The 57,671-nt window shown below is 47.7% G+C and carries 43 protein-coding genes, 1 pseudogene and 1 other annotated feature (2 of these 45 cut by a window edge); of the genes and pseudogenes, 33 read left to right on the top strand and 11 right to left on the bottom strand.

All coding sequences use genetic code 11. From position 1 onward, the window contains the following. Together HF864_RS04250 and addA are read left to right on the top strand one after the other, a co-directional pair. On the top strand, positions 1 to 2,521 hold the 3' portion of the coding sequence (locus HF864_RS04250; protein ID WP_169461842.1) for a PD-(D/E)XK nuclease family protein. It extends 1,196 nt beyond the left edge of the window; the window shows 2,521 of its 3,717 coding nt (coding positions 1,197-3,717); its start codon lies off the left edge, out of view; its stop codon occupies positions 2,519 to 2,521. After that, entirely contained in the window at positions 2,514 to 6,347 is a 3,834-nt protein-coding gene (addA, locus tag HF864_RS04245) for a helicase-exonuclease AddAB subunit AddA (protein ID WP_169461841.1), read from the top strand. Before HF864_RS04250 ends, addA begins: the two co-directional genes overlap by 8 nt. A gap of 138 nt (positions 6,348 to 6,485) precedes the next feature. Here the strand turns inward: addA and HF864_RS04240 are convergent, their stop codons facing one another. Continuing rightward, complete coding sequence (locus HF864_RS04240; protein WP_169461840.1) at positions 6,486 to 7,328, bottom strand: DNA-binding domain-containing protein; 843 nt, start codon at positions 7,326 to 7,328, stop codon at positions 6,486 to 6,488. Positions 7,329 to 7,618: 290 nt separating this feature from the next. On the opposite strand from HF864_RS04240, the gene argF reads away from it, so the two are divergent. After that, on the top strand, positions 7,619 to 8,620 hold the full coding sequence (gene argF, locus HF864_RS04235) for an ornithine carbamoyltransferase (RefSeq protein ID WP_006500908.1): 1,002 nt from the start codon (positions 7,619 to 7,621) through the stop codon (positions 8,618 to 8,620). Between the two features lie 49 nt (positions 8,621 to 8,669). Further along, the gene (arcC, locus tag HF864_RS04230) at positions 8,670 to 9,602 is read left to right on the top strand and encodes a carbamate kinase (RefSeq protein WP_169461839.1); all 933 of its coding nucleotides are present in this window, start codon (positions 8,670 to 8,672) and stop codon (positions 9,600 to 9,602) included. Between the two features lie 246 nt (positions 9,603 to 9,848). Here arcC and HF864_RS04225 read toward each other — a convergent pair whose 3' ends face one another. Beyond that, positions 9,849 to 10,823 (bottom strand): GMP reductase, encoded by a 975-nt coding sequence (locus tag HF864_RS04225; RefSeq protein ID WP_169461838.1) that lies wholly within the window; start codon positions 10,821 to 10,823, stop codon positions 9,849 to 9,851. A 211-nt stretch (positions 10,824 to 11,034) separates the two neighbouring features. Here HF864_RS04225 and HF864_RS04220 point away from each other — a divergent pair, with 211 nt between their 5' ends. The 5 genes from HF864_RS04220 to pyrE all read left to right on the top strand — a co-directional run bounded on the left by HF864_RS04220 (position 11,035) and on the right by pyrE (position 15,553). Then, the gene (locus HF864_RS04220; protein ID WP_169461837.1) at positions 11,035 to 12,324 is read left to right on the top strand and encodes an adenylosuccinate synthase; all 1,290 of its coding nucleotides are present in this window, start codon (positions 11,035 to 11,037) and stop codon (positions 12,322 to 12,324) included. A gap of 278 nt (positions 12,325 to 12,602) precedes the next feature. Next, positions 12,603 to 13,133, top strand: a complete 531-nt coding sequence (pyrR, locus tag HF864_RS04215) for a bifunctional pyr operon transcriptional regulator/uracil phosphoribosyltransferase PyrR (protein WP_006500912.1) — start codon at positions 12,603 to 12,605, stop codon at positions 13,131 to 13,133. Between the two features lie 133 nt (positions 13,134 to 13,266). Continuing rightward, positions 13,267 to 14,181 carry a dihydroorotate dehydrogenase gene (locus HF864_RS04210; RefSeq protein ID WP_169461836.1) on the top strand — a complete coding sequence of 305 codons (915 nt, stop codon included), beginning with the start codon at positions 13,267 to 13,269 and terminating at the stop codon, positions 14,179 to 14,181. After that, positions 14,181 to 14,912 (top strand): orotidine-5'-phosphate decarboxylase, encoded by a 732-nt coding sequence (pyrF, locus tag HF864_RS04205; RefSeq protein WP_169461835.1) that lies wholly within the window; start codon positions 14,181 to 14,183, stop codon positions 14,910 to 14,912. Before HF864_RS04210 ends, pyrF begins: the two co-directional genes overlap by 1 nt. A 2-nt stretch (positions 14,913 to 14,914) precedes the next feature. After that, complete coding sequence (gene pyrE, locus HF864_RS04200) at positions 14,915 to 15,553, top strand: orotate phosphoribosyltransferase (protein WP_169461834.1); 639 nt, start codon at positions 14,915 to 14,917, stop codon at positions 15,551 to 15,553. Between the two features lie 75 nt (positions 15,554 to 15,628). On the opposite strand, the gene HF864_RS04195 is transcribed toward pyrE, so the two are convergent. Continuing rightward, the gene (locus HF864_RS04195) at positions 15,629 to 16,036 is read right to left on the bottom strand and encodes a hypothetical protein (RefSeq protein WP_169461833.1); all 408 of its coding nucleotides are present in this window, start codon (positions 16,034 to 16,036) and stop codon (positions 15,629 to 15,631) included. Between the two features lie 157 nt (positions 16,037 to 16,193). On the opposite strand from HF864_RS04195, the gene HF864_RS04190 reads away from it, so the two are divergent. Next, positions 16,194 to 17,735, top strand: a complete 1,542-nt coding sequence (locus tag HF864_RS04190; protein ID WP_169461832.1) for a glycosyltransferase — start codon at positions 16,194 to 16,196, stop codon at positions 17,733 to 17,735. Next, positions 17,735 to 19,231: an accessory Sec system glycosyltransferase Asp1 gene (asp1, locus tag HF864_RS04185; RefSeq protein ID WP_169461831.1), complete on the top strand. Its 1,497-nt coding sequence runs from the start codon at positions 17,735 to 17,737 to the stop codon at positions 19,229 to 19,231. Before HF864_RS04190 ends, asp1 begins: the two co-directional genes overlap by 1 nt. 192 nt (positions 19,232 to 19,423) lie before the next feature. Here the strand turns inward: asp1 and rlmD are convergent, their stop codons facing one another. Further along, complete coding sequence (gene rlmD / locus HF864_RS04180) at positions 19,424 to 20,845, bottom strand: 23S rRNA (uracil(1939)-C(5))-methyltransferase RlmD (protein ID WP_169461830.1); 1,422 nt, start codon at positions 20,843 to 20,845, stop codon at positions 19,424 to 19,426. 143 nt (positions 20,846 to 20,988) lie between these two features. Beyond that, positions 20,989 to 21,233: a binding site (T-box leader), on the top strand. 92 nt (positions 21,234 to 21,325) lie between these two features. Here rlmD and brnQ point away from each other — a divergent pair. The 3 genes from brnQ (at position 21,326) to HF864_RS04165 (ending at position 24,750) form a co-directional block, all read left to right on the top strand. Next, the gene (gene brnQ / locus HF864_RS04175; protein WP_169461829.1) at positions 21,326 to 22,702 is read left to right on the top strand and encodes a branched-chain amino acid transport system II carrier protein; all 1,377 of its coding nucleotides are present in this window, start codon (positions 21,326 to 21,328) and stop codon (positions 22,700 to 22,702) included. A 201-nt stretch (positions 22,703 to 22,903) separates the two neighbouring features. After that, positions 22,904 to 23,494: an NADPH-dependent FMN reductase gene (locus tag HF864_RS04170; protein WP_169461828.1), complete on the top strand. Its 591-nt coding sequence runs from the start codon at positions 22,904 to 22,906 to the stop codon at positions 23,492 to 23,494. Next, complete coding sequence (locus HF864_RS04165; protein WP_169461827.1) at positions 23,494 to 24,750, top strand: NAD(P)H-dependent oxidoreductase; 1,257 nt, start codon at positions 23,494 to 23,496, stop codon at positions 24,748 to 24,750. The genes HF864_RS04170 and HF864_RS04165 overlap by 1 nt, the downstream gene beginning before the upstream one ends. A gap of 61 nt (positions 24,751 to 24,811) precedes the next feature. Here HF864_RS04165 and dltD read toward each other — a convergent pair. The 5 genes and pseudogenes from dltD to HF864_RS04140 form a co-directional block, all read right to left on the bottom strand. Continuing rightward, positions 24,812 to 26,108: pseudogene (dltD, locus tag HF864_RS04160) on the bottom strand (D-alanyl-lipoteichoic acid biosynthesis protein DltD). After that, positions 26,101 to 26,340: a D-alanine--poly(phosphoribitol) ligase subunit DltC gene (dltC, locus tag HF864_RS04155; RefSeq protein WP_048345643.1), complete on the bottom strand. Its 240-nt coding sequence runs from the start codon at positions 26,338 to 26,340 to the stop codon at positions 26,101 to 26,103. Before dltC ends, dltD begins: the two are co-directional and overlap by 8 nt. Before the next feature lie 30 nt (positions 26,341 to 26,370). Beyond that, positions 26,371 to 27,591, bottom strand: a complete 1,221-nt coding sequence (gene dltB, locus HF864_RS04150; RefSeq protein ID WP_169461859.1) for a D-alanyl-lipoteichoic acid biosynthesis protein DltB — start codon at positions 27,589 to 27,591, stop codon at positions 26,371 to 26,373. Next, positions 27,585 to 29,120 (bottom strand): D-alanine--poly(phosphoribitol) ligase subunit DltA, encoded by a 1,536-nt coding sequence (gene dltA / locus HF864_RS04145; RefSeq protein WP_169461826.1) that lies wholly within the window; start codon positions 29,118 to 29,120, stop codon positions 27,585 to 27,587. The genes dltB and dltA overlap by 7 nt, the downstream gene beginning before the upstream one ends. Positions 29,121 to 29,131: 11 nt before the next feature. Beyond that, on the bottom strand, positions 29,132 to 29,272 hold the full coding sequence (locus HF864_RS04140) for a teichoic acid D-Ala incorporation-associated protein DltX (protein WP_006499288.1): 141 nt from the start codon (positions 29,270 to 29,272) through the stop codon (positions 29,132 to 29,134). 327 nt (positions 29,273 to 29,599) lie between these two features. On the opposite strand from HF864_RS04140, the gene HF864_RS04135 reads away from it, so the two are divergent. The 5 genes from HF864_RS04135 (at position 29,600) to hdcC (ending at position 38,410) form a co-directional block, all read left to right on the top strand. Further along, positions 29,600 to 30,715: an exonuclease SbcCD subunit D gene (locus HF864_RS04135; RefSeq protein ID WP_169461825.1), complete on the top strand. Its 1,116-nt coding sequence runs from the start codon at positions 29,600 to 29,602 to the stop codon at positions 30,713 to 30,715. A 2-nt stretch (positions 30,716 to 30,717) separates the two neighbouring features. After that, positions 30,718 to 33,831 (top strand): SMC family ATPase, encoded by a 3,114-nt coding sequence (locus HF864_RS04130; protein ID WP_169461824.1) that lies wholly within the window; start codon positions 30,718 to 30,720, stop codon positions 33,829 to 33,831. Positions 33,832 to 34,116: 285 nt separating this feature from the next. Then, positions 34,117 to 35,421, top strand: a complete 1,305-nt coding sequence (gene serS / locus HF864_RS04125) for a serine--tRNA ligase (RefSeq protein WP_169461823.1) — start codon at positions 34,117 to 34,119, stop codon at positions 35,419 to 35,421. Positions 35,422 to 35,580: 159 nt separating this feature from the next. Then, entirely contained in the window at positions 35,581 to 36,750 is a 1,170-nt protein-coding gene (locus HF864_RS04120) for an MFS transporter (RefSeq protein ID WP_169461822.1), read from the top strand. 175 nt (positions 36,751 to 36,925) lie between these two features. Beyond that, positions 36,926 to 38,410, top strand: a complete 1,485-nt coding sequence (gene hdcC, locus HF864_RS04115; RefSeq protein ID WP_169461821.1) for a histidine-histamine antiporter — start codon at positions 36,926 to 36,928, stop codon at positions 38,408 to 38,410. A 48-nt stretch (positions 38,411 to 38,458) separates the two neighbouring features. On the opposite strand, the gene trpS is transcribed toward hdcC, so the two are convergent. Both trpS and tyrS read right to left on the bottom strand, forming a co-directional pair. Continuing rightward, the gene (gene trpS / locus HF864_RS04110) at positions 38,459 to 39,484 is read right to left on the bottom strand and encodes a tryptophan--tRNA ligase (RefSeq protein WP_169461820.1); all 1,026 of its coding nucleotides are present in this window, start codon (positions 39,482 to 39,484) and stop codon (positions 38,459 to 38,461) included. A 249-nt stretch (positions 39,485 to 39,733) separates the two neighbouring features. Then, positions 39,734 to 40,990, bottom strand: coding sequence for a tyrosine--tRNA ligase (gene tyrS, locus HF864_RS04105; RefSeq protein WP_169461819.1), 1,257 nt, complete (start codon positions 40,988 to 40,990; stop codon positions 39,734 to 39,736). A gap of 580 nt (positions 40,991 to 41,570) precedes the next feature. Between tyrS and HF864_RS04100 the strand changes: the two genes are divergently transcribed. The 14 genes from HF864_RS04100 to HF864_RS04035 form a co-directional block, all read left to right on the top strand. Next, on the top strand, positions 41,571 to 42,986 hold the full coding sequence (locus tag HF864_RS04100; protein ID WP_169461858.1) for an ABC transporter substrate-binding protein/permease: 1,416 nt from the start codon (positions 41,571 to 41,573) through the stop codon (positions 42,984 to 42,986). Position 42,987: 1 nt separating this feature from the next. After that, positions 42,988 to 43,731 carry an amino acid ABC transporter ATP-binding protein gene (locus HF864_RS04095; protein ID WP_169461818.1) on the top strand — a complete coding sequence of 248 codons (744 nt, stop codon included), beginning with the start codon at positions 42,988 to 42,990 and terminating at the stop codon, positions 43,729 to 43,731. Between the two features lie 331 nt (positions 43,732 to 44,062). Continuing rightward, positions 44,063 to 45,427 carry an amino acid permease gene (locus HF864_RS04090; RefSeq protein WP_169461817.1) on the top strand — a complete coding sequence of 455 codons (1,365 nt, stop codon included), beginning with the start codon at positions 44,063 to 44,065 and terminating at the stop codon, positions 45,425 to 45,427. A 599-nt stretch (positions 45,428 to 46,026) separates the two neighbouring features. Continuing rightward, positions 46,027 to 47,436, top strand: coding sequence for a basic amino acid/polyamine antiporter (locus HF864_RS04085; RefSeq protein WP_169461816.1), 1,410 nt, complete (start codon positions 46,027 to 46,029; stop codon positions 47,434 to 47,436). A gap of 11 nt (positions 47,437 to 47,447) precedes the next feature. Beyond that, on the top strand, positions 47,448 to 48,569 hold the full coding sequence (locus HF864_RS04080) for an aminotransferase (protein WP_169461815.1): 1,122 nt from the start codon (positions 47,448 to 47,450) through the stop codon (positions 48,567 to 48,569). A 495-nt stretch (positions 48,570 to 49,064) separates the two neighbouring features. Beyond that, positions 49,065 to 50,267 (top strand): nucleoside transporter C-terminal domain-containing protein, encoded by a 1,203-nt coding sequence (locus tag HF864_RS04075; RefSeq protein WP_033934598.1) that lies wholly within the window; start codon positions 49,065 to 49,067, stop codon positions 50,265 to 50,267. A 137-nt stretch (positions 50,268 to 50,404) separates the two neighbouring features. Beyond that, positions 50,405 to 51,325, top strand: a complete 921-nt coding sequence (gene rihC, locus HF864_RS04070) for a ribonucleoside hydrolase RihC (RefSeq protein ID WP_169461814.1) — start codon at positions 50,405 to 50,407, stop codon at positions 51,323 to 51,325. A 272-nt stretch (positions 51,326 to 51,597) separates the two neighbouring features. Next, a complete protein-coding gene (gene rsmG, locus HF864_RS04065) occupies positions 51,598 to 52,323 on the top strand; it encodes a 16S rRNA (guanine(527)-N(7))-methyltransferase RsmG (RefSeq protein WP_169461813.1) in 726 nt (241 codons plus the stop codon). 24 nt (positions 52,324 to 52,347) lie between these two features. Further along, a complete protein-coding gene (locus HF864_RS04060) occupies positions 52,348 to 53,295 on the top strand; it encodes a nucleoid occlusion protein (protein ID WP_169461812.1) in 948 nt (315 codons plus the stop codon). Positions 53,296 to 53,312: 17 nt separating this feature from the next. Then, the gene (locus tag HF864_RS04055) at positions 53,313 to 54,188 is read left to right on the top strand and encodes a ParB/RepB/Spo0J family partition protein (protein ID WP_169461811.1); all 876 of its coding nucleotides are present in this window, start codon (positions 53,313 to 53,315) and stop codon (positions 54,186 to 54,188) included. Positions 54,189 to 54,203: 15 nt separating this feature from the next. After that, on the top strand, positions 54,204 to 54,401 hold the full coding sequence (locus HF864_RS04050; RefSeq protein ID WP_169461810.1) for a DUF951 domain-containing protein: 198 nt from the start codon (positions 54,204 to 54,206) through the stop codon (positions 54,399 to 54,401). A 22-nt stretch (positions 54,402 to 54,423) separates the two neighbouring features. After that, positions 54,424 to 55,521 (top strand): redox-regulated ATPase YchF, encoded by a 1,098-nt coding sequence (gene ychF / locus HF864_RS04045; RefSeq protein ID WP_169461809.1) that lies wholly within the window; start codon positions 54,424 to 54,426, stop codon positions 55,519 to 55,521. Between the two features lie 34 nt (positions 55,522 to 55,555). Next, positions 55,556 to 56,332: a DUF1129 domain-containing protein gene (locus HF864_RS04040; protein WP_169461808.1), complete on the top strand. Its 777-nt coding sequence runs from the start codon at positions 55,556 to 55,558 to the stop codon at positions 56,330 to 56,332. A gap of 225 nt (positions 56,333 to 56,557) precedes the next feature. After that, positions 56,558 to 57,671 carry the 5' portion of an IMP dehydrogenase gene (locus tag HF864_RS04035; protein ID WP_169461807.1) on the top strand. Its footprint extends 35 nt past the window's final position, so the window shows 1,114 of its 1,149 coding nt (coding positions 1-1,114); it begins with the start codon at positions 56,558 to 56,560; its stop codon lies beyond the right edge, outside the window.

Below are 57,671 nucleotides of genomic sequence, written 5' to 3'. Positions count from 1 at the left end.
GGTCAATTTGATTGAAGCTTTGTTTAAGGTTTATCAGCGCCACTTTGCTACCAGCGACGTTATGCATCTATTAAAAACCGGCCTATTGGTACCAAAAGACATGCATGATGATCTGGGGCGGACAGTCACCAAAAAGTATTTTCAAAACGCCATCTACCAAACGGAAAACTGGTGTCTGCAGTATGGCCGCACTGGTGACGACTGGCTGAGCAAGCAGAAATGGCATTTTGATCCCAACGTTGATGAAGAAGAGCTAAAGCATCATGCTGACATGCAAAAACGCGATCGGCTGGCTTCAGCACCGCTGAACGTCATCAAGGATTACGTCAATGGGCTGCAGAAATTTTTCAATCAGCTTGATCAAGCTCAAAATGGTACTGAAGCAGCCAAGGCACTATATAGCTTTTTGGTTGGTGCGGGTGTCGTCGAGCGGCTTCAGGAATGGTCGGTTGCCGATAGTCAGATCGATCTGACAAGAGCCCAAGAACCGCAGCAGGTTTGGCAAGTCTTTTGCAATATCTTGGATGAGTACGTGCAGATTCTAGGCCAACAGCAGCCATTTATGATTGATGAGTTTGCGGATCTGTTGATGGCCGGCTTTGAGACCGCTCAGTACTCACAGATACCGTCAACGCTGGATCAGGTCGTAATCTCTGAAACCGGGATCGTGCAGACGGACACGCGCAAGGTTGTCTTTATGATGGGAGCTACCAGTGATGTTATGCCAGAAGCTAAATCGGCTACGGGGCTGCTCAGCGATCCAGATCGTGAATTGTTGAATGCCTGCTTGAGCGATGAGCAGTTTTTGCCAGCCAGTGGAGTTGAGAAAATGAGTGGTGAGCCATTCCTAAACTACCTGGGCTTTATGAGCGGAAAAGAGCGTCTGATTATTTCGGCACCACAGCTTGGTAATGATGAAAAGCCGCTTAGTCTGTCGCCTTATATGATTGATCTGGCAATGGCTTTTGATCGTTGGGATGCTGATAAAAAACAGCTCAAAGACGATTTGCCGTTTATGGCTCAGCCGCAAGATTCGGCACTTGAGGCCTGGCCGTATGTCAGTGCCCCAGCAGCCGTTTTGGGCAATTTGATGCAGGTCTTGCGTCAGGCATTGGATGATCATCAGCCATTGGGTGCGGCCTGGAGCTTTTTGAGCAAACTAATGGCCCAAAATCTTACGCGCTATGATTGGACTGCCAAAAGTCTCGAATACGCCAATGAAACGACACCGCTGCCGGCTGCATTGGCGGAACGGCTGTATGGACAATGGGATCCGGAGGCACTGGATGCTCAGACCCAGGCAATGCAAAATGGTCAGCCACTGCCTCAAACGGCCCCTAAGCTGCAGCACAATACGCTTTATGCATCAATCTCACAGCTGCAGGACTATTACCGCAACCCTTACGAATATTTTCTTAAATATGGTCTGCGCATTCAAAAGCGCGAAGAACTGGAAATCTCGGCTGATAAATCCGGGACGTTTTTCCATGACAGTCTGGACTGCTTTATGCGGCTGCTCAATCAGCAAAACCTGCAGTTAAGCGAATTAAATGACGATCAGCTTCAGCATCTTACGCACCAAGCAATGGCCTGGGCCTTTGATCAACAGCCACAGTTGATTCAATTGACGCAAAACTATCAGCGCCTGGCCTTTCGCAAACGACAGTTGGAACGGCTGGTTGAAACGATGACAAAAGTACTGCGCAACCAGGCTAAGCTGACCCACGCCCAAAACGTGGTAACGGAACAGAAATTTGGCGTGATGGACCTCAATGATCAAGGACAACACAGCTTTGCCCCATTGATTTACCCACTTGACCAGGGACACAAGGTTTATCTGCGCGGCCGCATTGACCGAATCGATGCTGTTGAGTTGAATCAGGAGCCTTACTTAATGGTGGTTGACTATAAGTCGGGCAATCAGCAGTTCAATCTGGTTGAGGCTTATGATGGCTTGGCTCTGCAAATGCTGTCTTATTTAAACAGTCTCAGTCATCAGCTTAAGCTTAATCAGCAGACGGCTAAGATTGCCGGTGCGCTTTATCTGCATTTGCAAAATCCAGTCTTTAAATGGGAGAGCCTCAGTGGCAGTCTGGCCAGTGAGGAATTGAAGAGTCATCGCTATCGCGGCGTTTTATTAAATGATCGACAATTGTTGAGCGACCTGGATTGCGGTATCGATGACTTTAAGCCCCAGCTGCTCAGCCTGCGAGCGTTCAAAAACGGCAATCTCAAGGCCAGCAGTGGGATGGCACTGGTTGATGAAAAACAGCTGGCAGCACTGTTGGCGCGCAATCAAGAACGCATCATCAACGCAGCCGCACAGATCTTTAATGGCGATACGTCACTAAGCCCTTATCGACTGGATAAACAAGATGGTCTGCAATACAGCGACTATCAAGATATCTATCGCTTTGACCCAATGCTGGATCAAAAACACTATCGCGATATTTTACTGACTGAGCGCGATGTGGCAGAAAAGCTGAAACAAGATCAATCACAGGGGGATAAAAATGAGTGATACCAAGTTTACGCCACAGCAAAAGCGAGCGATTGATGCCAGAACCCATGACATTTTAGTATCGGCATCGGCGGGGGCAGGCAAGACCACGGTATTGGTTGACCGGGTCATCAAAATGTTGAAAGAAGACGCCAATCTTAATATCGATCAACTGCTGATGGTTACCTTTACCAACGAAGCGGCCGATAATATGCGAGATCGGATTCGACGCCGGTTGGAAAAAGAAGCTAATAATCGGCATCTGCGCGATCAGATCAACCGGCTGGCGATTGCCCATATCAGTACGATTCATGCCTTTTGCCAGCAGCTGATCAAGCGCTACTACTACCTGATCGATCTGGATCCGCAGTTTCGTCTGCTGACGGATGAAACCGAAACGATTCTTTTGCAGGATCAAGTCTGGGATGATTTAAGAGAAGAGCTTTATGCCAGAGATGCACTGATTGAAGATCCTAGCCAGCGACCATTTGAAAAGCTGGTGCTGAATTTTGTCAACGACCGCAGTGATGATGCTTTAAGCGATATCGTTATGGAACTGGATCGGGTTGCCAATGCTCAAGCGGATCCGCATGCCTGGCTCAAGCAGCTGCCTAAAATGTATGAGTTGGCAGATGGTGAGCTGACCAAATCGAGTTTTTATCAAAAACAGCTGCTGCCCGTCTTGAAACGCGAATTAACCCAGATTCATGCCGACTTTCTTACTTTAACGCATCAAGCCCAATCAGCCGGTCTCGATACGACTGCATCAATGCTGACAGCAGATACGCAAACCGCAGCTGAGCTATTGCAGCTGATCGAATCGGATACTTGGGATGCAATCAGCGCTAAGCTCAATAAAAAACAGTTTCCAACGATTAAGGGACGGCCTAAAAAAGACGAGCTTGAAGCTATGGCCGCCTACGAATCGATCAAAGATGCCCGCAATGATCTGAAGGACCGTATTCAAAGCCTCCACGATCATTACTTTATGGATGCCAGTCTATTGATCAAACTGTCAGCGGGAGCTAAAGGCATCGTTGACGAACTGGTTGACGTAGTCTGGCAGTATCGCCAAAACTATCAGCAGCTTAAATTACAGCGGCATCTGCTGGACTTTTCCGATTTGGAGCATTATGCGTATCAGATTTTGACGGTTGACACCAAGGCCGGGAAGCAGACTTTAAAAAATCTGCAGCGGCACTTTAAGGAAATCATGATTGATGAGTATCAAGATACCAATCCGCTGCAGGAAAAAATCTTGCAGCAGCTCCATGATCCCAGTGTCAATCGACTATTCATGGTCGGTGACGTCAAGCAATCAATCTACCGGTTCCGTCAAGCCGATCCAACGATGTTCCTGCATAAATATCAGACGTTTGTCAAAGAGGATCAGCTGCAGCCGAACTCGCCAGGCGAATTGATCAATCTGGCCGAAAATTTCCGTTCCATGCCCAACGTAACCGACTTTACCAATTTGCTGTTCAGTCAGCTGATGGATCATCAAGTCGGTGAGATGGACTATGATGAGGCAGCCCATTTGAAATTTGCAGCGCAATGGTATCCAGAAGACCAGGTTAAGCCAGTTGAGGTGATGCTCTATGATGCCAATGCCGAGGATAATGACGAGCAAGCCAGTCATGAAGCCGATCGTCAGTCAGGCGAGCTGCGGATGGTAGGGATGCGGATTCGCCAGATGCTGGATAATCATGAGCAGATTTTTGATCCCGACGCTCCCGATGGTCATCGTGACATCAAGCCAGGCGATATCGTGCTTTTGGAACGGGCCAAGTCAATCAACAACACGCTGGTCAACGAATTTGCTTCATTAAATATTCCTTTGACCGTGCATGGCGTTGAAAACTACTTTAAGTCGACTGAAGTACGGACGATTGTTTCATTGCTAAAGATCATCGACAACCCATATCAAGACATTCCATTGGTAGCCGTTTTGCGCTCACCAATCGTAAATCTAACGGAACCGGAAATGGCCTTTTTGCGGATCAATGATCGTCATGACCAGTATTTTGGGGCATTGAAGCGCTTTGTAGCGACCTATCATGATCTAAAGCTGCTTGATGATCATCCATATGGCATTGACCTGACCGCGCTTTATCAAAAAACGGCGCATTTTTTAAAACAGTTGCATGAATTTCATGAAACGGCCCAGCGGCGCTCGCTGGTTGAATTGATCTGGCAGATTTATCAAGAAACCGGCTATCTGGATTATGTGGCCGGCATGCCGGGCGGACAGCAGCGATCGGCCAATCTGCACGCTCTGTATGAACGGGCACATGGCTATGAGGAAAGCAGCTTCAAGGGGCTGTATCAATTCATTCGCTTTATCGAACGCATGCAAAAACGCAATCAGGACCTTGGCGAAGCACCTGCCCAGCTGGCCAGTGATACGGTCAACGTAATGACGATTCATGGTGCGAAAGGTCTGGAATTTCCGGTTGTCTTTTTGATCGATACGGCACATGGCTTTAAGGATGAAAACGGCAAGGCGATTATTGATGCCAATGCAGGTCTGGGTATCAAGTATCTGGGACGGGCTGCCGATCAGAATCCGGATGCATTGCCACAGATTCTCTATGATCTACCGCAGCGCAACTTAATTATTGAAGCTCAGAAGGCCAGCAGCCGGGCCGAGGATCTGCGGGTCTTGTACGTTGCTTTGACCAGGGCCCAGCAACGGCTGATCATTACCGGTTCAGTCAATGAAAACAAAGAAGGCAACACGCGCTCAGGACTCGCTCAGGCAGCCAAGACCTGGCAAAAAGCCCTGCAGAGCGATCAAGCCGTAATTGGTGCGCAGGCCCGCCTCAATGCCCATTCATTTTTGGACTGGATCGGAATGGGGATCATGCGTGCAACCGATTTTGATCTGACTGATCTGGATATGGAATCAGATGGCGATGAGGCAAAGTGGCAGACCAGTATCGGTGATTTTAAAGCACAGCGCTATAATCAGACTCAATTACAGCAGCAGCTGGAACATTTGGCAACTCAGCGTGGGACTCGGGCTGAAGAAACCGCCACGGCAACTGCAGAGCTGACGCCAAAACAACAGCAGCTCTATCGTCAAGTCGTAGAAATGAAGTATCCGCATCCGCAAGCAATCGTGACGACGGCCTATCAAGCGGTTAGTGACATCAAGCAGCTGTTTGCCACTCAGGATCCGGATGATCGCGAGATGGGACGCTTGACGTTTGATCAGCAGCAGGTCAAGACCAGTGGCTGGTATCGCAGTGATGACTTTGCTCAGCCTGAGTTCATGACGACTCAGCAGCATCAGCTTTCGGCAACCGAGATTGGGACAGCAACGCACCTGGTCTTTCAAAAGCTGGATCTAACCGGCGGCGTGGTTGACGAAAAGCTGGTCAAGCAAACTATCGCTCAGTTAAGAATGGATCAGCTGTTAAGCAGTGATGAGCTGGCAGCTGCCATTGACGTTGAAGGTATCGTGGCCTTTTATCAAACCGAGCTTGGGCAGCGAATTCTAACGCATGTAGATAGTCTGCATCGTGAGGCGCCTTTTTCCATGCTGATCAATGCCGCTCAGCTTTTCAAGAATCTGGCGACTGAAAAAGAGGATGCGCCAGTGCTGGTCCATGGAATTATCGATGGCTACTTTATCAGCGGCGATGGTCTGGAATTATTTGACTACAAGACTGATCACGTGGATCTGTCAACGGTCCCACTCAAGGAACGTTTTGAGCAGCGTATTGTCGATCGCTACAGCGGTCAGCTGAATCTATATGCTGGCGCGCTGCAGGCCGTTGAACGGCAAAAGGTTGCGCACCGCTGGCTATACTTGGTGGCCACTCGTGAAATAAAAGAGATTTAAAAGAGGGTGGAAAAAAACTAATTTTTCTAACAAAATAAAATAACTTTAATAATAGAAATGGCCGAAGATCAACGCATTAAGCAACGTAATCTTCAGCCATTTTTCTGTTTTGAGACGCTATTCTCAGCCTTATTTTGATTATTTTTCAATGATGCTTTCTTGCAATAGACCATCAAAAAAGTGCTGCAGCGAAATCTGACCGCCGTTGTTTTGTACGCCTTTGAGTTTTAAAACTTCATTATGCACGTTTTTATAGCCAAAGAGATTGTTGGCATATTCCATTAAAATCTCGTTGTCTGGATAATCTAAAAACATGTTGGCCAGATTGTTGAGCCCAACTTTGAGTGCCCGACGAATTCTTTGAAAAACGATTTTTTTGGTATGGGCATCAAAATGTAAAATGCCGGCAAAGTCGATGTCGTTAAAGCTCAGCTTTTGGTCAACCATCAATGAAATAATACGAATGGTGTCTTGAGAGCCGGTTTCAGCCGTAATCCCCAAAAAGCGCAGAATCGACTTGATTCGATCAACCTGCTGACGCTGCTGCGACTGTGGCAGATGATAAGGAGCACTGCTGCCGACCAGCTCAAAAATGCGGTTGAGCTTATCGGTCATCAATGTATAGCTGGCGATCAAGCGGATAATATGCTTGGTTTCAGCCAGGTTGATTGGCTTTTCCAAGAAAAAATCAATGCCGGCCTGATAGGCAGCTGTACGGGTCTTGGCATCGCTGACTGATGATATCATGATGAAATGTGGCTGACTGTTGGCGGCCTTGAGCTTTTCAATCAGCTGGATCCCGGTCATCACCGGCATGCCATAGTCAACTAGCATAATGTCGACCCGCAGTCGCAATAGATCATCGTAGGCCTGCTGCGGATTATCGGCGACCCCGACGATTGAATTGTTAAAGTCGTTTTCAATCAGATCGCTGAGCAGTGCAATGGTATCCGGATCGTCATCGGCAATGTAAAAATTCATAAAAATACCTCCTGAAGCATAAACATTCTCAAATTGAAGTTTTTGGAAAATTTTTGATGTTTCTTGAATTTTAACATTTTTAGTTGATTGGCAACATCCCTTTTTGCATGGTAATGTTTTATGCACCGATTTAATGCATATTTCTGAGATAGCGTTTACATTCCCTGATATATCAAGATTAAGAGAACCAAAAAAATAAATTTTTCTTTTGAAGTATTTTGAATCATTGTGAAGATTGGTGAAAACGGTTTCTATGATAGAGACTGTAATTAAGAAGGAGGAACTTAAAAATGTCATTTAACTTACGTAACCGCAGTTTCTTAACCCTGGCCGACTTTAACACCCGTGAAATGGAATACATGCTGAACCTGGCCGAAGATCTGAAGAAGGCTAAGTACACGGGTAATGAAGGCAAGCGTCTGGAAGGCAAGAACATTGCCTTGATTTTTGAAAAGAGCTCTACTCGTACTCGTTGTTCATTTGAAGTTGGTGCCAAAGACGAAGGTGCTCACGTAACCTACCTTGGCCCATCTGGTTCTCACATTGGCCACAAGGAATCTGTTAAGGACACGGCTCGCGTATTGGGTGGGATGTTCGATGGTATTGAATACCGTGGCTTCTCCCAACGCAACGTTGAAATCCTGGCTAAGTACTCTGGTGTTCCAGTTTGGAACGGTCTGACTGACGAAGACCACCCAACCCAAGTGCTGGCTGACTTCCTTACGGCTAAGGAAGTTCTGAAAAAGAACTACCAAGACATCAAGTTCGCCTTTGTTGGTGACGGTCAAGACAACGTATCCAACGCTCTGATGCTGGGTGCCGCTGTTATGGGGATGGAATACCATGTCGTAACGCCTAAGGAACTTGAACCAACCAAGGAAACGCTGGACAAGGCTAACGAAATCGCCAAGGAAACTGGTGCCAAGATCGTCGTAACCAACGACATCAAAGAAGGTGTCAAGGGCATGGACGTTATCTACGCCGACGTTTGGGTATCCATGGGTGAATCCGACGACATGTGGGAAAAGCGCATCAAGCTGCTAAAGCCATACCAAGTAACGATGGACGTTATGAAGGCTACTGAAAACCCTAACGTTATCTTCGAACACTGTCTGCCTGCATTCCACAACCTGGATACTGAGGTTGGTCGTGAAATTGAAAAGAAGTTTGGCCTTAAGGAAATGGAAGTTACTGACGAAGTCTTTGAAAGCAAGCACTCTGTTGTCTTCCGTGAAGCTGAAAACCGGATGCACACCATCAAAGCCGTTATGGTCGCCACTCTTGGTGAATAATTAAACATCCACATCATTAATTGATTCTATTACCAAGGGGGAACTGCATATGGCTAAAGTAGTAGTTGCATTAGGGGGCAATGCTTTAGGCAAGACACCTGAAGAACAGCTTGAATTGGTTAAGAACACGGCTTGGTCTTTGATCAGCCTGGTATCTTCAGGTAACCAAGTAGTTATCAGTCATGGGAATGGTCCACAGGTTGGGGCGATCAACCTGGGCATGAACTATGCTGCTGAAAATGGCAAGGCACCTGCCTTTCCATTCCCAGAATGTGGCGCGATGAGCCAAGGCTACATTGGCTATCACCTGCAGCAGAGTCTGCAAAACGAGCTGCACCGTCGTTGGATGAACAAGAACGTGGTTACGATGGTTACACAAGTTGCCGTTGACCCAAAGGACCAGGCTTTTGAAAATCCAACGAAGCCAGTTGGCGATTTCTACACTAAGGAACAAGCCGAAGCAATCGAAAAGGAAAAAGGCTACACGTTTGTTGAAGACGCTGGCCGTGGCTACCGTCAAGTTGTTCCATCACCACTGCCAAAGCGGATTTTGGAAATCGACAGTATCAACAAGCTGATCGAAGCCGGCGACCTGGTAATCGCAGGTGGCGGGGGCGGGGTTCCCGTTATCTTTACTGATGAAGGTCTGCAAGGCGTGCCTGCTGTTATCGACAAGGACCGGACGAGTGCTCTGTTGGCTGACAACATTGACGCTGACAAGCTGATCATTCTGACGGCAGTTGACTATGTCTATGTTCACTACAACCAACCAGATCAAAAGACGCTGAAGAAACTGACGATTTCTGAAGCCAAGAAGTACATCGACGAAAAGGAATTCGCTGCCGGCAGCATGCTGCCTAAGATCGAAGCCTGCATGTCATTTGTCAAGGATCACCCAGACCGTGAAGCCATCATCACTTCACTTAGCGGTTTGAAGGATGCCTTGGCTGGCAAGCTGGGTACGGTTATCGTTGATGGCTAGTTCAAAATAACTCCTTAAATCCACTGACGTAAGTCTCCCAAGCATTAATACCAATAGCAAAAGAGTCGTCTCGCCAAATAGCGGGGCGGCTCTTTTTAATTTAATTAAAAAGCGAGTGAGAAAAAACGCCGAAAATCAGCTTGCGACCGATTTTCGGCGTTTGTTTTCGACCCAGCCAGCTACTGTGCTGAGGCATTATTATCCATCGTTAAGCGGTTGAGTTAATTCTCAGCCGCTTGATGTTGATTAATAGTCACCGTTTAAGATGGAATTTTTAACGACCACATAGTCAACCTTGGTAATGGACTTGAGATCGCGACCACCGGCGTAAGAGATTGAGGATTGCAGATCTTCTTGCATCTCCAGCAAGGTGTCTTTGATTGAACCGCGGAATGGTACCAGCATCTGCTTACCCTCGACGTTGCGGTAGGCGCCTTTTTGTACTTCTGAAGCTGAACCCCAGTATTGCTTGTAGCGCTTGCCGTCAATGGTGATTAAGTGACCAGGTGATTCCTGGTGACCAGCCAAAAGCGAGCCGATCATGACCATGGATGCACCGAAGCGAACCGACTTGGCAATATCGCCGTTATGACGAATTCCGCCATCAGCAATCAAAGGCTTGCTAGCGGCCTTGCTGCACAGGCGCAAGGCGGCCAGCTGCCAGCCCCCGGTCCCAAAACCGGTTTTCAGCTTAGTGATGCAGGCCTTACCGGGACCAACGCCAACCTTAGTAGCATCCGCACCGGCATTTTCCAGCTCACGGACGGCTTCTGGCGTGGCCACGTTGCCGGCAGTCAAAAATGATTCAGGCAATTGTTGCTTGATATGGTGAATCATTTTAATTACGTAATCAGAGTGTCCGTGAGCAACGTCAATCGTAATGTATTCAGGGACTAAATGTTCGGATTTTAATTGATCGATAAAATCGTATTCACTGTCCTTGATGCCGACCGAGATGGAGGCAAACAAACCGCGATCGTGCATCCGCTTAACGAAGTCAGCACGGTCTTCTGGTTGAAAACGATGCATTACGTAGTAGTAGTCATTTTGGGCCAGCCAAACTGCTAGATCCTCATCAATCACGCTTTCCATGTTAGCAGGAACGACTGGGATCTTAAAGGTCTTAGGGCCAAATTTAATGCTGGTATCGGCCTCGCTGCGACTCTTGATGATGCACTTGTTAGGCACCAGTTGAATATCATCGTAATCAAAAGTTTCCATGAGTCAATGCTCCTTTGTGGCTAAAAAATGTAATACGTTAAACCTTAGCTATTATGCACAATCAAATTTAAGTCGTCAAGCATAAAACGCACATTTTTAATTGGGCTTTTTAAAAACGTTCGGTTAATATCTTGCAAATTTTAGGTAAATCGTATAATATCATTGAGTAAGTACGTGCTCATAAAGAAATTTTGGATGAGGTGACTAATTAATGGCATCAGTAGTAATCGTCGGCAGTCAATGGGGCGACGAAGGCAAGGGTAAAATGACCGACTATCTCAGTCAGGAAGCCGATGTCGTCGTTCGTTCGCAGGGGGGAAACAATGCCGGCCATTCCATTATCTTTGATGGCAAAAAGTTTGCGCTGCGTTTGATTCCTTCAGGGATTTTTGGCGCTAAGAAGCTTTCTGTAATCGGCAATGGGGTTGTAGTAAATCCTAAGGCACTGCTCGAAGAAATCCATTATTTAAATGATAATGGCATCAGTACAGATGGCCTTAAGATCTCAAACCGCGCTCATGTAACCTTGCCTTACCACCTGTTGCTTGACAAGTGCCAAGAAGAAGCCAAGGGTGACAAGAAAGTTGGTACCACACAAAAGGGGATTGGGCCAACCTACATGGATAAGGTTGCTCGAACTGGGATCCGGATGTGCGATCTGCTGGAACATGACGTTTTTGCTGAAAAGCTGCGAGCCAACCTGGCTGCTAAAAACGAGCTGTTTACGAAGATCTACCATGTTGAGCCACTCGAATTCGATGATATCTTTAATGAATACTACGAGTACGGTCAAGAACTGAAGAAATACGTTACTGATACCTCGCTGTTGGTCAACAATGAGTTAGATGATGACAAAAAAGTCCTATTTGAAGGTGCGCAAGGGACGATGCTGGATATTGATGACGGTACCTACCCATATGTAACCTCCTCCAACTCTGGGGCGGCTGGTGCACCAACCGGAGCGGGTGTGGGCCCTAACAAGATCGACACGGTCGTAGGTATCTGCAAGGCCTACTGCACGCGAGTCGGCGCTGGTCCTTTCCCAACGGAGCTGCATGATGAGATTGGCGACCACATTCGCGAAGTCGGTCATGAATACGGTGTCGTAACTGGTCGTCCGCGGCGGGTTGGCTGGTTTGACTCGGTTGCCATGCGTCATGCACGTCGGGTTGATGGTATGACCTACTTGAGTCTGAATCTGCTGGATGTTTTGTCAGGCTTAAAGACGGTCAAGATCTGTAAGGCCTACCGTCTGGATGGTCAAGAAATTGACTACTACCCAGCCAGTCTGGCCGAATTGGACCGCTGTGAACCAGTCTATGAAGAACTGCCAGGTTGGGAAGGCGACATTACGCAGATCAAGAGTTATGATGAGCTGCCAGAAAACGCCAAGAACTACCTGAAGCGGATTTGTGAATTATCCCAAACGCCACTGGCTACGATCTCGGTCGGCCCAGACCGTGAGCAGACGATTATTTTGCATGATCCTTGGTTAGGCTAATCAAAATTAAATTAGGCTCGGTACTGCAATGTATCGGGCTTTTTGGTTTGAAGAGAGGAACCTTGGCTTTAATAAGATGCTGTTTGATTAAGTCTTCATTAGAATTGGTGCTGATGGTTGACACTGCTGAGCTAGGCAGTTACACTAACAATTAAAGTATTGAGCACCTTTAACTTGGTCCCGTGAGGCTGAAAAGGAACGGATAAATGTTGCGTCTCCTCGTTTTGGTGCGAAGAGACGCTTTTTCTTTCAGCAATTAAAATAAAGGAGTGAACTTCATGGCTCATGAAATCGTTGACGGTTCGAGCATGCAGCGGGCACTGACCCGTATTACCTATGAGATTATTGAACAAAACAAGGGTGTCGAAAACCTGGTCTTTGTTGGAATCAAAACCCGTGGCGTCTATCTGGCTCAGCGGCTTGCCAAGCGTATGGAACAGCTGGAGGGGGTCAAGGTGCCAGTTGGAACGCTCGACATTACGCTGTATCGTGATGACCGTCATCGTCCTGATCACAAGGTAGAGCCAGAAGTCAAGACGACCGATCTCGGCGTCGACATCAACGATAAGCACGTAATCTTGGTTGATGACGTGCTGTTCACGGGACGGACGGTACGAGCTGCTTTAGACGCCTTGATGGACATGGGACGCCCTAAGCGAATCTCATTGGCGGTTTTGGTTGATCGCGGACACCGTGAGCTGCCAATCCGGCCTGATTTTGTGGGCAAGAACATTCCAACGTCAACTAATGAAACGGTACACGTGGCGGTTGAAGAATACGACGGTCACGAAGACATCTCAATTGAATAATCCAACTTAGCGTTGCCATTTAATGAACTCCAGAGAGGGTCAAACGGTGCGGTGAGGTTTTTAACCAATCCTAAAAAAGCATCAGTGCTCTCCTGAAGTGAGTCACTGATGCTTTTTTTGAAAGGGGAAAATTATGAGTCGTTTATCAGTTTCACTTCCAGGGCTGCATTTGAAAAACCCGGTTATCCCAGCCAGCGGAACCTGCTGGTATGGTCAAGAGATTGCACGCAACTATGATTTAAACAAGCTGGGATCACTGGTTATCAAATCAACCACCAAGAACCCGCGTAAGGGCAATCCAGCGCCACGGGCCTGTGAAACGTCGGCAGGTTGGTTGAATGCCTATGGTCTGAACAATTCCGGTGTTGACAACGTAGTCAGCGAAAAGCTGCCATGGCTGGCACAAAACTATCCTGAACTGCCGGTGATTGCCAGTACGGCCGGCTTTAGCGAGGAAGAATATGAAGAGGTGGCTGCCAAGCTTGGCACCTCGCCTTATGTCAGCGCTATGGAACTAAACGTCTCCTGCCCTAATGTTAAGCATGGTGGTCTGGCAATGGGGACCGATCCGGAGCTGCTGGAACGGCTGACGCGGCGCTGCGTGGCAGTTTCCAACGTGCCCGTATACGTTAAGTTGACGCCTAATATTACCGATATTGTTCCTCTGGCTAAGGCGGCCATCAATGGTGGTGCAGCTGGTCTGACGATGATTAATACGTTGACCGGGATGGCAATTGATCTCAAGACGCGCAAACCCAAACTGGCTAATGTAACGGGTGGTCTTTCTGGTGCTGCCTTAAAGCCAATCGCTCTGCGGATGATTCACCAGGTGCGTGATTTCTCCAATATTCCAATCATTGGCGTTGGTGGAGTTGAAAGTCCTGAAGACGTTTTGGAATTTATGATGGCCGGTGCCAATGCGGTTGAGGTTGGAGCCGCCAGTTTCCATGATCCACTGGCTTGTCCAAAAATTATTGACCAGCTGCCAACGGTGATGGATTATTATGGTATTGAAAAACTGACAGATCTGAATGAGGTACGATTTTAATGGAACGATTTGAACCTATGGTGGCCATCGACGTTGATACGAAGCAGGCCGCATTAAAGCTTTTTGATGAACTCTCTAATGACACCGATCATACGCCGATCGTTAAAATCGGTATGGAGCTGTACTATGCATTTGGTCCCGGCATCGTTAAGGAAGCCAAGCAGCGCGGCTTTAAGGTATTCTTGGATCTGAAGCTTTATGATATTCCAAACACCGTTAAGCGGGCCATGATTGCAATTGGTAAAATGGGCGTTTCATTTGTTACCACGCACGCTGCTGGTGGCAGTGAGATGCTGCAGGCAGCCAAAGAAGGCCTAAAACAAGGTGCCGCACAGGCTGGCTATCCGATGCCTAAGCTGTTGGCAATTACTGAGCTGACCTCGATTGACGACCGGATTTTACATGAAGAGCAGCATGTTGACTTCAGCTTGATTGAGGCCGTGCAAAACTATGCTCAGCTTTCGGAAAAGAACGGTCTGGATGGGGTAATCTGCTCCGCACAAGAAGTCAGAGCCATTCGTGAGGTTACCGGTCCCGACTTTTTATGCGTAACGCCAGGGATTCGGCCCAATCTACAGGTTCATGATGATCAAAAGCGGGTCGTAACGCCACAGCAGGCTCGTGAACTGGGCAGCAATGGGATCGTTGTTGGTCGGCCAATCACGTTGGCTGAAGATCCAATCAGTGCCTACAAGGCTATTCGTCATGCATTTATGGAAGGGGAAGACTAAATATGTCAACACAAGCCGAAATCGTTGCCAAGGATCTTTTGGACATTCAAGCAATTACCTTGAGCCCCGACAAGCCATTTACCTGGGCCAGCGGACTGCATTCACCAATCTACACCGACAACCGGTTAACGATCTCTTATCCAGCTGTTCGTCGCAACATCTATGAAGGCATGGTACAACTGATCAACGAACACTTTGAAGATGTTGACGTGATTGCAGGGACTGCTACGGCTGGGATTCCCCATGCAGCTTGGGTTGCTGAAGAAATGGGCCTGCCAATGATCTACGTACGCTCTAAGCCAAAGGATCATGGTCAAGGCAAGCAGACGGAAGGCGTTTTGTATGAAGGCCAGCGCGTGGTCGTTATTGATGACTTGATCTCGACTGGCGGCAGCGTCTTAAAAGCCGTTAAAGCCGTAGAAAAAGAAGGTGCAGACGTGGTTGGCGTAGTTTCCGTCTTTACTTACGAACTGCCGGCTGCCGATGACAACTTTGCCCAATTTGGTATTCCATACTACTCGGTAACCAACTATACGACTTTGATTGAAACAGCTGAAAAGACTGACTTGATCGATCGCAACCAGATGAAGGACCTGCATGAATGGCGCAAGGACCCAGCAGCCTGGTCAGCCCGACACTAAAGATCTAACTAAAATACATGCCAATTTTGGCTAATTTTGATTCAAAAAAAACGATAGCGAATTCGCTATCGTTTTTTATTGGCGATATTTTTCCTTCCAGTAGCCGGATTGAGTCAAAAGCTCTTTGGAATGCTCATCGGCTGGATAGAATCCTTTGGTGAACAGGTGTCTAAAGTACATCATGTTGTAGAAGAAGCAGAAGAACAGCGTTGGCCATGGGAAATCAAGCATCCAGTTCCACTTAAAGAATAAGGCGACCAAAACATAGTCCAGATCCAAAACGATCATTAAAAAGAAATTGTACCAGTCATTGCGAAATAGGGCTGGAAAAGGACCAAACAAAAAGATGGTCCAGGAAAATCCTACCTTGGCAATGCGCATATCGCCTTCTGCATTCTTGATTTTGGCATAGTTTGGCGGTATTGGCAGATTATTGAAAAAGTCTTGATTGTTTTGATTGTTGTTGCCAAATGGATTCTGCATCCGGCCCGGCCTCCCTTAGTACGTTTATTATCTATCAATCATAACATAACTGTAGTTGCTGACCTAATAATGTCAACAGCTCAATCATGCTTTCTTCACATTCCAATGTTACACTTGATCAGGTAAGAATGAGTAAAAAAGAAAGTGACGTGAGACAATGCTGTTGTTTTTAAATGATAATCTGCAGCGTAACCAATCGGGGATTGAACACGCTCAGATTAAGCGGCTTAATCTGTTTAAACAATTTCAAGAGCCAGCCAAGATCGTGACGCGACAGTATTCAAACGAGCTGCATCTGGTTGTGAATGAGGCTGGAATTGAGGATCAGGATTTTATCAACCTATTTGACTATTTTCAGGATGCTTGTCTGGTTCCACACCGCATCGTCAAGCTCCAGGATCTACATTTAAATCCTAAGTGGAAGCGCAAGGCAGACGGGATCAGCTATAACTATTATGATGGCAAAACACGGGTCATGTACGTGCGGCGGCGCAATGATCGCGATCGCAGTATCATTAATCTGCAGTATTTTGACCATTTTGGCAAGCTGCTCAAGGTTATCTGGTACGATATCCGCGGCTTTGCTTCTGTGGAACAGCTATACGACTGGGAAGGTCAGATTGCCGTTGAAAATTATCTGCGTCCCAATGGTCAGCTGGCACTGCAGAAGGTCAACTTTAAGGATCGTCGCCAACAAAAATTGACCAGCTATCATTTGTTTGACTGGCATGGCAAGGACTGGCAGTTTGCTAACTTTGATGAGCTGACGCGCTTTTTCTATGATCAATTAATCCAGGATCTTGAATCTGCCGGTAATGGTCCGTTGGGGTTGGTTGTGGATCGTGTCTATGAACTGGGCTGGGCCGTCTTAAACATGCATCACCGCGTCTTTCGCGTCATGCAGTTGCATAACGATCACGTTAACGATCCCAGTGATATGCTGCACTCAACCTTAAACTATAACTATCAGTGGGGACTGGACCACTTAAAGGATTGGGACGGCGTGATTGCTCTGACGCCGCAGCAGCAGGCCGACGTTGAAGAACGATTTGGCAATCAAGGCGTCAAGATCTATCGAATTCCCGGACCGATCGTTAGTGATGCCGTCTTAAACGCGCCACATGTCGACTTTAAGAAACGAGAGCGTGATCTGGTTGTAATGGTAGCCCGGCTTTCACCAGAAAAGCAGCAGGATCATCTGCTCTCGGCCTGGCCTAAGATTTTAAGAGCCGTTCCTGATGCTCACTTGGAGCTTTGGGGCTATGCTAACGACAACTTTGATCAAAAATTAAAAGAGCAGGTCAAAGCCGAGCATCTAGAAAACTCAGTAACGTTTTGTGGCTATACAACCGATGTCAATGCGGTTTATGAGCGGGCTCAGCTGCTGATTTTACCCAGCCGTGCGGAAGGATTGCCATTGTCTTTGGTTGAGGCGCAGTCACACGGGCTGCCGATTGTGGCCAATGACATCAAATATGGCCCAGCTGACGTTGTGATCGATCATCAAGATGGATTATTGACTAAAAATGGCGATATTGATGGTCTGGCTCAGGCAATTATCAGTCTGTTGACCAATCAGCAAAAACTGGCTGAATTCAGCGAGCATGCCTATCAAGACAGTGCCCGCTACTCGGCTGTCAACGTCATGAAGTTATGGAACGGGCTGCTTGATGATATGAAAAAGGGGGCCAATAACTGATGGATTTTTTTGTTAATCAGTATCTGCTGGGAAAAAATTCCAGCGTCGAGCATGCCGAATTAAAGCGGCTGCAGCTGTTTAAGGATCATCAGACGCCGGCAAAGCTGGTTACGCGCGATTTTGATCCGGTACTTCATCGGACAATGCAGCGTTTTGGCGTGGCTAATAATCAGCTGGTCAATTTATATGACTTTTTTGCTCAGACCGTTGATTATCAAGGCCAGCCAATGCATACCGCAGATTTAAATCTTTCAAGCGACTATCAGGTCGGTATGGGCAGTAATTTTCGCGAGGTCAGAGATGGCGGTCGGCTGGTAGCAACGATCTATTTTGCTGGCGGTACAATTGGTCAGATTCATCATGTCGATTGGTATGATCAATCCGGCAGCCTGACTATGCGCAACACCTATGACATTCGCGGCTTTAAGGCAGTTGATGAGTTTTTTGGTCAAGATGGTCATGAGTTTAATGCGCGCTACTATCGCCCCGATGGCCAAATGTATTTGGAGCGTTATTTTGTCAAATCGGTACAAAATACGCCGATCAACTCGCTTAACATCTTAAAAAACTGGCATGGTCAAGATCATTGGTTTGCCAGCGAAAATGAGCTGTTTGCTTTCTTTTTGGATGAACTGAATCGTGTCAATGGCGAAAATAACGTCTTTATCGCGGATCGTCCAGCCGTAGCGATTGATCCGATTCTGCACATGCAATCCAAGGCGCATCGCTATTTATGGCTGCCGATGAGTCATGTTAACGATGGTCAGGATCCATTGAAGGCACCATTAAACGGTCTTTTACAAAATGCACTAACTGAAAGTTTGTCGCAATGGGATGGGATTATCGTGATGACCCAAGCTCAAGCACGGATTTTGCAGCAGCGCTTGGGTAAACGAGCCCGTATTTTGACGATCAATGGTACACCGGTTAAAAAGGCTACTACGCGCGTTAAGATGGCTGATCGAACCCCTAACCAGCTGATCAGCGTCGGCCGTTTGGGTTATGACAAACAGACCGATCAGCTGCTCCAGATCTTTGCCCGCATCAAGGCGGCCGTTCCGACTGCACACCTGACGCTTTATGGCTATGGTGCGCCTAATGACGTAGCCAGCTTTAAAAAACTGGCACAAGATCTTAAATTAGGCGATGCCGTTGAGTTTGCCGACTATCAATACCCACTGGCGACAGCCTTTGATCACGCCCAATTGATGCTCAACGCCAGCCGGATTGATGCTCAGCCCCTGGCGCTGGGGGAGGCGTTGGGTCATGGCGTGCCGGTAATCAGCTATAACTTCTCTTATGGCCCTGATGAGATGATCACCAACTATGAAAATGGGCGTTTGATTGCTTTAAATCATCCTGATGCCATGGTTAAGGCTGCCGTTGAGCTGCTCAACGATCCGGCTCGACTGCAGAAAATGAGTGATCATGCCTATGAGGAACTGGCCAATATCAGTGCCGCAGCCACCTGGAAGCAATGGCAGGCCGTTAAATAAAAAGAGAGTGAGAAAAAACTCCGAAAATCAGCTTGCGACCGATTTTCGGAGTTTGTCTTCGCACCTCCGCAAGGCTGGCTAGGTTGGTCAAATACTGATTTATCAGCTTTTGAACTGCCAGCCAGCTACTGCGCTGAGGCATTGTTATCCATAAAATAGTTAAGAGGTTGAGTTAATCCAGCCTCTTTTACTCTAGCGCCGACTGAGCTTAACAACGGCTTCGCAGCGTGGAGTCTGTGGCATCATATCAACCGGCTGGATCCAGTCAACACGATAGACGCTGGAAAGGCGAGCCAGGTTCTTGGCCATTGTCGACATATTGCATGAAACGTAGGCAAACTTGGCTGGCTTGGCCTTGAGAATCTGTTCGATCAAAGCCTCATCCAGACCAGTCCGTGGCGGGTCAACGACCAAGGCATTAAATTTAAAGCCCTCTGCTTGCCAGCGCGGCATGACTTCTTCAGCGGTGCCGACCTCATAGCTGGCATTGTGGATGTTATTGAGTTTAGCGTTGTTGTTGGCATCTAAAACGGCTTCGGGAATAACTTCCATGCCTCGCACGCTTTTGACGCGGCTGGCCAGAGAAAGACCAATCGTGCCAATTCCGGCATAGGCGTCGACCAATACGTCATCAGGTCCCAGTTCCATAGCCTGGGCTGCCTGTTCATAGAGCGTTTCGGTCTGAGCTGGGTTCAGCTGCAGAAATGAGCGGGCACTCAGATGAAAATCAAGTCCCATTAATGATTCAGTAATGTATTCTTGACCTGTCAGATGAATCATTTGATTACCCCAGACCAGCGGCGTGTCACCAGGGTTGACGTTTTGCTCGACTGACTTGACCTCAGGCAATTGCTGTTTGATCATGTCCAAAAGCTGGGCTTTATGAATCAGCTTGGCAGTATTGGTGATCAAGGTTACCTGCAGCTCACCGGTGGCCAGTGATTCACGAATGGCTACTGTTTTGATGATGCCGCTGTTGTTTTTTTCGTTATAGGCTGGGATTTTGAGTTCGTCCAACATCTTGACGATTGCGCGCATGGCCTTCATCGTACCTGGCATCTGGACGGCACATTCTTCCATGTCGACCACGTCATGACTGTTGGCACGGTAAAGTCCGGCAATCAGATGACCGTCTCGTTCGCGGATCTGAAACTGAGCCTTATTGCGGTAGCCGTATTGTTCTGGTGCTGCAATTGTTGGGCGGACGTCATAATTTTGCCAGCCTCGCGGCTTAAACTTGGCCAGACTGTCCAAGACGACCTGGCGCTTGAACTTTAATTGCTCTGGATAGGCTAGGCACTCAAATTCAAAGCCGCCTGCTTGACTGGCATAGCTGTCGCGTGGTTCGACTCTAAAGCGACTGGGCTTGCGCAGCTTGTGGAGCTTGGCTTCCAGGTAGTGGGGATGAACGGCAGTGACTTCGGCAACAACGACCTCATCTGGCAAGGCACCAGGAACAAAACAGACCTTGTGCTTGAAATAGCCAATTCCCTGGCCCTCGATTCCCAGCTTGCGAATAGTTAGTGGGAATCGATCTCCGATATTGACCTCGACTGGCGGCTGAGATGTTTTTTGAAGACGACGATGGTTAAAGCGTGCGTGATTTTTTTCCATTGATTTATTTCTCCGTTCTGTTGCGTTTCAGTGGTCCTATTCTATCACATTGGCGGAATGGCTAAAAATTATTTATGATTTTTATTAAAAATGCATTGACTAAAAATGAGTGTAGCATTAGTATATTATTAAAGTTAATCATATCGAATGCAATGAAGAAAGAAGAGTAGTCTTTGGCCACCGCCAGCGAGTCCCGTTAGGTGAGAGGGGATCGGTTAAAGTCTTGGACGAAAATCACTTTCCAGTTTTCATCCTTAAACCTAGTAAGGACGGATGGTCGCACCCATTACCGTGCACGCGTATCGCTTCTTTGAGGAGCCGTACGTAAAAGACCGTGTCAGCGATGGCATGGTGAATCAGGGTGGTACCACGCGCTTGCGTCCCTTAACCGATTAATTTCGGTTAAGGGACTTTTTTATTTACGGTGCAGCCAGTATTCGATATGAGTGATTTCTAATCAATTATTCGGGGGCATTAAAAATGGAATATCACACATCGAAAAAACTGACGACCAGACAGTATCTGGTTGTGGCATCACTGCTGTTTGGCCTGTTCTTCGGGGCCGGCAACCTAATCTTTCCGCTGCATCTGGGTCAATTGGCCGGCAGCCACTGGGTTGGCGCAGCAGTTGGCTTTTTGGTAACTGGTGTGGCCTTGCCGCTGCTTTCAGTCCTGGCGGTTGCCGTTACGCGCGCTGAAGGGGTCTTTGACATCGGTCGGCCATTGGGCGTTGGTTTTGCACTGGTCTTTATGGTACTGATTCACTTTACGATCGGACCGCTGTTTGGGACGCCACGGACGGCAACGGTTTCCTACACGGTTGGGGTGGCACCGTTCGTACCCAAAGCTGATCAGACGCTGGCGCTGTTCTTGTTCTCCTTGGTTTTCTTTGCCTTGGCTTATGCATTTGCCTATCGTGAAAATGACATTTTAACCAACGTCGGTAAAGTTTTGAATCCGGTCTTTTTGGTGCTGCTGTTCGTTGTCTTTGCCGTTGCTTTCGTTAATCCTTTTGCCAATCCATTTCACACGCAGGCAACGACGGCCTATGTACATGGCTCGTTTGTCAACGGCTTTTTGCAAGGCTACAACACGATGGATGCCTTGGCCGGGCTGGCCTTTGGGGTTACAGTCGTGACGGCGGTGCGCCAATTGGGGCAAAAGCGTGATAGCGACGTTGCTAAAGTGGTTGCTAAGTCCGGGATTATCGCAATGAGTGCCGTAGCGCTGATCTACGTGCTGTTGATCGTGGTTGGGGCCATGACGCTGGGCCGTTTTAAGGTTTCGGCTGATGGTGGCGTGGCCTTCACTCAGCTGGTTAATGCCTATGCAGGTCGGTTAGGGCAAGCCGTATTAGCTGTTTTGATTACTGTAACCTGCCTGACGACGGCGGTTGGTCTGGTAGCTGCCTTTGCGCAAGACTTTCACAAGCATTTTCCTAAACTAAGCTATCATGCCTGGCTGTTTTTAACGACCTTGGCCTCATTTTTGGTTGCCAACTTTGGTTTGGAACAGATCATTGCCTGGTCGACGCCAATGCTGATGTTCTTGTACCCATTGGCAATGGTGCTGATTCTGCTGTCGGTTGCCTCACCGTTGTTCAAGCGGGATGGCGTAGTCTACTTCTTTGTTGTCTTGTTGACTATCGTACCGGCATTGGGTGATATGGTAGTCTCTTTCCCAAGTGTGGTCAGTGCCAGTGCTTTTGGTAAAATGGTTGCTGGCTGGCGAGCTGCCCTGCCATTGGCATCATATGGCCTATCCTGGCTGGTACCGGCACTGGTTGGACTAGCAATTGGTCTGTTGGTACACTGGTATCGTGAGCACAGTTTGTTAGCTGCCGGTGAGGAAAACTAATTAAATCACAAACTGAGCCGTTGTCTAAAGCTTTAGACAACGGCTTTTTTATCGCTGATAAATTTATTAATTTCACATTTTGAAATTAGTTTCACAAAATTTGTGCGGATCTATACAATTTCCCCAAAATTTATATTAAAATAGGCTAGTGCAATAATGCCAAGTATGGAGAGTATCATCATTAATAAGGAGTGAATGAATTTGAAGATTGTTGGAATTCCCGGCTCCAATGCCAACCATTCGTACAACCGAATGCTGCTCGAATACATGAGCAAGGCCTATGAGCATGACATGACGGTCGTTGACGTTCGCAATATTCCACTGTTCAATGAAAGTGCCAAGGAAACGCCAGCTGCCATCAAGGAAATGTCTGATGCAATCGAAGCCGCCGATGCCGTAGTGATTGCGTGCCCTGAAACGGACCACTCAGTCCCATCTTCTTTAAAGAGCATCATCGAGTGGCTGTCTTACCAGCTGCATCCATTTACCAACAAGCCGGTGCTTTTGGTGGGGGCTTCAACTGATGCGCAAGGTTCTTCGCGGGCTCAAGTCGACCTGCGTGACGTCATGATCTCACCAGGGGTCAACGCGCGGGTGTTCCAAAAAGAAGACTTCTTTATGAGTTTTGCCCAGAATCTGTTTGACGAAAATGGCGACATTACCGATCCCAGCACGATCAAGTTCTTGGACAAGTGTCTGCGTGACTTTGAATGCTTTGCCATTGCCAATGATGAAGAAGTTAAAATGGAAGAAGAAGCCTTGGCCAAAGCGGAAAAGGAGGCTGCTAAATAATGAAGTTTGTTGCAATCGTCGGTACGAACGCCGATTTTTCCTACAACCGGATTCTGCTGCATTTCATGAAGAAGCACTTCTGGCGCATGGCTGATATTGAAATTGCTGAAATTAAGGATCTGCCGGCCTTCAGCAAGGATGTGCCTTTTGATCAAACCACGCCGGTCTGGAAGCTTAAACAACAAATCAATGCTGCCGATGGGGTTATCTTTGCTACGCCTGAATATGACCATGCCGTACCTGCAGCCTTAAAGAGTGCAATGGAATGGCTGTCATACAAGTCAGCCGTGCTGCATGGCAAGCCAGCTATGATCGTAGGGGTTTCTTATGGTCGGCAGGCTTCAGCACGTGCTCAGCAACAAATGCGCAAAATGCTTTTGAGCCCAGACTGCAATGCCAACCTGCTTTCTGGTAACGAAGTCTTGATCGGCAATGCTGCCAAGGTCTTTAGCAAGGATGGCCGTTTGATCGACCAGGCCTGCGTTGATAATCTGGAAAAATGCTTTACTAATTTTGTTGAATATGCCGAACTTTTCAAGAATGCTTCTCGAGGTGAACAACTGATGTCTGCTAAACGTCCAATGATTGAAGATGCTTATGTCAACTTCCCAACCGGCCGTCTGTCGCTGCGTGAGATTCAAGCCATCTTCAACACGATTCCATTTGAGATTGACCTGATCGATGCTACGGATCGCTTTGCCTACTACTCAGACAAGCCAAACCGTGAACACATCCGTAACGTCAACCAGCTTGGCGAAACCTACAGTGAATGTCATCCACCAAAGGCTGTTCCTGCTGTTAAGGCGATCATCGACAGCTTTAAGAACGGCACCAAAGACGTAGTTGCGCGTCCATTGACGATGAATGGCCACCGGGTTTTGATCCGCTACTACGCTTTGCGCGATGTTGACGGCCACTACCTGGGTACGATTGAATTTACGGGTTCAGTTGATGATATCCTGAACCTGGCTGAAAATGGTGCCTGGAGCGCTGATGCAACGTCCAGTGCCTCTCATGGCCATGCTGCACCGGCACCGGCTGCAGAACCAGCTCCAGCCATGGATGCAACGACGGGTGCCTCAGAAGACTCCAACGATGAACCAAGTACGCCAAGCGAACCAGCTGCTCCTGTCATGTCAGCTGCCACAGAACGTGCTGAACAGGCTGAATCCGATGCCAACACGGGTGCTTCTGAAGCTGCTGATGATCCGGAAGAAACGGATGCTGATGCGATGACGGGTGCTTCCGAAAACTAAAATAACCGCATACTAAAAGAGCTCGCAGATTGATTCTTTCTGCGAACTCTTTTTATTTTGCCTATTTATCAAGATGTTTCTTGGTGAACTGATTCAAATTGGTTGTTGTTGGATCAAGATTTTGCCATTGTTTTGATAAAAAGGCCTTATTCATGTGATAGTGCGGCTGTGGCTGCTTTTGCTCCAAAAATGGCGCAATACGGTGATCAAAGTTGACCCAGCCAGCCCAGCCAATATGAATAGTATCTTCCATAAAGCCTGGCTTGCCGCCATCGTGTGAGTAGTCAACGATATTGTTGAAACCTTGCGAGCGCAGCTGGTACTTGATCTTGTCAGCTGTCTGATAGTACATCGACATTGGCAGCCCAGTCATCTTTTCCCACTTGACATTAACCGGTGTAATCATAAAGACAACGTTGGTGTTGGTCTTTTTAAACTGGTCCAGCACCACTTCTAGGTCGGCATATTCAGGCGACTTAAGATAGTTATAGTGCTTTTGACTGCCTGGTAGTCCTTTGAGGTGTCCTTTGACGCGCTTGTTATAAAACTGGTTTAAGATGCCAAATTGATTGTTATTGCTGGAATGTTTGGCATCACTGATGGCTTCCTTGGTCAGTGCCTGATAGTCATAGTGCTTAGGCAGTTTTTTAATGCGCGGTTGAATGCGCTTGGCATAGTTGTCCTTTAAGAACCATCCCGAAAACAGGTCATCTTCATGCTTGAGTAGAGTTGACTCCACGTCGATATGAGTTCTATCCCAGGAGCTGAGTGACTTGCCATCTGCGATCTTTTTGGCATAGTTGGCCACAGACCCTTCTGAACCCAGCAGTTTTACCAAGCGTTTAGCAGTATAACGGTCATATGGTGAGTTGGGATTGGCCTGCTTGAGCCAGACTAGATTGGCATATGTAACCATTGTAGTACTTAAAAGCCGCTGGCATTACGCCTTCTTTAACGAACCATTGCGGCGAGATGATATAGACGGCTTTACCGTTTTTCATCTCGGGTGCCATCATGGTCATATTGAACAGCTGTGGCAGCGACTGTGTACCACGCGATCCGAACAAAAACGGCGTGTAGTTATGGTAGCGGGCCGCCATGACTGCGGGATGATAGCGATCCATTCGATTCAACTCGCTGGAGCCAAAGAAGGGAATGTAGTTTTTCTTTTTATCCTGCATGGCCTCCACTTTGATCGAGCTGTTTTTAAAAACACGGGGGCTAAGCGAGTCGGCAGCTTTCTGCAGGGTTGCCTGGGAATGCGAGCTGCTCCATGGTAAGGCAAAAAAGCCCAGCGCCAGTAGGCAGGCCACGATCACTGGGCCAAAGATCGACCACAGTTTGCGACGGTTATTCATTTTCCAGTTCCTTTACCCGATCAACGATTTTATCGATCGTGCTCCATTCGCTGCGGTCAAATTCGGAAACGGGAACCTGAATGTCGAATTCATCCTGCAGAGCCAAAAGCAGCTGAACGGTTGCCATGGAGTCCAGCAGACCGTCGGCAAACAAATCTTCAGTAGTGTCGGCAAAATCGCTGGCGTCACGTCCGGTAGCTTCGGCTAAAAGTTGTTGAATTTGTTCTTGCATGATATAACCTCCAAAAAATAAGTACTCAGATTAATGTTTGACAAACCACAGCGTGTTCAAAAAGCCGCAGAAGATCAAGAATGAAAAGACGACAAAGTTAAACGTAATGAACATGGCCACGCCCTTGGTAAAGGCATTGGTCTTGATGTGCAGGTGCTTGCGCTTGTAACGCAGCCACCAGTCATTAATGACCAGCGCGCTCCCGTGCAGGAAACCATAAAGAATGTAATACCATGTAACCCCGTGCCAAAAGCCCATGACCAGCATATTGATCATGTAGGCAACCGATGATAAGACGTTGCGGTTCTTGAACCAATGCTTCTTGCTGGCCAAAAAGACAAAGCGCATGAAGATGTAGTCACGGAACCAAAACGACAGCGTCATATGCCAACGATTCCAGAATTCCTTGATGTTTTTGGCAACGAACGGCTTGTTGAAGTTCATTGGCGTTTCAACGCCCATCAAGTAACTGATGGCCACGGCAAACAACGAGTAGCCGGCAAAGTCGAAGTATAGATCACCGGCATAGACGTAGGCCACGGCAACAACCCACCAGCTCAAGTGCGGTGCATACATTAAGGCCTGATGCTCAACGGCTGGCAGCCAGACCTGACCAAACAGGTAGGCTAAGACAAATTTGTACAAAAAGCCGATGAATAGATACTTAACGGCTTTATTGACCATCTCGAGATATTTTTCACGACTTGGGACCTTGCGATAGTCCTTGGAAAAGCGCCGGTAGCGATCAATTGGACCAGAAGTGATGGTTGGCATAAACAGCAAAAAGCGAATGAATTTCCACCAATTGATGTCTTTAACAGCACCATCACGCGTTTCAATGATTGTACCAACCGCCCGAAACGTCAGATAACTGATGCCCAAAAAGCCCAACAGCGAATTGTGGCCAACCATGGCTGGCGTGAATTTAACGATGATGATCGGCAAAAGCGATAAAAAGGTCAGCAGATAAAAAACGCCGGCCGTGTTCTTTTGCTGGCGATAGTGGAAGTACCACATGACCAGAATCGTTTGATAGATCACATAGCCGATCAAAGAAAGCATCTGTGGGGCACTGGAGCCATCAAACATAAAGAACAGAAAAAGAAAACTGATAATTGCTTCATACCAGACCAGACGCTTGCCAAAATACAGGCTGATACCCATTGGCAAAATCGCAATCAGCAGGTAGATGAAGTAAGACGGCGTGCCATAAGCGGTATAGTTGGGAAGACTTTCAAGCCAGCTCATGATTGGTTGGCCTCCGCGATCATCTGCTTAACCGCAATCTTGCCATTGGCCGACTTAGGAAAGCTGTCAACGTAGACAAATTGGGTTGGCATCATGTAGTCCATGATCTTGCCGGTCAGGCTTTGGCGAATGGCCTGCGTCAGCTCTTTTTCATCCTTAAAGTCGTTTGGCTGGGCGATCACGTAGCCGATCAGGTGGCTGACCTGGTGCTTTTTGTTGTACTTAGGTACGGCTACGGCCTGTTTGATGTATTCGCTTAGTTCCAGACTGTTGCGGACCTCATCCAGCTCAACGCGAAAACCGTGCAGTTTAATCTGAAAGTCCATCCGGCCAATGATGTGGCGAATACCGTCTTGATCGATGAATCCTTCGTCACCGGTACGGTATGATTGAACGCCATTATACTTAAAGAAGTTCTTAACCGTTTTTTCTGGATTGTTCATGTAGCCCTTTGCTACGCTGTCACCACTGATGATGATTTCACCACGCGCATTGGGTTCGCTGACGGGGTGACCGTCTTGCCAGATTGTGGTGGTAACGCCAGGCTTGTCATAGCCGATTGGCAGCCGTTCGTGACTGTTGGCCATGGCTGGTGTGATCTCCATGCTGGTAACGGCTACGGCAGCTTCGGTTGGCCCATAGGTATTGAAAACATGGGCATCCGGGAAACGCTTGAACAGCCGCTTAACGGTTGAGGTCGTCAATTCTTCGCCACAGAACACAAAATATTTAAGGTTAGGCATCTGTTCATGATTAAACTGTGGACTAAGCAATGCCATGTCACCAAAAGAAGGCGTGCCGACAAAGACCGTGATGTCAAGTTTTGGCAGCGTGGTAAATAATTGGCCCAGGTTTTGGACGACTGACAATGGCAAGGTCTGGACCGTACTGCCCGAAAGCAGTCCCGTCAGCCAGTACATATGTGAAACGTCAAATGAAAATGGCACCTGGCCTAAATAGATCTGATGGTCCGGGATATTGAAACTGTCGCCACGCATCCAGTTAACAAATGAGCAGATGTTATCGTGGCTGATCTCGACTCCTTTTGGTGAGCCAGTCGTACCAGACGTAAACAGCACGTAGAATGGCTGATCGCCTGTGACCTCATGGGTAATCTCATAAGGCGTTTTTTTGGCAAAGATCTGTTTCAGCTCATATTTGTCGATCACGGCCCCATCATAATTTAATCTTTCAACGGGAAAGTCGTCGATGGCCACAACCAAGCGCGGATTAGCGGCATCAATAATTGACTGCATCCGTGGCAGAGCTGAGCCAACCTCGACAGGAATATAGGCATGACCAGCTTTTAGGCCACCAACAAAGCCAGCCACCATTTCAAATTGATGGTCGCCATAAAACATGATGGGACCATTTTCGGGAACGATTTTTTCTTGGTCAAGCCAAGCGGCAAACGCATTGGAGTCAGCCAATAAATCTTGATATGTGTGAGTCTGACCCATTTCGTCATAGACGATGCGATCGGCATTTTCTTTTGCCACGCGGTCAAACTCGCGAACGATGTTAGAAATCATTTTTTCCTCCGCTAGAATTCATTATAGATAAATGGTGCCTGTCCAGCGCCATAGTATCCGTATAAATAGATCAAAAGCATTAAGACGATAAAATAAAAGAACGTTTTAAGCAGAAATCCAGCAACAGGGTGGCGTTTGAGAGCTGCCAACATTCACTAATCAACTCCTTTGCCTAATATTTTCTTAGAAAGGTACCACCTTACTATATACCAAATAGCGAAATTCAAATGTTAAGCCTTGCTTAAGAAAACTAACGGTTTTACAAACGAATCCCTTATTACTTATGCCAAAAACGTCTTAATATCGCTATTTATTAACCATTATCCAAAAAATAAATCGCTAGAAAATATTAACAAAAATCGCTAGAAAATATTAACAAAATACGAAGAAATTTTGAATTTGAACCAAGTTAATTTTCAGTTGGCATTATGATATAATGTTGACGATGCGAATGTTTGTTCGATGGAAAGGAAGATCTCATGAGATTTTTACATACGGCCGATTGGCATATCGGTAAGAAACTGCATGATTTTTCGCTTGCTGAAGAGCAGGCCGCGGCGTTTGATCAGATTGAACAGCTGGCTAAAGACTATCAAGTCGATGCTGTCGTGATTGCCGGTGATCTGTATGATCGAGGCTTAGCCAGTGAGCAGTCGGTCGAGCAGCTGAATGGAATGCTCAAGCAGCTGAATCTAAATGATCATCTGCCGCTATTGGCGATCAGCGGCAACCATGATTCGGCCGCACGCCTGGCTACGGGCAGTGAATGGTTCGAGACAACCGATTTTTACCTGCATACGACGCTGGCCAGTGCGTTTGAGCCGGTCACGATTATGGATACGCAGTTTTTTCTGCTGCCATTCTTTAACCTGCAGGCGGTCCGCAATTATTTTGAACAAGACGTTAAGACGATCAGCCAGGCAATGACTTTGATTGTTGGTAAGATGAAGCAGCTTTTCGACCCCGATAAAAAGCATGTTCTGGTAGCGCACTTTTTCGCGGCCGGCAGCTCACATACTGATTCTGAAATTCAAGTTGAAGTTGGAGGCTTGGATGCCGTGCCAACTTCATTGTTAAGAGATTTTGACTATGTAGCGCTGGGTCACCTGCACAATCCACGGGCCTTAAATGAAGAACGCATGCGCTATAGTGGCTCACCGCTCAAATTTTCGGTTTCTGAGGCCAATATTCAAAAAGGCGTCTGGATCGTTGATACTGACCCATTCAAACTAACTTGGGTACCCTTGCAGCCATTGCATGATCTGGTGGTTTTAAAGGGATCGTTTAAAGAACTGACAACGGGTGATCTAGCCGTTAAATACGATCAGACACAAGACTATGTAGCTATTCAACTGACAGATACAAAGCTGATCGATGATTTGATGAATCGACTGCGCATTCACTATCCAAAAATTATTGAAATTAATCGTCCCAATCAGCAAAGCAATGCAGATCTTAAGACGATGCAGACAGCCAAAATGGATCCGATGTCATTATTAAACGAGTTTTATGGCATGGTTCATGCTGATCAAAAGCTTGATGATCAGCAGCGTCAATGGGCACAAGATGCTTTAACCGAAATTGAGGAGGGGTAAAAATGAAGCCGTTAAAGCTCAAATTAGAAAACTTCGGCTCATATGTCGATGAAACCATTGATTTTACTGAATTTGATGAAGTGCCGCTCTTTTTGATCAGTGGTAAAACGGGCAGTGGCAAGACAACGATTTTTGATGCAATGTGTTTTAGCCTGTTTGGTTCAACGACTGATGATGACAATCGTAATGGTCGGACGGCAGAAAAACTGCGCTCTGACTTTGCCGACGCTAAAGAATTGACCCGGGTAACGTTTTGGTTTGAGCATCAGAAAAAAAACTATCAGGTTGTTCGCGAACCCAAGCAGGATCGCCATAAAACGCAAAAGGTCAATCTTTTCTATGAAAAAAACGGGCAAAAAAAAGAAATTACCAAGGTTACTGATGCCAACCACTTTATTGAAGATCTTTTAGGCATCAACGCTGAGCAGTTTCGTCAGATTGTATTGCTGCCGCAAGGAAAGTTTCGTGAGTTTTTGGAATCAGACAGCAATAACAAAAACGAGCTGTTGGCTGAATTGTTTGGTACGCAACTGTATGCTGATTGGACGCAAAAAATGAAAGATCAGCTGACAACAATGCAGACGGCCAGCCATGACAGTCAAAAACAGATGGAACAGCTGATGGTAGGCATTACCGAGCTGGCTGATCAAAAAGAACCTGCGCAATGGCTGAAAACAGCTGCAGAACTGATGCAGCAGCGTCAACAAGCACTTGAAAAACAGACTCAGGATGCCAAAGCAGCACAAGCCAAAGCTGAGAAACTGAATGAGCAGTTTCACGTGGAACAAAATCTGCAGCAGGCTTATAATGAACTGGCAAAAAATCAGGCAGCCAAACAAGAATTGGATCAGCAGCTGCCAATGATTCAAAGTCAGCAGCATCTGATTGATGAGTTGCAGTGGGCTCGTCAGCAACAAAGTGAATATGATGCCTGGCAACTGGCCCAGTCGACGGTACTGGGGCTGAAAAATAGTTTGAAACAGCGTAAAAGTCAAGCCAAACGTCTTGATCAACAGCTGCAGAATTTACAGAAGTCCAGTCAAGCGCTGCAAACTCAGCAGCCACTGATCGATCAAATCAATCAACAAAAAATTGCCTTGGAAAATCAATTGCCACGCTACCAAGAAACGGCGATCCTCAAGCAGCAGATTCAAACTGAACAACAACAGTTAAAGCACTTGACTGATGAGGCACAGTCCGCCCAGACTGCCACCCAGCAGCAGATAAATCAGGTAGACCAATTAACAAGACAAGCTCAAAAACTGCAGCAGCAGACTGACAGCCGCTTGATTGAAAGACAGCTTGAAGCACGCAATGTCAGCCAAAAATTATTGGAACGACTCCAAACGCTGCAGCAGCATCATCAAGTAATCATCAAACAACAAAATAGTCTGCAGCAAGCTAAGATGGCTCAAAAACAGGCGACTCAAAATTACCGGACGGCACTGACTGAGTTTCAAACCGCTGATCAAAAACACGCGGCCTTACAGATTGCTGAACTGGCTACACATTTAAAGTCTGGCTATCCTTGTCCAGTCTGCGGCTCAATCGAGCATCCACAGCCCGGCAATCTGGTTGCTCAAGTTTCACTGGATGAGATTCAAGCTGCCGGCAGTGCTTTAAAACAAGCACGCCAGGAACTGGATGATGCACAGGCTCAACTGGCCAAGACGCAGGAAAAAGAGTACGGTTTAGAAGAACAGCTAAAAGATCAAGTTCAAGACTATACTGACGAGCTGACGCAGCTAAAAGATGCCAGTCAGCTTCCAGATGCAGATTTGGATCAGCTGACTCTAGAACTGCGGCAGCGTGCTCAAACGGCTGAAAAAGACTATGCCCAAACGCAGATGGCGATCCAAGAATTAAAGGCAATCCAACAGCAACAGCAAGCTGAACAGCAAAAACTAGATCAATTGACCCAACGTCAACAAGAACTAGATCAAACGCGTCAGCAACAGGCGGCAAAAATGGCTGAGCTTAATGGTGAGCTGACGGCCAAATTAAAGCAGCTGCCAAATGAGTTTGCTGATTTGAATGCGGCCCAACAGCAGGTTCAAGTCTGGCAAAATCAGCTGCAAAAATATCAGCAGCAAACCGAGCAGACTCAAGCTGAATTACAAGATTATCAAAAACAGGCAGCTGCTATTCAGGCTACCATCAAGCGGGATCAAGAAAGTCTGGCTGAGCAATTACAGCGCGCGCAACAGTTGCAGGAAACGCTGCAGCAGGCTTTGCAAAATCATGACCCTAAAGCAGAATGGTCAAGGTTTGAAACTGATTTTAAACAGCTGAATCAACTGGAAAGTCTGCAGCAAACCGTCAATAACTATCAGCAGGCCATTAAGGTCAATCTTGATCGCTACCAGCATCTTCTAAAAGAAATCAATAATCGACCAAGACCACAAATAGCTGCTACTCAACAGGCATTAAATAAAGCAGCTGAGCAACGCGACCAAAAACAGCGTGAGCTAGGCCAATTAAAAGAACAGTTTGGCCAACAGCAAAAAACGGTGCATCAAGTTGAAGAACTGCAAAAAGTGCAAGGCGATCAGCAGGCTGAGCTGGATCGATTGGCTGATCTGGTCAATACTATGAACGGTAAGAATAACTCGAATCTGTCATTGGAACGCTATGTTTTGCGCCACTACTTTAAAGCGGTTTTGGAAAATGCCAATCGGCGGCTGCATGATCTGACCAATGGCCGCTATGAATTTGTTTTGGATGATAATAGCGGCTCCAATACCAAATGGAGCGGCTTGGAGGTCAGCGTCAGAGATGGTGATGTCGGCAAGGTCCGCAGCGTGCATACCTTATCTGGTGGAGAGACGTTTGTAGCCTCGCTGGCAATGGCGCTTTCATTGGGGGAGATCATTCAGCAGCAGGCTGGCGGGATTCAAATTGATGCGTTATTTGTCGATGAAGGGTTTGGCTCATTGGATCCCGATGCATTGAATAAGGCACTTAATGCTTTGCAGACTTTGGAAGGCAATTCGCGCATGGTTGGGATCATCAGTCACGTTGCTGAGTTGGAAGAACGGATTCCCGACCAGCTTAAGGTCAGCTCAAAAGAGGGTAAGAGTCACGTCAGCTATCAGCATGACTTTGCGGTAAATTAGTCGAAAATGTTGCCAAATAAGTCAGGATGTAATAAGATAGCGATGATATAAAACACGAAGACATTTTAAAGTAGATCCCAAGAGAGCTGGCGGTTGGTGCAAGCCGGCGATCGAAACTCCGGTGTCGTTAAATGTGGGCGGGTAATGCCGCACGGAATCATGACCGTTATCCATGCAGAGCGTGACAAATATTTGTCAAACTTGGGTGGTACCGCGGAACCAGAGCCATTTCGTCCCAAAATAAGGATGAAGTGGCTCTTTTTATATACCTAGGAGGAATTTTAGATGCTCGATATCAAGAAGATTCGCAAAGACCCTGAATTCTTTAAGCAAAAGCTGGCGACGCGTAACGTCGATCCTAAAGACATTGATGAAGTGCTGGCTCTGGACGAAAAGCGGCGCGAACTGCTGCAACAGACCGAAACGCTGAAGGCTAAGCGCAACGCGGCCTCCAAGAAGATCGGTGAAGCCAAGCGCAACCACGAATCAGCTGATGAGGCCATTGCTGAGATGCGTCAGGTTGGCGAAGACATCAAGAAGCTGGACGTTGAGGTCGAAGAAAACGACACGATCTTAAACGACAAGCTGGCACACTTGCCAAACGTACCGCGTGATGGTGTGCCGGTTGGTCCTGATGAAGACAGCAACCGCGAAGAATACAAGGTTGGCGAACCAACTAAGTTTGACTTTGAGCCTAAGCACCACTGGGATCTGGGCGAAAAGCTCGGTATCTTGGACTTTGACCGGGCTGCCAAGGTTTCGGGTGCCCGCTTTGTCTACTACGTTGGTCTGGGGGCTCAATTGGAACGCGCCGTCTACAACTTCATGTTGGATGAACACATGAAGGAAGGCTACACGGAAGTTCTGCCACCATACATCGTTAAGGCACAATCCATGTATGGTACTGGTCAATTCCCTAAGTTTAAGGAAGGCGTCTACCAGGTTAACGGTGAGGACATGACGCTGATTCCAACGGCGGAAGTTCCTTTGACCAACTACTTCTCTGGTGAAGAAATTCCAACCGACAAGCTACCGGTATACGTAACGGCACTGTCGCCATCGTTCCGTTCTGAAGCTGGCTCGGCCGGCCGTGATACACGTGGTCTGATCCGGATGCACCAGTTTAACAAGGTAGAAATGGTTAAGTACGTTAAGCCGGAAACCTCATTTGATGAACTGGAAAAGATGACCAAGAATGCCGAAAATATTTTGCAAAAGCTTGGTCTGCCATATCACGTTATCACGCTGTCGACTGGCGACATGAGCTTTACTTCGGCTGAAACGCACGATATCGAAGTCTGGATGCCAGCCCAAGACAAGTACCGCGAAATCTCCAGCTGCTCGAACTGTACCGACTTCCAGGCACGGCGGATGCACATTACCTACCGTGACGAAAATGGCAAGCTGCAGCTGGTACACACGCTGAACGGCTCTGGTTTGGCGGTTGGTCGGACGGTAGCTGCCATCTTAGAAAACTACCAAAATGCCGATGGTACGATCACGGTTCCAGAAGTGCTGGTACCTTACATGCACGGTATTACCAAGATCACGCCAGAAAACGCAGTGCCATTTAACTATCTGCACAAGTAATCCAATCAGCTCTCAATTTGAAGAGTTGTCAAAATGTCTGGTAAACTAGAGACAAAGAAAGTTTCGACCAAGCCAGACACGGAAAATAAAGCCCCTTGCCGTGTTGGCTTGCTGCACGGAAAAGGGGCTTTATTAGTGCTTTAGAAAGGATGCATATTTATGCCACGCCAATCAATCAAGCTCAAGTGGCTATTCATGGCGAGTCTGCTCAATAATGCCGGCGCCGCGATGCTTTGGCCCTTGACGACGATCTATGTGCATGAGTACTTGAATAAGTCGATGACGGTCGCGGGCTTGGTAATCTTTTTCAGCTCCATGGGGATGATGTTTGGCAATTACCTGGGCGGCTGGCTGTTTGACAACTGGAAGCCTTATGCGGCCGCGGTTATCACCGTGACGGTCGCCACTTTGGGCAATGTCTTGATGATTTTCTTTCATGGCTGGCCGATGTTTCCGATTCTGCTGGCGGTGATCTGCTTTGCGGACGGTTCAGGACTGACGGTAATCAACTCCTATGGCTCAGCCGTCACGGGACATACTGCCCGTTACGTCTATAACATGCTGTATATGGCACTTAACGTGGGGGTCGTAGTTGGGACGCTGCTGGTTGGGACGCTGCTGGATCTGGGAATCGAGATTGTCTTTATCGTGGCCAGCGTCTGTTATGCGGCTTATCTTTTGATTACGGTGCTGCACTTTAACGTTGACGTGCGGCCCAAACAAACGGCCAAGAACCAAAAGGCAACCGTCAACAAGAGTCCGCGTCATAACGTCCACATCGTTTATGCCTACTGTTTGTGTCTGGTAACGGTCTATTTGAGCTATGCTTTATGGGAAAGCGTCATGTCGGTACACATTACCGATATGCATATTCCGTTCTTTGCCTACAGTCTATTATGGACGATCAATGGAGCGGTCATTGTCTTGGGACAGCCGCTGGTTACCCGACTGGCAGACTATCTGTCGGTTAAGCGGCAAATCATTATTGGAATTGCGATCTTTGCCATCTCGTTTCCACTGCTGATCTGGGTGCACAGTTTTGCGATGTTTGTCGTTGACTTTGTGATCCTGACGATCGGTGAGATGGTTGGAATTCCTTCCGTGCCGGCTTATATCGATGTCTTGACCGTTGCGGAGGAAACCGGTAAGTATCAAGGCATGCCCAACGTTGCCATGTCGATTGGCCGGGCGCTGGGACCGGTGTATGGCGGTTGGATGGTTGACCAGGCCGGCTATAACTTCTTGTTTGTCTCGGTCTTTGCCATGATGCTGGTTACCTGGCTGTACGCGATCATGGTTTCAAGACGCTCAGTCAAGATTATTAAGTAAAAATGACCTGTCAATTGTGGCAGGCCATTTTTTAATTTCTGCGTTATTTTGGCATAGATGATCCAAGCTATCGAAAATTAATGCGCCGCCTGCAGATAGCCAAGACTATAATATATGTAGAAATGAAATCGTTTTCGAAAAAAGGAGTGGATATTTAGAGGGGACGGCGATTGTAATGACGAATTCAAAGGTACGGGATAATCAGTTAAGCTTTGCCGGGCTGGTCGCAATCTGTGTCAGTGCCATGATTGGTTCGGCGATTTTTGATCTGCCCAAAAACATGGCGACGGTTGCGGGGGCAACAGCGCAGATTCTGGCCTGGATTACGACAGGGATTGGCATGTGGCTGATTGCTGAGGTCTTTATGATTCTAAGTGCCGTAAAGCCTGATTTGACGGCCGGTATGTATGATTATGGCGTCGAAGGATTTGGACCATTTGTCGGTTTTTTGACGGCTTGGGGGTATTTTGTGTCCAACTGTGCGACCAATGCAGCGTTCGCGGTATTGGTCATGAATACGCTCAACTACTTTTTCCCTGGTACGTTTGCCGGTGGCAACAATTGGCCATCGATGATCGGGGCCTCGCTTTTGACTTGGGGGATGACGGTGCTGACGTTAAAAGGCACTAAATCTTCCAACCGGATGCAAAAAATTGCCATGATTTTCTTAATGATCGTAATCACCGTCTTGATCATATCCTTAATGGGCAACTTCAGCTGGGAGAAATTCACGACTGACATGCAAGCCAACGTGGTGATGCCATCCGTGCACAATCTGAATCTGGGCAGTGTATCTCAGCAGACGCTGGCCACGATGATGGTTACGCTGTGGATGTTCAGCGGGATTGAGGGAGCAGCAGTCATGGCGGGCCGTGCCAAGAAGCGTAGCCAGGTCAGAATGGCAACGATGGTCGGGTTCTTGATCTGCATTACGATTGATATTTTGATCAGCCTGCTGTCGCTGGGGGTATTCTCATATGGTCAGTTGATGCATCTGGCCTCGCCTTCAACGGCTGCGATTCTGACCAGCATCTGGCATAACGTCTGGGGCCGCAACATCATCAGTCTGACCTTGATCTTAACGGTGCTGGCCAGCTGGATCTCTTGGCTGGAAATGATTTGTGAGCTGCCACAGCATGCCGCTAAACAAGATGGTACCTTCCCAAAGGCGTTTGCCAAGACCAATGCCAATGATCAGCCAGTGTTTGCTATTTTGGTAGCAACCATTACGATTCAAGCGATTATTCTGATGGCACATTATGATGGTCAAGCTTATGAAAAACTGCTTTTAATCAGTGCTGCGACAACGATTCCACCATACCTGGTTGCTGAGGCCTACTTGTTTAAGATCGCGCTGCATCGCGAATACGGCGGCAAGCACAACCCTAAGCGGGGGATGATTGTTGCGGGCCTGGCCTTTGTCTACACAATGCTGATGGGAATTTCGGCGGGGCTGAAATACACGGTCGCCGAATTCATCGTTTATTTAATTGGGATGCCGATGTATCTGTATGCTCGTCGTCAGCATGGTCAACAAATCTTTACGCATGCGGAAAAGATTTTGGCTGCCGTGATTATCGTGATTGCCGTTTTTGGCATCGATGTCTTGATGGGCTTGATCAAACAGCCGTTTATGACGCTGCTTTCACTGGGCCACTAAATGAGTATCAAAAAAGCTTTGCGCAAAATCTGCGCAAAGCTTTTTCAATTAGGCAAAGTAGTCCAGACCCATAGCGTGACGGACTTCAGCCAGCGTTTGGTTGGCTACTTCATTGGCATCGGCACAGCCTTGCTTGAGCATGTCGTAGACGGCAGGAATGTCCTTGGCAAACTCAGCGCGGCGCTCGCGAATTGGCTTGAGCTCGTTGTTTAAGACCTCAAACAAGTAGCGCTTGATCTTAACGTCGCCCAGGCCACCAGCTTGATATTGTTCCTTTAATTCCTGCACCTTTTCCTTATCGGGATCAAAGATGTCCAGGTAGGTGAAGACGACGTTGCCTTCAATATGGCCAGGATCCTCAACGTGAATGTGGGTTGGATCAGTATACATGGACATGACCTTCTTTTGCAGCGTCTTTTCGTCATCGCTTAAGTAGATGGCATTGCCCAAAGACTTGCTCATCTTGGCATTGCCGTCTAGACCAGGAATCCGTCCTTGCCCTTTTGGCGGGAAAATTCCCTTTGGCTCAACCAGAATGTCGCCATAGATATTATTGAATGAACGGACGATTTCCCGTGCCTGTTCCATCATTGGCTCCTGGTCATCGCCAACTGGTACCAGCTCACACTTAAATGCCGTGATATCAGCGGTTTGGCTGACAGGATAGGTTAAAAAGCCGGCCGGAATTGAACGGTTAAAGTTCTTCTGCTGAATCTCGGCCTTAACGGTTGGGTTGCGTTCCAGCCGTGATAACGTAACCAGGTTCAAGTAGTACATGTTGAGCTCGGATAAAGCAGGAATCTGTGATTGAATGTATATCGTTGACTTGGCTGGGTCCAGACCGACTGCCAGATAGTCTAAGGCGACTTGAATCAGACTGTTGTGGATTTTTTCGGGATCACGGGCATTGTCGGTCAAAGCCTGCTGATCGGCAATCATGATGAACATGTTGTAGTTGCCGCTGTTTTGCATTCGCACGCGTTCCTTTAGTGAGCCAACGTAATGGCCAATGTGCAGCTTACCGGTTGGCCGGTCGCCGCTTAAAACGACTTTTTTGCTGGGATCAAACTTCATAAGAAAAACTCCTTTCAGCACCAAAAAAGACCGCCCTCTCCAAATGAGAATAGGACGATCTTTACCGCGGTGCCACCTAATTTAGGGGAAATCCCCTCACTTAAATGCTTTGATTCAGTTGTTGGCACCGCTCCATTTCGCTTGGCCATGATCCCTCTCAGCAGTTGGAATCTCTCTGTCAGTGGTTTTGCTACTAACGCACGGTACATATTAGCTACATTATAACGCGAAAACCGTTGCTTGGGTCAACTACTTCTTGACCCGTGCCAGCCAGTAGCGCTTCTTACCTTTGCGGACGATCACGAACTTGCCGTCAAAGTGCGTGCCGGGATCGATTTCAGCATTCTCGTCCGTAATCTGCTCGCCATTGATGCGGATGGCGCCATTCTTGACGTCTTCGCGGGCCTGACGACGGGAAGGCTCAATCTTGGTGTCGTCAACCAGCCACAGGATAATGTTCTGTTTTTGGTCGGCAACCTCAACGGATGGCATGTTCTTGAAGCCTTGTTCGATTTCGTTGGCCGTTAAATCGGCAACGTTGCCGGAGAACAGGGCCTTAGTGATGCGTTCGGCTTCTTCAACGGCGTTTTCGCCATGGACGAACTTGGTAACTTCGCGTGCCAGCGTCTTTTGGGCCTCGCGCTTCCATGGCTCGGTTTTGACTTTTTCGGCCAGGGCATCGATTTCTTCCTTGCTCAGGAAAGTGAAGTACTTCAGGTATTTAACGACATCGCGGTCATCCTGGTTGATCCAGAATTGGTAGAACTCGTATGGTGTCGTCTTTTCTGGATCTAGCCAGACGGCACCGCCCGCCGTCTTGCCGAACTTGGTACCATCTGATTTAAGCATCAGCGGAATCGTCAGACCAAACGCTTTGGCATCAGGGCCTTCAATCTTATGGATCAGATCAATTCCGGAAGTAATGTTGCCCCATTGATCAGCACCGCCGATCTGCAGGTGTACATCGTTATGCCGGTACAGATGCAAAAAGTCGATTGACTGCAGAATCTGGTAGGTGAACTCGGTGTAGGAGATCCCAGCCTCCAATCGGCTGGAAACGACTTCCTTGTTCAGCATCGTGTTTACGCTGAACAGCTTGCCGTAGTCGCGCAGAAAGTCGATCATGCTCAGTTTGGACAGCCAGTCGTAGTTGTTGACGATGGTGAAGTTTTCCGTCCCGAACAGCTTGATCATCTGGTTGGTCAGGGCCTTAACGTTGTGCTCTAGCTGGGATTCCGTCTGCAGGGTCCGTTCGGTTTTGCGCCCGGATGGATCCCCAATCGCACCGGTCCCGCCCCCAATGATGATAACGGGATGGTGACCGGCCAGCTGGAATCGCTTCAGCATCATAAACGGAATCAAGTGGCCAATGTGCAGGCTGTCGCCAGTGGGGTCGGTGCCGCAGTAAAGGCCGATCTTTTCGTTTTCCGTCAGTTCGCGCAGGCCTTCTTCGTCAGTTACTTGATTGACGGCTCCCCGCCAGGTCAGTTCATCAATAATATTCATTTATATACCTCCAAAAAATACAATGAGGAACGAAAAAACGCCCCCGAACCGCTTTGGCTCAGGGACGAATTGCTCGTGGTACCACCCATCTTCGTGCATGACGCACCTCATTTGTTTCAGTTCGGCGACGTTGCTGCAAGACTGTAATTCGTCAAACGATCGTGCACCGGTTCTCAGCCTTGCCGGTTCTCTGTGAGCAGGGGATCGCTGCCTACTGAATTCTTGCGCGTCTTAGATAGCAGTATTTAAACATGAATTTGTGCAAAAAGTCAAGTCGCTTAAGAATGTTAAATCGACAGCGGTTTCAAAATTAAAAGTTAACAGGTGCCAAAAAACTGGTTAATTGAATTTTAGATTTACTTAATTAAGTTTTTTGAAATAGTTACATTCTTTAATTAATTATAGTGGCCTTACAATGTTAATTGTTCATGGTTTTGGCATGATTATATTTATTTTTATATTAAAAAGGTGATAAAGTATTCAGTACGCGAATATTAGTAAATGGTTAAAAAATAAGTAAAAAGGAGTGAGGAATTTGAAAAAGTCATGGTGGCAACGCACAATTATCAGCTGCGCGGTAATGCTGATGGCAACGTTCGCTGGATTATTTGTCAACAAGCAGGTGGCGCATGCCGAACAGACCTACACGATCGGGGTTGTCGACACCTTTGCTCCCTTTGAAATTCAAAACAAGCAAGGGACCTATACCGGTAAAAATCCCGGAATTGAGCCTGAAATGATTCGTATGATTGCCAAGCACGAGCATTTCAAGTATCAATACAAAATCATGAGCTTTAACGCCATTCTGCAAGCCATGCAGTCTGGACAGATCGATGCCGGTATGGGTGGGATGAGTGTTACCGACGAACGGAAGGCAACGATCGACTTTTCAACTTCCTACTATAAAGACGGGATCGTGATGGCGGTCGGCAAAAACAGCAAGATCACCAAGATGAGCCAGCTCAAGGGCAAGACGGTTGACGTTAAGTCTGGGGCTGCTGGTGCCTTGTACGCTGAATCCATCAAGGACAAGTACGGCTTTAAGATCAAGTACTTTACGACTTCTAATGCAATGTGGAATGACGTTAAGAGCGGTAACGGGGCGGCTACGTTTGATGACGGTCCGGTTCTGCAATACGGGATTCGCAATGGTATGCCTTTGAAGATCGTCACTAAGCAGATCAATGCCACGCCAATCGCAATTGGCTTTAAGAAAGGTCAGAACAAAGAACTGCAGGCCAAGATCAACGATGGGATCAAATGGATGCAAAAGACGGGCCGGATGCAAAAGCTGATTGACAAGTACACGAAAGGCAGCGGTACGAAGACTGAAAGCAGCAAGAACCGGACGATCTTCGGGCTGATCAGAAACAACCGCAAAGCCTTGCTGACCGGTCTTTGGGAAACGATTAAGCTGACGATCATTGGTTCACTGTGCGCTTTGGCGTTTGGTCTGGTATTAGGTGTTATGGGAATCGCGGAAGGCAAGTTCTGGAAGGGCCTTTCCAGCACGATTATCTACATCTTCCGTGGCATTCCAATGATGGTGCTGGCCTTCTTTATCTACATTGGGCTGCCAAACGTAATTGGTCAAAAGATTCCGCTGTTTACGGCTGGGGTCTTGACTTTGATGCTTGATGAAGGGGCCTATGTTGGTGCCATTGTCCGAGGTGGCTTTGAAGCCGTTGACGTTGGTCAGTGGGAAGCTGCCCGCAGTCTGGGTCTGCCATACTCCAAGGCGCTGGTTAAGGTTATCGCGCCGCAAGGACTGAAAATTATGGTGCCATCCTTGGTTAACCAATTGATCATCACGCTCAAGGATACTTCAATTCTTTCGGCAATTGGGGTCATGGAGCTGACGCAAACGGGGACGGTCATCATTGCCCGGAACATGGAAGGGTTCAAGATGTGGCTGATCATTGCCGTTATGTACATGATCATCATCACGCTGCTGACGTGGCTGTCGAATTACGTACAAAAGAGAATGGAGGCATAGCATGGACAAGCAATACAAGGTACAGGTCAAGGACCTTCACAAGAGCTATGGCGACAACGAGGTCTTAAAAGGAATCTCATTGGACGTTAAGCCAAGTGAGGTTGTCTGCATGATTGGGCCTTCTGGTTCGGGTAAGAGTACGTTTCTGCGCTGTCTGAACCGCTTGGAAGTGCCAAACAGCGGTCATATCTACATTGATGGCTACGACATTGCCGACCCGAAGACTGACATCAACCTGGTGCGCCAAAACATCGGGATGGTGTTCCAACACTTCAATCTGTTCCCTAACATGTCAGTGATCGATAACATCACGCTGGCACCAGTGGAACTCAAGAAGATGAGTAAAGAAGAAGCCCAAGAAGCGGCCCTGCATTATCTGGATATCGTTGGCTTAAAAGAAAAGGCCAATGTCAATCCACGGACGCTTTCTGGTGGACAAAAGCAGCGGGTGGCGATTGCCCGGGCGCTGGCGATGAAACCGGACGTGATGCTGTTTGACGAACCAACCAGTGCCCTTGACCCGGAAATGGTTGGTGACGTGCTGGGTGTTATGCAGAACCTGGCTAAAGAAGGGATGACGATGATCGTCGTTACCCACGAAATGGGCTTTGCCAAGCGGGTGGCTGATCGCGTGGTATTCTTCCATGACGGTAAGATTCGCGAAGACGGCACGCCAGAACAGATTTTTGAGCACCCACAGCACCCAGATACCCAGAATTTCCTTAACAAAGTGCTGAACGTATAGTGATTTGTTCGAGATTTCTTGATTTTGGGTTTGACAAACGTTATAAAATCGTTATAATGATTAGTAACTTTTAATTATTGGTCGATTTACAGAGACCCGCTGCCCAGCTGCAAGCACGGGATCGATCTTATGGCATCAACGTTGAAATAAAGGGTGGTTCCTCTATCGACTGCTAGAGCGGCAGGCATATAAGATGTCTGCAAGATGGGTGGAACCGCGTTGCAAAACGTCCCTGACACAAGTTAGTGTCAGGGACGTTTTTATTTTCAGCGAGATCTGCTCACCCCTGTACAGGAATGTTTGTCATTGAGAGTTTTACAGGAGAGAAAGTATGGATGAACAACAAGAACAAAAACTATCACGTGCGCTGAAAAGCCGTCATATCACGATGATTGCCATTGGTGGGGCAATCGGGACCGGGTTGTTCTTAGGCTCGGGTTCGGCAATTCACGCCGCGGGTCCTTCGATCATCTTGTCATATCTGATCGTTGGGATTTTCTGCTTCTTTATGATGCGTGCTTTGGGTGAATTGATCCTGGCCGATACCACCAAGCACTCTTTTATCGATTCGGTTAAAGAATACCTTGGGGACCGGATGGAATTTGTCGCCGGCTGGACTTATTGGTCATGCTGGCTGAGTCTGGCCATGGCCGATTTGACGGCTACTGGGATCTATCTGCGCTACTGGTTTCCAAACCTGCCACAGTGGATCGGGCCATTGGTGATCATCGTCTTATTGATGCTGGTCAACATGATCAACGTTGGTTTGTTTGGTGAAATGGAAAGCTGGTTTGCAATGATCAAGGTGATTGCTATTCTGGCTTTGATCGTTATCGGGCTGATTATGGTTTTCGTTCACTTCCCAGTCAAAGGTGCTGATCCGGCATCATTTACCAATCTGTGGTCGCACGGCGGGTTCTTCCCGAAAGGCATCCTTGGTTTTCTGATGAGTTTTCAAATGGTTGTCTTTGCCTTTGTCGGAATTGAAATGGTTGGGCTGACGGCTGGTGAAACCAAGGATCCTAATAGTGACATTCCGAAAGCCATCAACACGCTGCCAGTTCGGATCGGACTGTTTTATATCGGTTCAATGATTGCCATGATGTCCGTTTACCCATGGAACATGATTAAGACGACCTCCAGCCCATTTGTTCAGCTGTTTCAAGCGGTTGGGATTCCAGGGGCGGCTGCCATCTTGAACTTCGTGGTATTGACGGCTGCCATGTCTGCAACCAACAGTTCAATCTTTAGTACCAGCCGTTCGCTGTATGCTTTGGCAACTGGCCACAACGCACCGGCTAAATTTGCCAAATTAAGCAATCAGGCGGTGCCAAACAATGCTTTGCAGTTCTCGTCATTGATTTTATTTATCGTTGTTATCTTGAACTACATCATGCCAGCCGGAATCTTTAACATTGTTTCTGGGGTCTCAACGATCAACTTTGTCTTTGTCTGGCTGATCATTTTGTGGTGTCACATTGCTTACCGCAAAAAGCATCCTAAAGGTGTTGCTGCTTTTAACATGCCAGGATTCCCATTTACCAGCTGGCTGACGATCATTTTCTTTGTCGGCGTATTGGTTATCTTATTCTTTGTTAAGTCAACGCGGCTTCCGCTTTTGATCAGTTTTGTCTGGTTCATTGCTCTGTTTGTTGGCTATACGGTAATTGCTAAGCACAAGCAGGCTAAAGACTAAAAAGTTTTTATACCAAATTCAAAAGCTTGTTTAGATCGTTTGATTTAGACGAAAAATCTTTGATAATCGTATAATTAGAAAAGCGCTTCCATTGCCATAACGACGCGGCTTGAGTTGACTTTAGGATAGGGACAATTTATAATAAGAGTATGGAAGAAACCTCATCCGTTGCAAATTGTAAATGTATCCAGCAATCGCCTGTAACTGGGGCGATAGCAGCATAACACACCCCACATCACACAATATAAATTGAATTTCCTGAAGAAAGCTTGTTAACTAACTAAATCTAGTGGCCGTATCTAATGTACAACCTTATTTGAGAACGTCGACAATTGAAGTTGCATAAGATCTCTTGGCATAAAGAGACCGAATTAAGTAAGCAAGGTAAATAATCGAGTTTTGATATTTAGTATGGCAACGGCAAGCGCTTCTTCCCAAAAGACCTGGTGATCATCACTGGGTCTTTTATTTTGTTTAAGTGTAAGCGCTTGAGATTCAGCCCAGAAATCGGTAAACTGACATCAATCATCAGCAGCTGTTTGCCTAAATTTGATAATTTGTGCAGAATCTAGGCAAAGCTGTACTAAGGGGGGGACGCAATGGAAAATACAAAGACGATTGGCCGCTTTGAGCTGACGGCGTTGATTGTTGGGGCTACGATTGGCTCGGGAATCTTTGGCATCAGCAGCGATCTGGCCAATGCTGCCGCACCAGGACCGGCAATCTTAGGCTGGCTGATCGTGGGATTGGGTGTCTGGTGTCTGATTGCCTCGTTGAATCATCTTTTGGTCCGTCATCCTAAACAAGATGCTGGCATTTTTGCCTATGCGGGGCTGGTCTTTGGTCCGTTAGGCGAATTCATCTCGGGTTGGGCATACTGGCTGGCTTCTTGGCTGGGCAACCTGGCCTTTGCTACGATTGCAATGAGTGCGTTGGGGACGTTTTGGCCGGTTTTTAAGGGTGGTCAGAATCTGCCGTCAATTTTGCTGGCGATTTTATTAACGATCATTTTCACCGTAATTGTCAGCTACGGCGTTGAGACTACGGCACTGCTTAATTTATTGGGGACGATTGCCAAGTTGATCCCGCTTTTGATTTTTGTAGTTTTCGCTATTTTGGCATTTCACTGGCCGACGTTTATTCATAACTTTTGGGGCCTTGCCCAATCAAACGACAACCCGACGCTGAGCATCTATCATCAAGTTAAAAATTCACTGATGGTAATGATGTGGCTGTTTATGGGCGTTGAGAGTGCCTCGGTCATGGCCCACCGCGCCAAGCGTCATCATGATGCCGTAGCAGCTTCATTTGGTGGCTGGCTGATTTTATTGGTTGTCTATCTGTTGGTTTCATTATTGCCTTATGGGGTCATGACAAGATCACAGTTGGCTGGTGCTGCCCAACCTGCTATGGGCACGATTTTAAGTCAGCTGGTGGGACCATGGGGTGCGGCTTTAATCAGCACTGGTTTGATTATTTCAGTGCTGGTGGCCTGGCTTTCTTGGACCATGCTGCCAGCCGAGGCATTTTTGATGATGGAAAAAGATCAGGTCTTGCCGCGCGCGTTTGGCAGGCTTAATTCGCATCGTGCCCCAACATTTGGGCTTTGGGTCACGGCCATCGTACAGTGTCTGTTCTTGTTCTCACTGCTGTTTACGACTTATGCCTATCGTTTTGCCTATACACTGGGTACGGCAGCCGGCTTGATCGTTTACTTTTTCGTGGGGCTGGATCAGATTAAAGACAGTCTGCAAGAGCATGACTACGGACAATTGATGATTGGCATTTTGCTGACGATTTTTGAGCTGCTTTCACTAGCTTTGGCGGGTTGGCGACAAGTGATGGTATTGTCGTTGAGTCTGTTGCCAGGATTTTTGATCTATTGGCAGGCGCGCCGTTTGCATAAGCAGCGATTAACCAAAGGCGAGTGGCTGACAATGGCTTTAATCAGCATTCTGGCCGTTGTTTCATTGATTTTGATATTAAACAAGACGATTCCGATTGAATAGGAGGAAGGATTATGGTTGAGATTGCACCATTTGGCGTAGAAGCCTGGTTAAACAAGTGGGAAAAAAGCGCCCACTATGACATCTCGCAGAGCACGATTGCATCAATGACGATGGATGAGCTGATGAATCTGGACGGTCATCACGGCGCAGAATTTTATGAGATGCTTAATGCCCAAAAGATGAACTACGGCTGGATTGAAGGCTCCCCCAGCTTTAAGACCGAAGTTGCCAAGCTCTATCGCCACGTAGATCCGCACAATATTCTTCAGACCAATGGCGCAACGGGAGCCAATTTATTGGCACTGTATGCTCTGGTAGAGCCTGGTGACCATGTAATTGCCGAATACCCTTCCTATCAGCAGCTTTACGACATTCCAAAGTCGCTAGGGGCCGAGGTTGAATACTGGCACATTCATGAAGAAGCTGATTGGTATCCAGACATCAATGAGCTAAAAAAACTGCTACGGCCAGATACCAAGCTGATCTGTCTAAATAATGCCAACAATCCAACCGGGACCGTTTTGGATCGTGATTTTTTGCAAGAGGTCGTTGATTTGGCTAGCCAGGTAGGCGCCTACATTTTGGTTGATGAGGTCTATTTACCATTGGATCAGCCCGAAAAGTTCGTTTCCATCGTGGATCTGTATGATAAAGGAATCGCTACCAACTCACTTTCTAAGACGTATTCGGTACCGGGAATCAGAATCGGCTGGACGGCTACCAATGCCGCATTGGCCGAGCGTTTTCGTAAATATCGCGACTACACGATGATCTGCGGTGGGGTCTTTAACGATCTAATGGCCACCTATGTCCTGCGGCATAAAAAACAGGTGTTGGCACGCAATCGCAAGCTGGTTTTAGGTAATTTGAAGATCTATCAAGACTGGATTGAACATGAAGAACGGGCCAGCGTGGTGATACCACAAGCAGTCTCGACATCATTTCCCAAGCTGGACGTACCAGTTGATATTCACCAGTTCTGTGAGCAGCTACTGGCTGACCAGGGCGTATTGCTGGTGCCGGGGGACGCGTTTGATACGCCGAGACACGTCAGATTGGGCTACTGTGCGCCGCAGGCAACGCTAACAGAAGGGCTGAGACGACTTTCGCTTGCTTTGCATCAATACGACTGATAACGGACTTTGTTCAATTTCAAACGTTTGCATTTTTCACTAAGTGTTTGATTTTTTGCCAATCAGGATATTTTGACGTGGTATACTAAAGATCCTTGGCAGGGGCAGCGAGGCTGATCACTACTTAATTGTAAGTGGTTACAGCCTCGCTTTTCTTTTGGCTGGTTAAATGGTCTAGCAAACAACATATGAAACTTTAAACGTTTTACCGAGGAAATTAGAAAAAAGTTTGTGAAATTTAAATCACACTTCTTTAACATTTTTTAAAGTTTTGCCTTGATTTAAAACCTTTTACTTCCGAATAATGCTGGTAACGGTTTCATAGTTTCACAAAGTTGGCTAATGTATGCGGTTTACAGTTTTACAAAAGATGGGTATATTATTATGGCACGCAAGATTTCTTGGTTCGACTGCAATTATTCCGCTATTCTGAGATGCCAAGAAATTGCGATTGAGAAAAAGTTAGATTCAGTTTTTAAGAAAGGTGTTATATCCATGTATCTTGCAATTAACATTCTTGGGTTGCTTGTCTTCTTGGGTATCGGTTTTCTGTTCTCTAAGGACAAAAAAGCGATCAACTGGAAAGCAATTGCTATCATGATTGTATTGAACCTGGTCCTGGCCTGGTTCCTGACTGGTTCAGCTGCTGGTCGTGCCGGCGTTAAGGCCGCTGCCGACGGTTTTGCTTGGATCGTCAACATTTCTGCTAAGGGTACTGTTTTTGCCCTGGGTGCCTGGTACAATGTTAAGAACCTGAACTTCATCTGTTCTGCGTTGATGCCAATCCTGATGATCGTTCCACTGTTCGACATCTTGACTTACATCGGCTTCTTGCCATGGATCATCAAGTGGATCGGTAAAGGTCTGTCATTCATCACGGGTCAGCCAAAGTTCGAATCATTCTTTGCCGTTGAAATGATGTTCCTGGGTAACACGGAAGTTCTGGCCGTTTCCGGGATGCAAATCCGTAAGCTGACCAAGGCTCGTAACCTGACCATCGCCATGATGTCCATGAGCTGTGTTACGGCTTCGATCCTGGGTGCCTACATCCAAATGATGCCTGGTCAATTTATCCTGACTGCCGTTCCAATCAACATCGTTAACTCACTGATTGCTACCAGCCTGCTGAACCCAGTTACGGTTACTGAAGCAGAAGACACGATTGAAAAAGTTGGTAGTTCTGAAGATGGTAAGAAGGAACCATTCTTCAGCTTCCTGGGCGACTCCATCCTGGGTGCCGGTAAGCTGATCCTGATCATCGTTGCTAACGTTGTTGCCTTCGTTGCTCTGGCTGCTTTGATCGATGCCATCCTGGCTCTGTTCTGGAAGCAATTGTCTTTGGAAAGCATCCTGGGTGTCATCATGTTCCCATTTGCTTGGCTGCTGGGTCTGCCTGTTCACCAAGCATGGATGCTGTCACAAGACATGGGGATGAAGCTGGTTACGAACGAATTCGTTGTTATGGGTGAAGTTACGGGCAAGATTGCTTCCTACCCACACCACCTGCAAGCCGTTCTGACCACGTTCGTTACTTCCTTTGCCAACTTCGGTACGCTTGGTATGATCATTGGTTGTTTCAAGGGTATCGCCGACAAGGAAACCAACGACTACATCGCTCAAAACATTGGCTACCTGCTGCTGTCTGGTATCTTGGTATCACTGCTGTCTGCAGCCTTTGTTGGTCTGTTCGTTTGGTAAGATCTATGACTGCATGCGCCTAACGCGTTTTGCCAGTCAAAAGGGGGCTGGCCGTCCATTCCGGTTGGCCCTTTTGTTTCCCAGAAAAGTAAAAGCGCTTACTGACGCTTGATTGTAATTTTAAGGAGGAATTCCTGATGACGACTAAGATTATTATGGACACTGATCCTGGTATTGATGACGCAGCTGCTTTGACGATGGCAATCAACAGCCCAGAACTTGACTTGAAGCTGATCACGGCGGTTGCTGGTAACGTTTCAGTTGATAAGACGACGGCCAACGCCTTGAAGATCGTTAACTTCTTTGGCAAGCAAGGCGAGATTCCAGTTGCAGAAGGGGCCAAGGAACCTTTGATCAAGCCATTTGAAGACGCAGCGCGGATCCACGGTGCGTCTGGGATGGAAGGCTACGACTTTGGTAATGACTACGGTGCCCCAATTGAAAAGAGCGCCGTGCAAGCCCTGCGCGATGCCATCATGGCCGAAGACGAAATCACGCTGGTGCCAACTGGTTCCTACACCAACATTGCGCTGCTGTTCAAGGAATTCCCAGAAGTTAAGAGCCACATCAAGCAAATCGTTGCGATGGGTGGTTCCCTGACTGGCGGTAACATGACCAGCGTTGCCGAATTCAACGTCTTCACTGATCCTCACGCGGCTGAGATCATGTACAAGTCTGGCGTGCCAATCGTAACGGTTGGTCTGGACGTTACGCTCAAGGCCTTGCTGACGCAGGACAGTCTGAACGCCATCAAGGACATGAATGAAACTGGTAAGATGCTTTACGGTCTGATCAGCCACTACAACGACGTCAGCGCTGAAACTGGCGGTCACCCAATGCACGACGTCAACACGATCTTCTACCTGCTGCACCCAGAAGCATTTACGACCAAGGACGTTTGGATTGACATTCAAACTGATGGTCCTGCAATCGGTGCCATGGTTGGCGACATTCGTGGTGCCTACCATGACGGCAAGACTAACGCCAAGGTATGTGTTGACATCGACGCGGCTGCCTTTAACAAGTGGTTTGTTGAAGAAGTCAGCAAGATGCGCTAAAACCAAATAATCATCTGAAGGCTGACCAGTTTTCAGATCAAAAGCCGATTGATTCGCCAACCGCGATTCAACCGGCTTTTTGTGTATCTTGAACCAACGTTGAAAATGGTCCGTTACCGTTGCTGGATACGGGGCTGACAGCGGGTTTATCGAGCTAGCGCGACGGCATTTAAAAATCCGCTGGAAATCGTTGGAGTGCTTGAAACAATGGCTTTTTTGGGGTAAAGTAATGGAGTATGTGAAACATCTTCCTGTTTCACAAAGGAGGACTTATGACACCGGAAGAATTTCGACGGGCACTGCAGGATCACGGCATTGAACTGACTGATTCTCAGATGGCTCAATTTGCGACTTATTACGAGGATCTGGTGGCCACCAACGAACATGTCAATTTAACGGCCATCACGGATCAAAAAGAAGTTTATCTCAAGCACTTTTATGACTCACTGACCGGAGCCTTAGCTGAACCCCGGCTGCAGACTGAGGCTTTGACACTGTGTGATATTGGCGCAGGAGCAGGCTTTCCATCGCTGCCGCTTAAAATTGCTTTTCCGCAGTTAAAGATTACGATCGTGGACTCATTGAACAAGCGGATTAAATTCTTGGACGACTTAGTCAATAAGCTGGGGCTAAACGACGTCAACTTGATTCATGATCGGGCTGAGACCTTCAGTGCCAAAAAGAGCCCATATCGTGAAAGTTTTGATGTGGTGACGGCACGGGCCGTAGCCAGACTGTCGGTTTTAAGCGAACTGTGCCTGCCAGCAGTCAAGGTCGGCGGCGAGTTTATCGCTTATAAGGCCAGTGCTGCTAAAGACGAGCTGCAAAAGGGCGGTAAGGCAGTCAAAGCATTGGGCGGTCAGGTTGATCATACGACTAAGCTGACGCTGCCTGGTACGGATGAGGAACGCAACTTGATCGTAATTGAAAAAGTTGCCGCCACGCCGAAAAAATACCCTCGGCGCCCAGGGTTACCCAACAAGCAGCCAATTGAGTAGATGAGTAGAAAAGAGGACTGAAACATGGCATTTTCACTGTTTGGCCTTGGCAAGCACCAAGCCGCCAGCGAAACCAAAAATCAAGTCGTTGAGATTCCGGTTGCTGCCATCGTGCCCAACCAGTATCAGCCCCGCAAGGTTTTTGATCAGACCGAGATTCAGGAGCTGGCCCAGACGATCAGTGAGCACGGTCTGCTGCAGCCTATCGTAGTGCGCGAGTTTCGCCCAGGCGAATACGAGATTATTGCCGGCGAGCGGCGGTTCAGAGCCGTTAAGCTGCTGGAGTGGGAAAAGATTCCGGCAATCGTTGAAAAAATGAGTGATGCTGAATCGGCTTCCTTGGCGCTGATCGAAAATCTGCAGCGCGCTCAATTGAGTCCGGTAGAAGAAGCCCAGGCCTATAAGCAATTGATGGAATTCAACAACCTGACTCAAGCAGCCCTGGCCAAGGGAATGGGTAAGAGTCAATCGTTCGTGGCCAATAAGCTGCGGCTTTTAAAACTGATCAAACCCGTCCAAAATGCAATTTTAGATGGTCGCATCACTGAACGGCATGGTCGCGCCTTGCTGGGATTAGACGAAGATCAGCAGCGCACGCTTTTGATGGAGATCGTCAACCAGCACTGGAACGTTCGTGAAACCGAAGATGCCGTGGCTAGACTCTTGGGTAAGCCAACCAGTGCCGAAAAAGCTGCTCAACAGGCTCTTGAGCAGGCAGCTGAAGCTAGTGATGCTGCTGAACCGGCTCAAGCTTCATCTGAACCGGCAAAGCAGACTGCTAAGACGCCAGCTAAAAAAACGCGGGCCAAGAAAAAACAGCCTAAATCGATCAAGGTCAATGATCCACGCATTGCCGTCAACACCATCAAGCATTCCATCAAGCTGGTTAAAGACAGCGGCGTGGCAGCCAAGGTCAGTGAAAAAGATACTGAGGATTCATACGAGATTACCATTCGCATTCCGAAGCACTAAGGGAGGACTAGCGATACATGGCAAAAAAACACAGCTTTAGTCTCGCGGCGCTGTTTGGCGATAACGATGCCAAGCAAGGCCAAGAACAAAGCGTAGAAGAAATTGAACTAACGGCGATTCGGCCTAATCCATATCAGCCGCGGCGTACCTTTGATGAGGCCGCCTTGCAGGAACTGGCCGCTTCGATTAAAGAATCAGGCGTCTTTCAGCCGATTATTTTGCGTCAGCCAGATGAAAACCTAACGCGCTACGAGATTATTGCCGGTGAGCGACGCTTTCGGGCTTCCAAGCTGGCAGGTAAGACGACGATTCCAGCCATAGTCCGGACGATGAGCGACTCACAGATGATGGAAGTTGCCGTTTTGGAGAACTTGCAGCGCGAGGATCTAACACCGCTAGAAGAAGCTCAGGCCTATCAATCGCTGATGGATCGCCTGCAGCTGACCCAGGCTCAGGTAGCAGAAAAACTGGGCAAGAGCCGGCCTTATATCGCCAACTATCTGCGACTGCTGGGGCTGCCTCAGCCGGTCAAGGACATGTTGGAAGATCACCGTCTGTCAATGGGGCAGGCCCGGACGCTGTTGGGGCTAAAAAATGAACAGGCGTTAGTTAAGCTGGCGCAGCGCGCGGTTAAGGAAAATCTGACCGTGCGGCAGCTTGAACAGCTGGTGGCCGAACAAAATCAAACCGTCAAGCCTGCTAGGCCGGCGAAGAAAAAGGCGACTGCCAAAAAGCCAGCCTACGTTCGTGAAGCTGAAGAACAGCTGCAGAGCCGCTTTGGCACCAAGGTTGTAATGACGGCTAATAAACGAGGCGGCAAAGTCGAGATTCCATATGCCTCGGATGACGACCTGACGCGGATTTTGGAGCTTTTGGGAGTCAAGTTTGACTAGAGAGGAGCGATTTGAATGAAGACCTATGAGCTAAACGACATCGTGCAGATGAAAAAACAGCACCCATGCGGCACGAATCGCTGGCAGATTATCCGGACGGGAATTGACGTTAAGCTGCAGTGTACGGGCTGTGGCCATATCGTCATGATGTCACGGCAAAACTTTGAAAAGCATCTAAAAAAGGTGCTGGAACACGCCGAAAACGAAGACTAAGTAAAAAGGAGCAATTAATTTCATGTCTTTAACTGCAGGTATTGTTGGATTGCCAAACGTCGGCAAGTCCACGCTGTTTAACGCTATTACCAAGGCCGGTGCCGAAATGGCCAACTACCCATTTGCCACGATTGAACCCAACGTGGGGATGGTGGAAGTGCCAGACAAGCGCCTGGAACGGATTCAAGAACTGATTCCCGCAAAAAAGATCGTGCCAACCACGTTTGAGTTCACCGACATTGCCGGGATCGTCAAGGGTGCCTCTAAGGGTGAAGGTCTGGGTAACCAATTTTTGGAAAACATTCGCCAAACCGATGCGATCGTCCATGTCGTGCGGGCATTTGACGACACGGACATCACCAGTGTCTCGGGTAAGGTTGATCCAATTGAAGATATCGATACGATCAATCTGGAATTGGTCATGGCTGACTTGGATGCCGTCAACAAGCGTTTGGCTAAGGTTCAACGGGCTGCCAAGGGTCGTGACAAGGATGCCTTGGCTGAATTGGAAGTCTTAAACAAGATCAAGCCAGTATTGGAAAACGGTCAAAGCGTTCGTTCGATCGAATTTAACGATCAAGAACAAAAAATCGTTAAGGGGCTGTTCTTGTTAACCAGCAAGCCAGTGCTTTACGTAGCCAACATTGCCGAAGAAGACATGGCAGATCCGGATGCCAACAAGTACATGGATGCCATCAAAGAACACGTTAAAGGCGATGGTGAGGTTATCGGGGTTGCGGCAGCAGCTGAAGAACAGATCGCCGAAATGGATGAAGAAGAAAAGGCTGACTTCCTGGAAATGGAAGGCGTTGAAGAACCCGGCTTAAACCGGCTGATTCGCGCGGCCTACAAGCTGTTGGGACTGGAAACCTTCTTTACGGCTGGTGGTCCCGAAACGCGGGCTTGGACCTTTAAGAAGGGTACCAAAGCTCCACAGGCTGCCGGTATCATTCACTCTGACTTTGAGCGCGGCTTTATTCGGGCCGAAGTCATGAGCTTTGCCGACTTAGACGAGCTGGGCAGTGCGCAGGCCGTTAAGGAAGCCGGCAAATTGCGCTTGGAAGGTAAGGAATACGTCATGCAGGACGGCGACATCGTTGAGTTCCGCTTCAACGTCTAATCATTGAATCATTAAACTAGAGAGGAAGAACATCTTGGCTGAATCAAAAGAACAACAACCACGTAATGCCGCTGCCGGCCAGCGACAAAAAGAATATGCCAAAGACCAACGTCAAGAAACAGCACGGGCCTTTACGCAATATAATCTGACGCGCAAAAACGAAGAATTTATGTTTCAACTAAACAAGCAGCTGGACGCTCAAGGAGCCGACCCGGCCAAGAAGCCAGCCATGCTTGAAGAAACGATCAAAGCTTTGCAAGAAGGCCAAAAGTCTGGTCAAACCGCCCGTGGCTTATTTGGTACGCCAACGCAGCGGGCCCACGCTCTGCTGCATCCAGAACCAACGGAAAAGGCACAGACGCAAACCTCATTAAAGCTGATGGCCCTGGATAACGGGATCATGTTCTTTGCCATCTTTACCTTTATGTTCGGGCTGATGGACTGGATCTCGCCACAAGCAATGAAGGTAGCCCACAATGGTAACATGGGGATCACCTCAATTATTCTGGTGGCTATTACCGGTGGGATTCTGTTTGGCTGGATTGCTAAGTACATGCTGCCGGTCAAAAACGCCGAGGGCAAGTACGTCAAGCGGCCATTATGGGCCCGGATCGTTACGGTAGTCAGCGGTCTGGTAATGTGGATTCTGATCTACATTCTGACGGCTATGATGCCAAACAGCGTCAACCCACGCCTGAATCAATGGTTCTACCTGATCTTGGGTGTGGCTGCCTTTGCAATCGACATTTGGCTGCGGGGTCGCTACCACATTACCAGTGCCTTTTCACCACGCCGTCAGCAACGGCAATAAAAATCAGCATCGCGGTTCCACGTGAAACGCGGTGCTTTTTTAAATCGTCAGAATTTATCGTCGACAGATTTGTGATTTGGTCCTAAAACAGTGATTAAAAGGTGTTAAATCCGAACGATCTGAAAAATATTATTAGAATTATGTTAGAATCACGATTATTCGTTGACCAATCGTTAAAAACCTAGTAAGGTAGTAGCTAATATTTAAAGAAGGAAGTGCAGATTGATGTCGAATTGGGATACTAAGTTTGCCAAGAAAGGCTTAACGTTTGATGATGTGCTGTTGATTCCAGCGGAAAGTCATGTCTTGCCAAATGAAGTCGATTTGAGTACGCAGCTGGCAAAGAATATTAAACTGAACCTGCCATTTATCAGTGCCGGGATGGACACCGTTACTGAAAGCTCAATGGCGATTGCGATGGCCTTGCAAGGTGGGATGGGTGTTATTCACAAGAATATGTCCATCGATGCTCAAGCCGGCGAAGTAGCCACGGTTAAAGGCGTTGAACTGCCTGCCAACTCCAACTTCAACCGGGCCGCAGTTGACGAAAAAGGTCATCTGCTGGTCGCCGCTGCCGTTGGAGTTACGTCTGACACCTTCCAACGTGCTGAAGCGCTGCTGAAGGCTGGTACTGACGCGATCGTTATCGACACGGCCCATGGTCACTCGGCTGGGGTGCTGCGCAAGATTGCCGAAATTCGCGAACACTTCCCAGAAGCAACGCTGATTGCTGGTAACGTAGCAACTGGAGAAGGTACCAAGGCGCTGTTTGACGCCGGCGTTGACGTTGTTAAAGTCGGCATCGGCCCTGGCTCTATCTGCACGACGCGGGTGGTTGCCGGTGTTGGTGTACCACAGATTACGGCGATTTATGACGCTGCTTCAGTGGCTCATGAATACGGTAAGGCCATCATTGCCGATGGTGGGATCAAGTACTCTGGTGACATCGTAAAGGCCCTGGCTGCTGGTGGTAACGCCGTTATGTTGGGTAGTATGTTTGCTGGTACGACGGAAGCCCCTGGTCAAGTCTTTGAAGAAAACGGCAAGAAGTACAAGGGCTACCGTGGGATGGGCTCAGTTGCTGCCATGGCTCAATCACATGGCTCTTCTGACCGTTACTTCCAAGGTGGGGTCAACGAAGCCAACAAGCTGGTTCCAGAAGGTATCGAAGCCCGAGTTGAATACAAGGGCGACGTTGCTGACGTGATCTTCCAAATGGTCGGCGGTCTGCGCTCTGGGATGGGCTACGTTGGTGCCAAGGACATCCAAACCTTGATCGACAACGCTCAATTCGTACAAATCACGAACGCCGGTCTGCGTGAATCACACCCACACGACG

This window comes from Lactobacillus sp. MRS-253-APC-2B (assembly GCF_012843675.1).
GTDB lineage: Bacteria > Bacillota > Bacilli > Lactobacillales > Lactobacillaceae > Limosilactobacillus > Limosilactobacillus pulli.
The sequence above is the reverse complement of the archived record's forward strand: the minus strand, read 5'-3'. Positions and strand labels throughout refer to the sequence as shown.

Excerpts from the sequence above, each read along its gene's own strand:
- addA (WP_169461841.1), top strand. The coding sequence starts at position 2,514 with ATGAGTGATACCAAGTTTACGCCACAGCAAAAGCGAGCGATTGATGCC.
- HF864_RS04240 (WP_169461840.1), bottom strand. The coding sequence starts at position 7,328 with ATGAATTTTTACATTGCCGATGACGATCCGGATACCATTGCACTGCTC.
- argF (WP_006500908.1), top strand. The coding sequence starts at position 7,619 with ATGTCATTTAACTTACGTAACCGCAGTTTCTTAACCCTGGCCGACTTT.
- arcC (WP_169461839.1), top strand. The coding sequence starts at position 8,670 with ATGGCTAAAGTAGTAGTTGCATTAGGGGGCAATGCTTTAGGCAAGACA.
- HF864_RS04225 (WP_169461838.1), bottom strand. The coding sequence starts at position 10,823 with ATGGAAACTTTTGATTACGATGATATTCAACTGGTGCCTAACAAGTGC.
- HF864_RS04220 (WP_169461837.1), top strand. The coding sequence starts at position 11,035 with ATGGCATCAGTAGTAATCGTCGGCAGTCAATGGGGCGACGAAGGCAAG.
- pyrR (WP_006500912.1), top strand. The coding sequence starts at position 12,603 with ATGGCTCATGAAATCGTTGACGGTTCGAGCATGCAGCGGGCACTGACC.
- HF864_RS04210 (WP_169461836.1), top strand. The coding sequence starts at position 13,267 with ATGAGTCGTTTATCAGTTTCACTTCCAGGGCTGCATTTGAAAAACCCG.
- pyrF (WP_169461835.1), top strand. The coding sequence starts at position 14,181 with ATGGAACGATTTGAACCTATGGTGGCCATCGACGTTGATACGAAGCAG.
- pyrE (WP_169461834.1), top strand. The coding sequence starts at position 14,915 with ATGTCAACACAAGCCGAAATCGTTGCCAAGGATCTTTTGGACATTCAA.
- HF864_RS04195 (WP_169461833.1), bottom strand. The coding sequence starts at position 16,036 with ATGCAGAATCCATTTGGCAACAACAATCAAAACAATCAAGACTTTTTC.
- HF864_RS04190 (WP_169461832.1), top strand. The coding sequence starts at position 16,194 with ATGCTGTTGTTTTTAAATGATAATCTGCAGCGTAACCAATCGGGGATT.
- asp1 (WP_169461831.1), top strand. The coding sequence starts at position 17,735 with ATGGATTTTTTTGTTAATCAGTATCTGCTGGGAAAAAATTCCAGCGTC.
- rlmD (WP_169461830.1), bottom strand. The coding sequence starts at position 20,845 with ATGGAAAAAAATCACGCACGCTTTAACCATCGTCGTCTTCAAAAAACA.
- brnQ (WP_169461829.1), top strand. The coding sequence starts at position 21,326 with ATGGAATATCACACATCGAAAAAACTGACGACCAGACAGTATCTGGTT.
- HF864_RS04165 (WP_169461827.1), top strand. The coding sequence starts at position 23,494 with ATGAAGTTTGTTGCAATCGTCGGTACGAACGCCGATTTTTCCTACAAC.
- dltC (WP_048345643.1), bottom strand. The coding sequence starts at position 26,340 with ATGCAAGAACAAATTCAACAACTTTTAGCCGAAGCTACCGGACGTGAC.
- dltA (WP_169461826.1), bottom strand. The coding sequence starts at position 29,120 with ATGATTTCTAACATCGTTCGCGAGTTTGACCGCGTGGCAAAAGAAAAT.
- HF864_RS04140 (WP_006499288.1), bottom strand. The coding sequence starts at position 29,272 with ATGTTGGCAGCTCTCAAACGCCACCCTGTTGCTGGATTTCTGCTTAAA.
- HF864_RS04135 (WP_169461825.1), top strand. The coding sequence starts at position 29,600 with ATGAGATTTTTACATACGGCCGATTGGCATATCGGTAAGAAACTGCAT.
- HF864_RS04130 (WP_169461824.1), top strand. The coding sequence starts at position 30,718 with ATGAAGCCGTTAAAGCTCAAATTAGAAAACTTCGGCTCATATGTCGAT.
- serS (WP_169461823.1), top strand. The coding sequence starts at position 34,117 with ATGCTCGATATCAAGAAGATTCGCAAAGACCCTGAATTCTTTAAGCAA.
- HF864_RS04120 (WP_169461822.1), top strand. The coding sequence starts at position 35,581 with ATGCCACGCCAATCAATCAAGCTCAAGTGGCTATTCATGGCGAGTCTG.
- hdcC (WP_169461821.1), top strand. The coding sequence starts at position 36,926 with ATGACGAATTCAAAGGTACGGGATAATCAGTTAAGCTTTGCCGGGCTG.
- trpS (WP_169461820.1), bottom strand. The coding sequence starts at position 39,484 with ATGAAGTTTGATCCCAGCAAAAAAGTCGTTTTAAGCGGCGACCGGCCA.
- tyrS (WP_169461819.1), bottom strand. The coding sequence starts at position 40,990 with ATGAATATTATTGATGAACTGACCTGGCGGGGAGCCGTCAATCAAGTA.
- HF864_RS04100 (WP_169461858.1), top strand. The coding sequence starts at position 41,571 with ATGCTGATGGCAACGTTCGCTGGATTATTTGTCAACAAGCAGGTGGCG.
- HF864_RS04095 (WP_169461818.1), top strand. The coding sequence starts at position 42,988 with ATGGACAAGCAATACAAGGTACAGGTCAAGGACCTTCACAAGAGCTAT.
- HF864_RS04090 (WP_169461817.1), top strand. The coding sequence starts at position 44,063 with ATGGATGAACAACAAGAACAAAAACTATCACGTGCGCTGAAAAGCCGT.
- HF864_RS04085 (WP_169461816.1), top strand. The coding sequence starts at position 46,027 with ATGGAAAATACAAAGACGATTGGCCGCTTTGAGCTGACGGCGTTGATT.
- HF864_RS04080 (WP_169461815.1), top strand. The coding sequence starts at position 47,448 with ATGGTTGAGATTGCACCATTTGGCGTAGAAGCCTGGTTAAACAAGTGG.
- HF864_RS04075 (WP_033934598.1), top strand. The coding sequence starts at position 49,065 with ATGTATCTTGCAATTAACATTCTTGGGTTGCTTGTCTTCTTGGGTATC.
- rihC (WP_169461814.1), top strand. The coding sequence starts at position 50,405 with ATGACGACTAAGATTATTATGGACACTGATCCTGGTATTGATGACGCA.
- rsmG (WP_169461813.1), top strand. The coding sequence starts at position 51,598 with ATGACACCGGAAGAATTTCGACGGGCACTGCAGGATCACGGCATTGAA.
- HF864_RS04060 (WP_169461812.1), top strand. The coding sequence starts at position 52,348 with ATGGCATTTTCACTGTTTGGCCTTGGCAAGCACCAAGCCGCCAGCGAA.
- HF864_RS04055 (WP_169461811.1), top strand. The coding sequence starts at position 53,313 with ATGGCAAAAAAACACAGCTTTAGTCTCGCGGCGCTGTTTGGCGATAAC.
- HF864_RS04050 (WP_169461810.1), top strand. The coding sequence starts at position 54,204 with ATGAAGACCTATGAGCTAAACGACATCGTGCAGATGAAAAAACAGCAC.
- ychF (WP_169461809.1), top strand. The coding sequence starts at position 54,424 with ATGTCTTTAACTGCAGGTATTGTTGGATTGCCAAACGTCGGCAAGTCC.